We start from the raw sequence: 55,059 nt of genomic DNA on the forward strand, positions 1-55,059 counted from the left end.
ACCTAACCCCTCCCTTGGCAGGGAGGGGCTTTTTCATATCACCGCTTCTTGTCCGGCGGCGCGATCGTGATCTTCACCTCTTCGCCCGACTGGCCGGGGAAGTTGGTGAACAGCGCCTCGACCAGATTCGGCACAAGCCGGGGCAGCGCATCGTCGAGCGATCGGGCCTTCGCCTTGCCCTCGAAGACATGCTTGCCGTCGGCACTGCGCTCGATCACCATTTCGGCGTGGCTGGTATAGACGGTGTAGGTGTCGATCTGCTGGCTGTACCAGGGATCGTAGAAGAAAGGGTCCCAACCATAATAGAAGGCCGATCCGTAGCCCCAGCGGCGGCCATAGTGGCCGAAGCCGCCATAGCCCCACGGGCCGAAGGCCGGCCCTGGCGCGGGGCGCGAGACGGTCTTGGGGGTGCCCTTGTCGACGCCATAGTCGAACCTGACGATTAACTCGGGCTTGGCCCCGCCCTCGACCGGGCGATAGCCGTAGGCCGCGAGCCGCTGGCTCACCAGCGTGGCATATTGAGCGAATTCCAGTCCGCCCTCATTGCGGACGTCGACCGGCTGAATCGCGAAGCTTTGCCCTTCGGGAACCGGCAACGCCTGGAAGCGCTGGACATTGGCCTCGAACGGCTGGGTGCAGGCGGAGGCCGCGAGCAGCGCCAGCGGGGCTGCTGCGGCGAGAATCTTGCGAACTATCGGCATCATCAAGCGCCTTATCTTATCCGGGAGCACGAACACCGCTCCGGCTTCAACCTAGTTAAGCCACAGCTTATCGCAAGCTGCGGGTGAACATGGCTTGAACGTCTGACCCGCTGCAGGGTTGCCGGGCGGCCGAACGAACATCATGTCATGGAGATGACGGCGTCCTTGGTCATTTGCCTTGGCGCGGCGTGCGGGCCTTTCAGCTGCCGGTGATGGCTGGCGGGGCAAAGAAGCGCGACATTGCCGCGACCGCCGCCGGGGTGAGCCGCACCATCGTCCGGCGGCCGTCCAGCTCATCGCGATGCCGTTGCAGCATGCCGGCCTCTTCGAGCTCGTCGATCCGGCGCAGCAAGGCGGTGTTGGATTCGTCGAGATGGTTGCGGATCTGCTTGATGCAGAGCTCACGGCCTTCAAGCTGCCCCGCGAAGCACAGCAGCATGATGTCCCAACAGGATTCGCGGAATACCGCCGGAGGAAAGATGCTGCGCTTCGCACGGCGGCTGGACATCGCCGCGCGTGCCTGCGCCAGCAGCGCGCCGCTATCGCTACATGCCGGACGATCCCGGTCCACAGTAACGATCGGCGTAGGCAAGCTCTGCAACTCGACCCTGCCAGAATAGATTTCACTATTTCGGTTCGTAGGCGCAGTATCGTTCACCAAACCTCCCCATTTCGACAGATATTCCGCACCATATCAAGTCAAGTAACGATATGCCCACGCCATCTATATGTATGCTCATGACGGCAGTCATTTGCGAGCAAAGTCCATTACGCAAAGTTGCGTATGGTCTCTTTCTAGTCCGGATTCGGATGGATGGGAACGGCTGATCGCGGCGGATCATTACTGCATTCAATCGGTCAGTGGAGGTTGCGATGTTGACGAATGGATTAAAGGCTGCCTGCGGTATCTTGCTCGCATCAGCCGGCATATTGTCGTTATCGGCATGTGATAGCTCGGGCGGAATGCGCGTTGCCGGTGTCGGCCAGGTGCCGCCGACGCCGGATGACAGTGGTTCGGGCGGCGAGGGAAGTGGCGGCTCCGGCTCGGGTTCGGATTCAGGCTCAGGCTCCGGCGGCTCTGGCTCGGGTGGCGGAACCGGCACGGGCGGCACGGGCGGCGGCACCGGTGGCACCGGCGGTGGGACAGGAGGTACTGGCGGCACCGGTGGCGGCACCGGCGGTACGACATCGGGCCTGCTCGCCAATCTTCCGATTCCCGGTGTGGTTGGTCCTGACGGCGTCGCCGATACCGGCCTTCTCGCCAATACGGGCAATCCGTCGAATACCGGCGCGGTCGGCACGGTGCTCGTTACCGCTGGCAACGCGGTGCTGGGCGTTAATGGCCAGACGCCGACGCTCGTCCAGGCAGTGGATAATGCCGTGCCGGGTTCGGTGCCGATCGCCGGCACGGTCTCGCAGGTGCTAGAATCGACCGGGCAGGCTCTCGTCGATACCGGCGCCGGCAGGACCTATCTGGTCGATGGGTTGACTGCCGCTCTGGGCGAGGCGGTTTCGCTCAATGTCCTGAACAAGGATGTCTTGCCGGGCAGCGGCACCCAACTTGTCGGCACCAGCGTGCTGTCGACGACCCAGAATAGCGGCAGCCTCGCCGCGGTCGGAATCGATGCCGCCGGCAATATCGTCAAGGCGGTGGCTACCCCGCTCGGCACCGACAATGCCACGCTCGTCTCGGCGATCGTTCCCGGCTCGACCGGCGGCCTCACCGGCGCGACGGGCGCACTGGCCGGGGCCACGGTCGGCACGACGCAGGTGCTCGGTACCGGCGGCGCCACCCCGGTCGTCGGTGTCAGCCTCCTCTCGCCGACCCAGACCACGGGCAGCATTGCGACGGTCGGGGTCGGCAGCGCCGGCAATGTCGTCACGGCGGCGGTCGGCCCGGTCGCGGGCGCCGGCGGCGGTGTCACCGGTTCCGGCAGCGTGCTGCCCGGCAGCGGCCTTTCCACGAACGGGCTCACCACGGTTGCGGTTGGCAACACGACAGTGCTCAATGGCGGCGCCAGTCCCGCGATCGGCGCGAGCGTCCTGTCGCCCGTCCAGGCGACGGGATCGGCGGTTACTGCCGGGGCCTTGTCGGCGGGCAATCTGGTGACGGGCACCGTCGGTGCGCTGACCACGCCTTTGACCGGTTCCACGACAACCGGCGGCGCGACGACCAGTTCGGGCAGCCTCCTCGGCGGTCTTCTGAACAAGGGCGGCTGATCTCCTGCGCGGGGCGGAGCATCAGCCCCGCCCCCGCTTCGCCTTCGTCGACAGGGCAATCAACAGGGGATTTCCAACATGACGTCTTGGACCAGGCTCACCGTGGCCGGGCTGTCGCTCGCCGCGCCGATCGCCGCTACCTGCGCGCAATCGCCGCTCATCCTCGATCGCAACCGGGCCGACCGCGTCCAGCCGGTGACGCCTACGCTGCCCGATGCTGCGCAGCAAAGCCCGTCCGCGCCCGCGCCGGTGATCGAGGAAGGTCCGGAACAGACCGGCATCATCATCAAGGCAATCCGCTTCATCGGCACCAAGGCTCCCGAACCCGCCGCGCGCGCCGCCGAGGCCTATATCGGGAAGCCCGCGACCCGCGCGACCTTGCAGCATATCGCCGCGGCGGTGTCGGGCGGCTACGCCCGGGCCGATGTCGCGCTCTATTCGGTGCTGATCCCCAACCAGGATATTTCAGACGGCGTGCTGAGCGTGCTTCTGATCGAAGGGCAGGTCGAACAGGTCGTCGTCACCGACAGATCGACCGGTCGGGCGCGGAAGCTTATCGCGGCGATTGCCCCGCATATGGTCGGCGAGAAGCCGCTGCGGAAGGCGACCCTGCAACGCTACGTCTCGCTGATTCAGGACGTGCCTGGCACGAAGACCGACATCGATATCGTGCAGGGGTCGGCGCGCGGCCTTGTCCGCATTGTCCTCACCGTCCGCGACAAGCGCAACGAGTTCGCCAGCGGCTTCGACAACCGTTCGGGCGCCACCTATCGCGGCGGCGAGTTCACCGCGCGGGCGACGCTCTTCCACCTGTTCCGGGGCGGTGATCAGACCGACGTCAATCTGGGCGCGTCGGCCAATTTCCGGAACTACCGTTATGCTTCGCTGAGCCATTCGACCGCGATAGGCAGCGATGGCGGCCGGCTGGCGCTGTCGCTCGGCTATCTCAAGACCAGGCCGCGCAACACGACGATCACGGGTGACGCCAAGATCGCCGGGCTGACTTACAGCTATCCGCTGATTCGCGATTATAAGCGCAACCTGACGATGTCGGCCGGTTTCGACGGGCTCAACAGCGACAATGCAGCCTTCGGTCAGCTCATCGCCAGCGAGCGCACCCGCGCGGGCCGTCTGGCCCTCGGCTATGTCGAGGCGCTGCCGAAGCGGATGCTGGCGGGTGGCGTCACCGTAAGCCGGGGGTTCGACGTGCTGGGGGCGCGTGTGACCGCTCCGCTTGCCGAAGCCCAGTTCACCAAGGTCAACGCGCGGGCGAGCATCGATCAGGCGATCGGCAAGCGCATGGTCGCACGGCTGCGGGTCAGCGGCCAGTATAGCAAGGACCGGCTCCCCGCCGCCGAGCGCTTCGCGGTGGGTGGGCAGGATTTCGGGCGTGGCTTCGAAGTGGCGGTGATCAGCGCCGACCGGGGGGGCGCCGCGCTGGCCGAGCTTGCGGTCAAGCCACTGATGGGATCGAAGATCTTCGGCGACACCGAACTCTATGGCTTCGTCGACGGCGCGAAGGTTCGCATCTTCGATCGCGGGCCCTTCCCCGGCGGCAGCTATGACCTGTCGTCGGCCGGCGGCGGCGTGCGCCTCGCCTACACCAGCAAGGCCGCACTCTATTTGGAAGGCGCCAAGCCGCTCAATCGGCCTTACGCCGGCTATGACAAGGACTGGCGGATCACGGTCGGGTGGAAGCTGGCGCTGCGGAGCTAAGCGGCGGATTGACCGAGATGTGCCGCCTGGACCATCATGTGCCGATGGAAAAAGACACGATCGGATGGCGCGGTTGGGGCCGTTGGCTGGCCTTTCTGCTCGCCGGGCTGCTCGTCCTGCTGTCGATACCGATGATCTTCGACCACCAGACCGGCGCGTCTGCGGGGTGGAACATCTTCCTTGGGCTGCTGCTCGCCGGTTCGGTCGGCTCGGGCCATCGCCACGCGCCCCGCATCGCTATGATCATCGCGATATTGCTGTTCATCCGTGTGCTGATCGCGGCCGTGTTCGTAACGGATGACAGTCCGCTCCTCCTCGCGCTGACCGTCGAACTCCTGCTCGCCGTCATGGCGGCCGTGGTCGCGCTTGATCTTCGGCATCAGGCGCGAGGCGTCTAGGACGCAGGGAGCTTGATGCAGGCCCTAAGCGTGGGCCAGCACGCCTTCGGCCACCGGCTCTTCCAATATCCCTTCGCGCTTGGCGACGATCATCGGGACGAGAATCTGCCCGGCGACATTGGTCGCGGTGCGGCCCATGTCGAGGATCGGGTCGATCGCCAGCAGCAGGCCCGCGCCTTCGAGCGGCAGGCCGAGGGTCGATAGCGTCAGGGTCAGCATCACCGTCGCCCCGGTGAGCCCGGCGGTCGCCGCCGATCCGAGCACCGAGGTGAAGACGATCAGCCCATAGTCCGTTGGCCCCAGTGACAAGCCGTAAAACTGGGCGACGAAGATCGCCGAGATCGCCGGATAGATCGCGGCGCAGCCGTCCATCTTGGTGGTCGACGCGAGTGGTACCGCAAAAGAGGCGTAGGTGCGGGGCACGCCGAGCAGTTCGGCCGAGCGCTCGGTGACGGGCAAGGTCCCAACCGAGGAGCGCGAGACGAAGCCGAGCTGGATCGCCGGCCAGGCGCCCGCGAAGAAGCGTCGCACCCCGATCCCGTTGAGCAGCAGCAGCGCGGGATAAAGGACGAACAGCACCAGCCCCAGGCCGATATAGACGGCGGCGGCGAACCAGCTGAGCCCGGCCAGCGCATCCCAGCCATATTTGACCACGGCGCTGCCGATCAGCCCGGCGCTGCCGATCGGCGTCAGGCGGATTACCCACCAGAGCAGCCGCCGCATGATCATCAGCAGGCCGCGCACGAAGCCGATGAAGGGTTCGGCGGCCTCGCCCGCCCTGAGCGCCGCGGCCCCGATCGCAATCGACAGGACGATGATCTGGAGGACGTTGAAGTTGAGCGAGGTCGTGACCGCGCCGCCGTCCGCCGTCTTGCTGCTGGCATAGATGCCGAGCGCGTTAGACGGGACAAGACCCTTCAGGAAGTCGAGCCAGCTTCCCACCGTCTTGGGCGCGGCGGCGGCTTCATGGGCAACGCCCGCCGCGACCCCGGGCTGGATGACCAGTCCCAGCGCGATGCCGATCAGCACCGCGATCAGGGCGGTTATCGCGAACCAGAGCAGCGTCTGGCCGACCAGCCGTGCGGCGTTGTTGAGATCGCGCAGGTTGACGATCGAAGTCACGATCGCCGCGAAGATCAACGGCGGCACAAGCGCCTTGAGCAGCTGCACGAAGATCGTCCCGATCAGGTCCAGCGTCTGCGCGAGGCCATTGGGATCGTCCCCGGCCGGATCGATCGATCGCGCGACGAGACCAAGGATCAGGCCCAGAACCATGCCTGCAAGCACCTGCAGGCCGAAGCTGCTGAAAAAGCGGGACTGCGTCTTCGACGGTTGAGCCATGGGAAATCTCGCAGGAGAACTGGCCAGAAGGTGGGACCGGTCCGGGGTCACAACAAACGAGTTTAGCTAATAGCTCCGACAGAGAGTCTATTCCGCTTTGAGATGGTTTTGCGCCGCCCGCGTCCTACATAGGATGCGAACAGGAGTCCCCATGACAGCCCTTTCCATTCTCGATCTGGTCCGCGTGACCGAAGACACCGATGCGCGCGGCGCGCTCGACAATGCCCGCAATCTGGCGGCGCATGCCGAAGGCTGGGGCTATCAGCGTTTCTGGGTCGCCGAGCATCATAATATGGCGGGCATCGCCAGCGCCGCGACGTCACTCGTCATCTCGCACATCGCCGCGGGGACGAAGACGATAAGGGTCGGGGCCGGCGGAATCATGCTGCCGAACCATTCGCCGCTGATCATCGCCGAGCAGTTCGGTACGCTCGAACGCCTATATCCGGGGCGGATCGATCTGGGGCTCGGGCGGGCGCCGGGGACGGACCAGCTGACCGTACGCGCGCTTCGCCGCCACGACTCCGATACCTTCCCTCAGGACGTGCTGGAGCTACAGCATTATTTCGAGCCGGTCCGGCCCGATCAGCGGGTTCAGGCGGTTCCGGCCGCCGGCACGCGGATACCGCTGTGGATATTGGGGTCGAGTACCTTCGGCGCGCAACTCGCCGCCGAGCTGGGACTGCCCTATGCCTTCGCATCGCATTTCGCGCCGCAGTCGCTGATCGCGGCGCTGCGCATCTATCGCGAGCGGTTCAAGCCATCAGCGCAGCTCGATCGGCCTTATGCGGTGGTCGGCGTCAACATCATTGCCGCGGAGACCGATCAGGAGGCGAAGCGGCTGGCGACGACCCAACAGATGTCCTTCGCGAATATCTTCCGCGGCGCGCGCACGCTGAGCCAGCCGCCGATCGATGACATCGAAAGCTATTGGTCGCCGGCCGAGCGCTATCAGGCACAGCAGATGCTCGAACGGTCGATCATCGGTTCACGCGAGACGGTCGCGGCGGGAATCGAGAAGCTGGTCGCCGAAACGGGTGCGGACGAGTTGATGATCGTGTCGGATGTCTACGACCATCAACTGCGGCTGAAATCATTCGAACTGATCGCGGAGGCGGCGGCGGAATCGCGCGGGGCGGCGAAGCCTGTCGAGGCTACCGCCTGACCGCCTGACCGCTTCCCTCCCTCAGCTATAGCGTTCCTCGGCCCAGGGATCGCCGCGCATATGATAGCCGTTTTCTTCCCAGAATCCGGCTTTGTCCGCGCCGAGAAAGTCGATTCCACCGAGCCACTTCGCGCTCTTCCAGAAATAGAGGTGCGGGATCACCAGCCGGACCGGCCCGCCATGTTCGCGGGTGAGCGGCTCGCCTTGCCAGCTATGGACGATGATCGCATCGGCGACCGCGAAGTCGGCGAGCGGCACGTTGGTGGTATAGCCGTCATAGCCGTGCAGCATCAGGTGGCTGGCCTCGTCGCGCGGCCCGACCAGATCGAGCAGGTCGCGCGTCGCGACGCCGGTCCATTCATTGTCGTAGCGCGACCAGGTCGTAACGCAGTGGATGTCTGAACGCGCCTGCGTTTGCGGCAATTCCATGAACGCCGCCCAGTCGAGCGTCAGCGGCTGATCGACCATGCCGCCGATGCGGAGCTTCCAGCGGTCGCGGCTGATGTCGGGCTGTTTGCCGAGATCGAGCACGGGCCAGTCGTTGACGACATGCTGGCCAGGGGGAAGGCGCTCGTCATCCGAACGCTCGGTCTTGCCGGTGATGAATTTGTGCGCATCGGCCCAGATGCGCTTGGTGCGGGTGAGTTTGGTTTCCGGCGGAAGCTTGTCGTCGTCCATAGCCCTACAACCTCTGCCATCCTGAACTTGTTCAACATGACGGCCGATCGGGATTTACGGCCGCAACTGCCCGGTACCGCGCACCAGCCACTTATAGGTTGTCAGCCCCTCGAGCGCGACCGGGCCGCGTGCGTGGAGCCGCCCTGTCGAGATGCCGATCTCCGCGCCCAGCCCGAATTCACCGCCATCGGCGAACTGGGTGGAGGCGTTGTGCATCACGATCGCGCTGTCGACGCCAGTCAGGAAGCGGTCGGCGGTGGGCTGATCCTCGGTGACGATCGCGTCGGTGTGGTGCGAACTGTGGCGGGCGATGTGCGCCATCGCGCCCGCAACCCCATCGACCAGCGCGACCGAGACGATGCTGTCGAGATATTCACAGTCCCAGTCGGCATCCGCGGCGGGCTTGACCCGCGCGTCGAGCGCCAGCGCGGCGGCGTCGCCGCGCACCTCGCAACCCGCGTCGATCAGCGCCGCGACGATCGGCGCAGGCGCGGCATAGGCGCGGTCGATCAGCAACGTCTCGGTCGCGCCGCATACCCCGGTGCGGCGCATCTTGGCGTTGACCGCGAGCGGCAGCGCCTTGGCCGGATCAGCGGCGCGATCGACGTAGAGATGAACGATACCGTCGAGATGGGCGAGCACAGGCACCCGCGCCTCGTCCTGCACCCGCGCGACCAGGCTCTTGCCGCCGCGCGGCACGATGATGTCGATCAGCCCCTGCGCCTTCAGCATCGCGCCGACGGCGGCGCGATCGATGATGGGGACGAGCTGGATCGCATCCTCGGGCAGGCCGGCGGCGCGCACGCCCGCGATCATCGCGGCATGGATCGCGCGGTTGCTGCCCACCGCTTCCGATCCGCCCCGCAATATGCAGGCATTGCCCGACATTAGCGACAGCGCGCCGGCGTCGGCGGTGACGTTGGGCCGGCTTTCAAAGATGATGCCGATCACGCCCAGCGGCACGCGGACGCGCTGAAGGACCAGGCCATTGGGCCGGCTGCTCTCGTCGATCATCCGCCCGACAGGATCGGGCAGGCTGGCAACGGCTTCGAGGCCCGCCGCCATCCCCTCGATCCGCGCGGGATTAAGCGTCAGCCGGTCGATCATTGCGCCCGTCAGGCCATTGGCCTGCGCGCGCGAGACATCCTCGCCGTTGGCCGCCAGGATCGAATCGGCCTGCGCGCGGATCGCGCCCGCCGCTTCCATCAGCGCCTTCGCCTTGTCCGCCGTCGGGATGCCGGCCAGCACCTGTGCGGCGGCGCGCGCGCGGGCGCCCATCTCCGCGATCAGGGCAGAGGCGTCGGTGGGCAGGATGGCAACGGCTTCGGTCATGGTCCGCGCCCTAGCACCTCGGCGCTTTTGGCTAAACCCCACTCGCGCTTCATCGACGGCAATGCTAGCTTTGCGTCATGTCGGGGGAATTCGAAGCCGTCGCCGATGTCGCCACCGGGGCTCTCGCCGCACAAGCGGTCGATGGCGCAGGTGGAAGCCGGCAGGACGGGCACGGACAAAACTGTCTCAACTGCGACGCGGCGCTGATCGGACCGCATTGTCATCGCTGCGGGCAATCGGCGCATATCCACCGCACCGCCGGGGCGCTGTTCCACGATATCGCCCATGGCGTCTTCCATTTTGAAGGGCGCACCTGGCACACAATCCCGCTGCTGTTCTGGCGGCCAGGCGAACTGACCCGCCGTTATGTTCAGGGCGAGCGGAGGCGGTTCGTCTCGCCGATGGCGTTGTTCCTCTTCTCGGTCTTCCTGATGGTCGCGGTGTTCGCCATGGTCGGGGGGCCGTTCATGAACCCCGGGGACGCCACGTCGGTAGCCAAGGCGCGCACCGACGCCGCCAATGATCTCGTCACGCTCGAACGCAGGATCGACGGGTTAAGGGCCGAGAAGAAGGCGCTCCAAGCGAAGGGACAGAGTGCGGCAAAGATCAACGGGCAACTCAATGATCTGGCTTCGGAGGAAGCTGGCCTCCGGCTGATCACCAAGGGCGTGCTGACGCCCGCGGTGAAAAGCGAACCGATCGATGTCGAGAAGGCTGGGCTGAAGACGGGTATTCCCGGGGTCGATCAGATTATCAGCCACGCCGCCGCGAATCCCGAACTGACCGCCTACAAGCTTCAGTCGAGCGCCTATAAATTCTCCTGGGCACTGATCCCGATCTCGCTGCCGTTTATCTGGCTGTTGTTCATGTTCCGGCGCGACGTGGGCATGTACGACCATGCGATCTTCGCGACCTATTCGCTGTCGGCGATGACGCTGATGGTGGTCGCGCTCAGCGTCGCCGCGGCGCTCGGCGTCTGGGCCTCGCTGATCTGGCTGACCCTGCTGATCTTCCCGCCCTGGCATATGTATCGCCAGTTGAAGGATGCCTATCGCCTCGGCTGGTGGGGCGCGTGGTGGAGGATGTGGATGCTGATCTTCGCCGCCTACACCTCGGCGCTGATCTTCTTCATCTTCCTCGTCGCGATGGGGGCGTGACAGGCGGGACCGTCAGACACGTCATCACGGGGAAAAATGAGATGTCGTGCTATTTCGGCAGGCGGCACGTCGGCAGTTTGAGCGTCGCCAGATCCTTGCAGGGGCGGACCTGCACCGATCCGTCGAGGCCAATGAACGCGCCGTAAGTTGCGCCGCGATCACAGCTCACCGTCCACATTTCGAGATTTTTATATGGCCCCTGATAGGCCACCGGGCCGATCCGCCGGCAATATTGGTTACCATCGAGCACTGCGCGGCGCAGCACCGCGCGCTGGCGATATTCCGGCAGTTTCTTGAGCTGGTCGCTGAAATCATTCTTCAGCGCCACCGCGGGGCCGCCAGCGAACAGGATGGGGACGAGGGCGACGAGCAGGGCGGAGGCGATCTTCATGACAGTGTCCATAAACGAACAGGGCCGCGCCGCACAGGTGCGACGCGGCCCATCACGCAACGAAACGTCTATACGGCGTCGCGAATCTTCTTGCCCGCGAACAGCGCGAGCAGCGCGAAGATGATGAACAGGGCGATCGCGATGAAGAACAGTATCTTGGCGATGCCCACAAAAGCGCCGCCCACGCCGCCGAAACCCAATGCGCCCAGCGCGAGCCCGACCACCAGAAAGATAAGCGCCCATTTCAGCATCGAGATCACTCCTGTTGAATATTGGAGGCTGAAACGGGTGGGTTGGCTTTGGGTTCCATTAGGTTGGATGGCGTAACAAATACGGTCCCGGGCAGCGCCTGGCCCACGCCTTCGAGGGAACGGCGATCGAGGGCTATTCCCCCGGCGCGCGTGCCTTGATCGCCAGCGCATGAATCTTGTCGCGTAGCAGATCGGCCAGCGCGCTGTTGACTGCGCGCTGGCGGGCGACCCGGTTGAGGCCGGCGAACTGCGGACACTCGATTTCGACGGTGAAATGGCTCTCGCCGGACCCGTCATGCCCCGCATGGCCGCGATGCTTTTCGCTGTCGTCGATCACGGCGAGCCGCGATGGCGACAGCGCCGCTTCGAGTAGGCGGTAAATTTCGGCCGCAACGGGGCCGACTCCGGTGGGAAGTTCGCTCATTCGCCCTATATAGGGGCAAGGAAGAAAGAGGCGAGACTTGAGCGAAGACTTTGCGGCCCGGCGGGCGCGGACCCGGTTTCACGGGCGGATAGACGATGCGCGCAATGCCTGCATGCACCCCGGTTGCGATCAGCCGGGTGAGTTTCGCGCACCTGCGGCAGAAGGGCGGCGATCCGGATTCGACGGACCAGGCAACTGGCGCTGGTTCTGCCTTGACCATGTCCGTGCCTTCAACAGCGGTTATAATTTCTTCGAGGGGATGAGCCCGGACGAGATCGAGGCACAGCAGACTCCCTATGCCGGATGGGAGCGCGAAACCCGTGCCTTTTCCGCCGGCGCCGGGGACAAGCCGCGCTGGGCCGATTTCGTCGATCCCCTTGATGCGATCGGCGCGAAGTTCGCACGGGCCGTCGACCGCGAGCGTCAGGACGGGCGGCCCCTGTCGGATGGCGACCGCCGTGCTCTGAAGGTGCTGGGATTGGGCCAGGAGGCCGATCGCCGGGCGCTTCGCTCGCGCTATGCCGAACTGGTCCGCCGCTATCATCCCGACCGGAATGGAGGCGACCGCAGCCACGAGAAGGCTTTGCAGGACGTGATTTCGGCTTATACGCAGCTCAAAGCCCGTCCTGCCTTCGCATGAGCAGCATAACGATCCGCATAAGGTTCCCGTCATGACCGACCTGTCCAACGTCCAGCCCGACAGCCGCACCGACACGGTGCTGGACGCACCCGACCGCATGGTGAAGGTGCGCGAGGTCTTCGGCATCGACAGCGACATGGAAGTGCCCGCTTTTTCCGAGTCCGACGAGCGTGTGCCCGATTTCGATCCGGCCTATGTGTTCGATCCGGACACCACCCTCGCGATCGCGGCGGGCTTCGCGCATAATCGGCGGGTGATGGTCCAGGGCTATCACGGCACCGGTAAGTCGAGCCATATCGAGCAGGTCGCGGCCCGCCTGAAGTGGCCGTGTATCCGCATCAATCTCGACGCGCATATCAGCCGCATCGATCTGGTCGGCCGAGATGCGATCGTGCTGCGCGATGGCCAGCAGATCACCGAATTCCGCGAAGGCCTGCTCCCCTGGGCTCTGCAGACGCCGACCGCTCTGGTGTTTGACGAATATGACGCGGGCCGCCCCGATGTGATGTTCGTGATCCAGCGCGTGCTGGAAACCGAAGGCAAGCTAACCCTGCTCGATCAGAACCGGGTTATCCGCCCGAACCCCTGGTTCCGGCTGTTTTCTACCGCGAACACGGTCGGGCTGGGCGACACTAGCGGGCTCTATCATGGCACCCAGCAGATCAATCAGGGCCAGATGGACCGCTGGAACATCGTCGTCACGCTCAACTATCTGCCGGCGGCGACTGAGGCGCAGATCGTCCTCGCCAAGTCGGGCGAATATGACAAGCCGGAGGGCAAGAAGGTCGTCGATAATATGGTGAAGGTGGCCGATCTCACCCGCCAGGGCTTCATGGCCGGCGACATTTCGACGGTGATGAGTCCCCGGACCGTCATAAGCTGGGCGCAGAATGCGCTGATCTTCAACGATGTCGGCTTCGCCTTCCGCCTGTCCTTCCTCAACAAGTGCGACGAGAGCGAGCGCACGCTGGTCGCCGAATATTATCAGCGGGTGTTCGGCAAGGATCTGCCGGAGAGCGTCGTCGGAAAGGCATGATGAGCGATATGTCGCCTCTCCTGCCGCTCGAGGGCGGATTCAACCTTCGCGATATGGGCGGCTACCGGACGGCCGATGGCCGCACCGTCAAGCGGGGCATGTTGTTCCGTTCGGGGGTGATGTCGTTGCTGACCGAAGCCGACGAGGCGCATCTCGCGGGGCTCGGCATCGCGACGGTCTGCGACTTGCGACGCCCCGGCGAACGCAAACGCGATCCGACCCGCTGGTGCGAACCGGCCGGCGCTTTCTACTGGTCGCGCGACTATAGCGAATCGAGCGGCGTGCTGGGCGAGTTGCTGCGTGGCGCGGTGCCGAACGCCGAACGCATGCGCGAGATGATGATAGATCTCTATCGCGAGATCCTCGTCGATCATGCGCCTTCCTATCGCTTCCTGTTCGACCGGCTGGCGAACGGCCATGTGCCGCTGCTGTTCAACTGCTCGGCAGGCAAGGACCGGACCGGGGTAGGCGCGGCGCTTATTCTGGCGGTGCTGGGCGTGGAGCGTTCGGCGATCGTCGAGGATTATCTGCTGACCAATCGCTTTGCCGATTTCGACCGGCTGCTCGCAAGCGGGGGCGCCGGGATCGGCCGCTATAGCGAGATCGATCCGGCGGTGTTGCAGCCTCTGTTTGCCGCCGACGGCGCCTATCTCGACACCGCCTTCGACAGTCTCGATCGCGATCATGGCGGAATCGACGCCTATCTGGCGACGATCGGCGTCGATGACGCCGCGAAAACCCGCTTGCGCGAGTTGCTGCTCGACTGATGGCCGAACAGTCGCCCATCGAAAGCTTTCGCCTTGTCCTTGGCGGTACCGCCAGGGCGATGGCGCACGAGCCCGAACTCGAACTGAATTTCACGGCCGAAGCACCCTCGGCATCGTACAAGCAAATCCGCGTGCGGATGCCGCCGCGCAACCTGCCCGCGCAGGCGGTGGCCGAGGCACGCGGTTTCGCGGACGGCTTCGCGCTGAAGATGCGTCATCATGATCAGGCGATCCATGATCGTACCGCTCCCGCCGAGCCGGTCGCGCGCGCGGTGCATGACGCGGTCGAGCAGGCTCGGGTCGAGGCGATCGGATCCCGCGCGATGGCCGGCGTGCGCGCCAATCTTGGTCAGGCGCTGGAGATGCGGCTGCGTTCCGATCCGCTGGTGCGCGCCCGGGTACGCGAGGAAGTGCCGCTGTCCACCGCGGTCGGCCTGCTGGTGCGCCAGCGGCTGACCGGCGAAGCGCCTCCCGAGATCGCCGAGGCGGGATTGTCGCTGGTCCGCGACTGGATCGAGGAGAAGGCGGGCAGGGATCTCGATGCGCTCGAAATGGCGTTCGACGATCAGGCGGCCTTTGCGAAGCTGGTCGGCCGGCTGCTCGAAGATCTCGATCTGACTCAGGGCGAACAGATGCCCGAGACCGATCCCGAGACCGGCGATAACGACGAAGGCGAGGAGCAGGACGAGGGCCAGGACCAGCAGGACGAAGGCGAGGAGGCCGGCGGTTCGAGCGATTCGGAGGTCGAGACCCGCGCGGAACAGTCCGAGGGCGGCGACGAGGATGGCGAACAGCGCCAGCTCGACCAGAGCGACGCCTCCGACATGGACAGCGACTTCGGCGATGACGGGGAAGAGGGGATGATGCCGGTGCGGCCCAACCGGCCGATGTCCGATCTGCCGCCGGGCTTCGATTACCACGCCTATACCAGCCAATATGACGAGGAGATCGCCGCCACCGAGCTGTGCGACGAGGAAGAGCTGACGCGGCTGCGCGCCTATCTCGATCAGCAGCTCACCCACCTTCAGGGCGCGGTGACGAAGCTCGCCAACCGGCTGCAACGACGGCTGATGGCGCAGCAGAACCGCAGTTGGGACTTCGACCAGGAGGAGGGGCTGCTCGATGCGGCGCGGCTCGCCCGTGTCGTGATCAATCCTGCTCATTCGCTGAGCTACAAGATCGAGCGCGACATCGATTTCCGCGACACGGTGGTGACGCTGCTGATCGATAATTCAGGGTCGATGCGCGGACGGCCGATCTCGATCGCGGCGATCTGTGCCGATATCCTCGCCCGCACGCTCGAACGCTGCGCGGTCAAGACCGAGATATTGGGTTTCACCACCCGCGCCTGGAAGGGCGGCCAATCGCGCGAGGCGTGGCTGGCGGCGGGGCGTCCGTCCGCGCCGGGCCGGCTCAACGATCTGCGTCACATCGTCTATAAGAAGGCCGACGAGCCCTGGCGGCGCGCGCGCAAGTCGCTTGGGCTGATGATGCGTGAGGGGCTGCTCAAGGAGAATATCGACGGCGAGGCGTTGCTCTGGGCGCATAGCCGGCTGATCGGGCGGCGCGAGGAGCGCAAGATATTGATGGTGATATCGGACGGCGCGCCGGTCGACGATTCGACACTGTCGGTGAACAACGGCTCCTATCTCGAACGGCACCTGCGCCAGATGATCGGCTGGATCGAGAATCGCTCCCCGATCGAACTATGCGCGATCGGCATCGGCCATGACGTCACACGCTATTATCAGAAGGCCGTGACGATCATGGACGTCGAGCAGCTCGGCGGCACGATGGTCGAGCAGCTCGCGGGATTGTTCGATTTAGAGACACGCTAGGTGCGTCATGCCAGCCCAGGCTGGCCGCCCAGCATGTGAGGGCTCAAACAAACGTCGAAGGGCCGCCGGCTCCTCCAGCGAGACCGGCGGCCCTTCTCCCCACAACGCCACGCGGGGAACTGTAATGTGGTGGTCTCGGTCGATCAGCAGTTGCGGTCGATCGCCCGGCCGGCCAGGGCGCCTACGCCCGCGCCGATGATGGCGCCGGTGGTGCCGTCGCTGCGGTCATAGCGGCCATTGCCGATCTCGTTGCCAAGCAGGCCACCCGCAATCGCGCCGAGGATCGTGCCGCCGGTGCCCTTGTCGCGGCAGCGGCCACGATTGTCCCGGCCATAATAGCGGCTGCGCTCGCCATAGGCGCGGCGCTCGCCATAATAGCGGTCACCCCGATAGCGATCGCCCCGATATTCCCGGCCATAATAGCCGCGGTCGCGGTCGTGACGGACCTGCTCATAGCGGCCGCCATAATATTGAGCCTCGGCTGCGACGGGGGCCACAGCCGTGGCGAGGGCCGCAGAAGCAGCGGCGGCCATGAGAAACTTACGCAACATAAAAACCTCCTTGTCTCAACCGCGTGCTCCGCTGTGCGGAACCCGTCGAAACGGCCAACAGGGCCTGATCGATGACGCCCTTATTCCATGAGTCGCGTGAGCCCTTGCTGAACATGGATGTTGGCGATTGTTCATCTTCGCGGAACGACCGGGACGTCCAGGCGCTGCCAAAGTCCTTGGGAAATCGGCGACGAACCGGTATCGGGCGCGCCATGAAGAAGGCGCTGGCCGCATTGCTGTTCTGCCTGGTGCCGGGGTCGGCGGGTTTCCCGCAGGCGGCGAACGTTCCCGTGGTCGCGACGCCGATCGCGATCGATCCTGACGATCCCGCGCACCGTAAGTTCGGGCGGCTGCGCTATGTGGCGGGCTGGCATCTCACCAGCCGCCAGCGCAATTTCGGCGGCTACTCGGCATTGCGGGTTGAGGGCGACCAGATTCTCGCGCTGGCCGATACCGGCGATCATATGCGCTTCCGCCTGTCGCCGGACGGCGTCCTCAGCGACACCCGCTTCGGTCGGCTGACCATCCTGCCCTCTTATCGCGGCGATCGCGGCGATCGCGATTCGGAATCGATGACCTTCGGCCCCGAGGGCGACATCTGGGTCGGCTTTGAACACGGCAACGCGATCCTGCGCTATGCTCCGGAGTTCAAGGAGCTGATCGGAATGGCCTTTCCACCGGCAATGCGGAAATGGTCGCCCAATTCCGGTGCCGAAGCGATGACGCGGCTCGACGGGGGACGATTCGTCGTCTTCGCGGAGGGGCAGGCAGTCGCCCCGCATGTCCATGCCGCGCTACTTTTTCCGGGCGATCCGACCAATCCCAAGAATGTCCCTTTCAGCTTCGGCTATCGTCCGCCGCTCGGTTATGTGCCGACCGATGCGCAGCAACTTCCCGACGGAAGAATCGCGGTGCTCCATCGCCATTTCAGCCTGTTCGAAGGCTTCTGGACCGCCATCGCCCTGGTCGACCCCGCCGCCATCAAACCGGGGGCAACTGTTACAGGCGAGCTGATCGCGGAGCTCAAACCCCCGCTCAACGTCGACAATATGGAAGGGCTCAGCATCACCCGCGAAGGCGGCAGGACGATGATGTGGATCATCTCCGACGACAATCAGGTGCCCGTCGAGCGGACGCTGCTGCTCAAGTTCGAGCTGATGGAGCGGTAGCCTTGACCCGTCATCCTCGCGAAAGCGGGGATCAATGGCTGCGGCTCATCCCGCGCAGGCCATCGCTTTCCAAGGAGGCCTACAGCGCGGGAATGAGGAAAATCGAGGCATGATGCCCGAACGCGACAAAGCCGGACCGCGCTGCGATCCGGCTTTGTAATCCGCTACCCCGCCGAAGCGGAGGAAAGATCAGGCTGCGACGGCCTGCTGCTTCTTGGCGATTTCGCGCTTCAGGCGGCGAGCGCGCAGCGAGAGCGAATCGTCCGAGGTCTTGAGCAGCCAGTTGTCGAGGCCGCCGACATGCTCGACCGAACGCAGGCCGTGGGTCGAAACCTTGAGCTTGACACCGACGCCGAGCGAATCGGAGATCAGCGTGACATTCTGCAGATTCGGCAGAAAGGTCCGCTTGGTCTTGTTGTTGGCGTGGGACACGTTGTTGCCCACTAGACGGCCCTTGCCGGTCAGCTCGCAGATGCGCGACATTTCACTTCGTCCTGATGTTCGGGTTAGCCCGGAAAGTCGCGGCGGATAGCTGCCATGGGGAGATTCGTCAAGCCGCGCGGCCGCGCCGATGCAACTCTCCGTCACAATGATCGTTGTTGGGGCTCCGATACAAGTATCCGAGGAGTGCCCAAGGTGAACACGACCCGCGAACCCTATACCGAATACCCCGCGCGCAACAACGGTGCCCGGGTGGGCATCATCGTCGCCGTCATCGCCATCCTGGCGGTCATCGCGGCTTTTGCCTTCGGGCTGATCGACATCAACCAGACCAAGGAAGCCAAGGCTCCCGACGTTTCGGTATCGGGCGGTCAGGCACCGGCCTTCGATGTCGACACGGCGAAGGTCGACGTTGGCACCAAGGCGACCGACGTAACCGTGCCCAAGGTCGAGGTCGGCACCACCGAGGAGCAGATCAAGGTTCCGACGGTCGACGTTCAGAAGGCCAACTGATCCATGGCGCGGCAGCAGGTATCGACAGCACCCATTTCGCCCTGGGCGGTGGTGGCGGCGATCCTGCTGCCGCCGCTTGGCGTGTTTATGGTGCGCGGCATTACCCCGGCCTTCTGGCTGACGGTCGTGCTGACCCTGATAGCGTGGTTGCCCGGCGTGGCGATCGCGCTGGCGCTCCTGCTGATTCCGGAGCGGATCCCCATCCGCTAGCGTTTCAGCGAATCGCTCCGTAGAGCGGAGTGATGAGCATTTTGCTGCCCTATCCGATGCGGCTGGCGCTCGATCTCGCGATCGAGGCTGCAGCACATGGCGAAGTGCCCGTGGGCGCGGTCGTCATGCGTGGTGACGATGTCATCGCCGCCGCAGCCAACCGGATGAGCGGCGGAACCGATCCCACCGCCCATGCCGAGATCGAGGCAATCCGTGTGGCATCCGCCAGGATCGGATCGCAGCGGCTCGAACATTGCGATCTTTATGTAACGCTGGAGCCCTGCGCGATGTGCGCGGGAGCGATATCCCACGCCCGTTTGCGCCGCCTATATTATGGAGCGGACGACCCCAAGGGCGGCGCGGTGGCTTATGGGCCGCGCTTCTTCGCGCAGCCGACCTGCCATCACCGGCCGGAAGTCTATGGCGGGATCGGCGAGATCGAATCCGCAGATTTGCTACGGGGGTTTTTCGCGGCAAGGCGGTAAGGCCTTGCCGCGAGTGCCGATCAGATTTCGCCAGCCTTGACCGGTACGATCTTGATCTCGACGCGGCGGTTCTTCTGACGGCCGTCCGCGGTGGCGTTGGAAGCGACGGGCTGACGCGATCCAAAGCCCTGTGTACCGATCCTTGCCGCCGCGACGCCATGGCTCGACAGATAGTTGGAGACGGCTTCGGCTCGGTTGCGCGACAATGGCTCGTTGACCGCGTCCGATCCGGTCGAATCGGTGTGACCGTAAACATCGACATAGGTCTGGTTATATTCGGCCAGCGTTGCAGCAACCTTGTCGAGCGTGCTGCGAAACTGCGGCTGCACATTGTAGCTGTTGGTCGCGAAAGTTATGCCCGAGGGCATGTTGAGCAGCAGCTCGTCGCCCTGACGCTCGATCTCGACACCCGAGCCGGCTGTCTGCTGGCGCAGCTTGGCTTCTTGCCTATCCATATAGGCCCCGATTGCGCCACCGGCGATCGCGCCGATCCCCGCGCCGACGATTGCTTCGGTCCGGTTGCGCTTGCCACCTACCAGCGCGCCAGTGCCCGCGCCGAGCGCTGTACCCGCAAGCGCGCCGATGGCCGCCTTGGACAATTTGCGCTCCCCGGTCTCCGGATTGGTGACGCAGCCCGCCAGTAGCGTCGACGCCGCCAGGATTGCCATCATTGTCTTCGCGCTTTTCATCTTCGCTCTCCTGCAGGTTGGTTCGTGCGGAAGAACTGCCCGGCAATGAAATTGTTTCACAGGCGTGCCGAATCGCATCGGCAGTTGTGAAAAACTCGAATCCACTGCATGAACGTCGTCAGCGCCATGCCGCAGCCTATTCCCCCATCCCCATTTCCCTGGTTCGACCTGGTGATCATCATCGCCCTGGTTGCGCTCAACGGGGTTTTCGCGATGTCCGAACTCGCGATCGTCTCGGCGCGCAGGGCGCGCATGGAAGCGATGGCGCGCGCCGGCCGGCGCGGCGCCCGCACGGCGATGGAACTCGCCGCCGATCCGGGCAAATTCCTTTCGACCGTGCAGATCGGGATCACGCTGATCAGCATTCTCTCGGGCGCCTATTCGGGGGCAAGCCTGGGCGGGCCGGTCGGCGAGCGCCTTGTCCTGATCGGCGTATCCGCCGAAAGCGCGCCTGAAATCGGGTTCGGCCTTGTGATAGCGGTGACGACCTTCGCCTCGCTGATCATCGGCGAGTTGGTGCCAAAACAGTTCGCATTGCGCGCGCCCGAGCCGATAGCAGCGATGATGGCGGTGCCGATGCTGTGGCTGTCGCGACTGACCGCGCCGTTGGTCTGGTTGCTTGATCGCACCAGCGCGCTCATCTTCCATATATTGGGCCTCGATCGTGAGACCGAGAATCACGTCACCGCGGAGGAGCTCCACCTGATCGTCGCCGAGGCGTCGTCGGCCGGGGTGATCGAGGAGAGCGAGCGTGCGATAATCTCGGGCGTCGTGCGTCTCGCCGATCGCCCGGTTCGTGAGGTGATGACGCCGCGCACCGAGGTCGAGTGGATCGACATCAACGCCGATCCGGACGCCATTCGCGCCCTGATCGCCGAGATGCCGCACAGCCGCATGCCGGTGGCGGACGGCTCGGTCGACGAGATCATCGGCGTCATCCACTCTCGCGATCTCGTGCGCATCCTCGTCAATGGCGGGCCGATCGACCTGCGCGCGATCATGCTCAAGGGCATCTTCATCCCCGACCATGTCGATGCGATGGACGCGCTGAAGGCGCTGCGCGAGGCCGAAGTGCCGATGGCCTTCATCCATGACGAATACGGCCATTTCGAAGGATTGGTGGCGCCGGCGAACCTGCTTGCCGCGATCGCCGGCGAGTTCGCTTCGGATCAGGATGAGGATACCGATCCTCCGCTGGTCGAGCGCGAGGACGGAAGCTGGCTCGTCTCGGGCACGCTCGCCGCCGACACCATGGCCGACCGGTTGGGCATGAGCCTGCCCGAGGACCGCGATTTCGCTACGGTTGCGGGCTTCGCGCTATGGCGACTCAAGCACCTGCCGACCACCGGTGAGTCGTTTTCGCACAAGGGCTGGCGGTTCGAGATCGTCGATATGGATGGCCGCCGCATCGACAAATTGCTCGCGACACCCGTAAAAGCCGGGAACTGACTCCCCAAAGTTCCGCAATGCGTCGTGTTGAACGGGCGTCTCGTCGAAAAAAATGCTCCGAATTCGAGCGGCATCGGTTTTTTTCGAGTTTTCGAGCCAGTTTCCAATTGCCCCAATGAAAAACGCCGCGCACAAGAGGCGCCTTGCGTTGCTTCGGCGGCGTAAAGCCAGTTTATCAAGCAAAGACCAGGAGTGATCATGAACACTGCCGACATCGCAGGCGTTGTCGCCGCCGAACAGGGTATCGACAAGGCCGCTGCAAAGCGCGTCATCGACGCCACCCTCAAGGCGATCACAGACGCCGCCAAGAAGGGTGATGAAGTTTCGCTGCCGGGCTTCGGCAAGTTCAAGGTCGCCGATCGTCCGGCGCGCGAAGGCCGTAACCCGGCCACCGGCGCGACCCTGACCATCGCGGCTTCGAAGAAGGTTTCCTTCACGCCTGCAAAGGCGCTCAAGGATGCGCTGAACGGCTGATCCGGACCGGCGGCGTCTCCAGCGCCGCCGCCATCGGCACAGGATAAGGGGCGGCAGCGATGCCGCCCCTTATTTGTTTGGAGCGGTGATGCGGGACGAGGTCGAATCCAACTGGCGCGGCGCGGTGCTGGTGTGCGGCAAGTGCACGCGCAAGCTGCGCGGTGGCTTCGGCAAGCACGGCCGCACCCCGCTCGCCACCGCATGGCGCAAGCTCGGCAACGGAAAGAAGGGTCGTAAGGCCGATTTCGGCGTGATCGAGACCGGATGCCTCAAGCTCTGCCCGAAGGGCCGGGTGGTGGTGGTCGACACGCGGCAGCCGGATCGCTGGCTGCTCGTCGAGCCGGGCACCCCCGTCGAGGACGTCGCGGCACGGCTGGGAGTGCCGTCGCAGGCCAAGGGCAGCGGCTAGGCCATGTCCGCCAACCGGCCCAAGCGCCTTTTCCGCATCACCGATGCGCCATTCAACGCGACGGGCGACGGCATTGCCGACGATAGCACGGCGATACAGGCGGCAATCGCGGCGGCGGGCGTAACCGGTGGCACGATATGGTTTCCCCCCGGTCGATTCCGGCATGCAGACACGCTCGCGTTGCCCAGCGATATCGAACTGGCCTTCGCCGACGACGCCGAGCTGATCTTCACCAACAGCGCTACGCGCAACGCCATCACGGCAACGGGCAAGAGCCGGATCGTCTTCAGTGGCGCCAGGCTCACAGGCTCGGGCGCTGCGGGCCGTTCGGCAGTCCTGCTCACCGGTTGCCACGATATCAGTTTTGACAATTGCGTCATCACAAGGTCGGGGTCGATGGCGATCCAGCTGGAACGCTGCTCGTCCGTCAAGGTCGACGGCTCAAACCTGTCTAATAACTACTATTATGGCATTTCCGACCGGGATGGCGTCGGCAACCGCTTCATCGACAATCTATGCGCCTCGAATGGCGATACCGGCGTGGCGACCTCGGCAGGTGGTCGCGGGATCAACCTGTGGCGGTGCATCAACAACCATGTTGCCGGCAACCGCCTCGTTTCGAATACCGAATATGGTTTTCGTATCTATTCCGAAGCCGCGGACACTTCGCCGAGCTCCGGAAACATCGTCGCCGGCAATTATTTTTCGGACAATGTCCGCAGCGATCTGGTGCTGTATGACGAGAGCCTGACGGGTTCGCTGGTCCTCAAGAACGTCATCGCGGACAACGTCTCCGTGCGTACCGTCGATACTACGCTGGGCATCGTCTTTCTGCTCCACGGCGGGCAAAACATCATCGATAATAACCATGCCCGCAGCGGCGCATTCAGCGCGGATGCCGCCTTCAGCTTCTATCATAGCTTCGACTGCGTGATGCTGAATTGCTCGGCCACGCGATTTGCCCAGGCCGTCTCTTTCAGTGGTTCCGAGCGGATCACGGTCGACAACTTCCTTGGAGACGGCGTTGGCAAAGCGGCCACCATTCTCCTGAAGGACATCACGATCCGCAACAGCCGCTTTGTTCATGGTGGTGCGGGGACAACCGACATCGCGATCGACCTTACCAACACGCCGATCGGCCGGAACTGGATCGATGGTTGCCGTTTCGATGGATTCCACACCGGCATTTATACGGTGGACGTCGCCGTTTCGCTTTTCCGTAACAAGACCGTCAACAGTGGCTTTGCCGGGTTCCGGAAGGGTGGACATGTGACGAGCGTTGTCGAACTTGCCGACAACGAATGGGATAAAGTGGAGGCGAATTGATCGGCTGAGCGGCGCGGGTGGTGGAGCTGAGCGGAATCGAACCGCTGGCCTCTGCAGTGCGATTGCAGCGCTCTCCCATCTGAGCTACAGCCCCGCGCGCCGGGCGTTTGCTTTAGCCGCAGCACCGACCCGATGCAACAGCACAAAATCAGGCGAGCCGCGATGTCGCGCGGCATCGACGTGCGATGAACGGTCCGTCCGCCGCCACTCCCCATTGGCCTCAAGCGCCGGAACAGCGGCGAGCCTCCAGACGTTTTTCCGCCTCTGCCGCATGACCGTGCCGCAGGCCTGTCGACGGCAAAAGCCGAGCCGAATGAGGAGGATGCCATGGGCTACGAACGTTATACCCGCCGTGATTATAGCGATTATGCCGACCGTGCACATCGCGGGCGCGAGCGGGACGATTATCGCGACCGCGACTATCGTGAGCGCGACCGGGGTTATGCCGGTCCGCGCGATTACGATGATGACCGCGGCTTCTTCGAGCGTGCCGGCGATGAGGTGCGCAGTTGGTTCGGCGATGAGGAGGCCGAGCGCCGCCGCCGCTGGGACGAGCGTGTCCAGCAGCGCGACGACGAGCGTCGCTATGGCCGTCACGACAATGAGCCGCGCTATCCAGATGGCGGCCGTTTTGCCGATCCCTCGCGCTACGGTGGTGGAGGCGGCGGTTCCGCTCGTGGCGGTTATACGGGCGAAACCTATGGCGTCGGCCGGGGTGCCGGCGCGACCAGCAGCTATGGCCTCGGCGCGGGGCAGAATCACGATGGCTGGGGTCTCGACCCAAATTACAGCGCATGGCGCCGCCGTCAGCTTGAGGCGCTCGACCGCGATTATGACGAATATCGCCGTGAGAATGAGAGCCGTTTCCATGACGACTTCGGAAGCTGGCGCAACCAGCGTGAGAGCCAGCGTCAGTCGCTCAACCAGGTGCAGGAGCATCAGGAGGTCGTCGGATCGGACGGCGCCCATGTCGGCAAGGTCGATCACGTCCGCGGCGACCGCATCCTGCTGACGAAGACCGACAAGGACGCCGGCGGACGCCATCATTCGATCCCGTCGGCCTGGATCGTCGATGTCGGCGACAAGGTCCGTATCAACCGAACCGCCGCCCAGGCGCAGTCGGTGTGGAAAGACGAGGAGGGCAATGGTGGCAATGATGGCCCGCACAATCTCAACAGGGCCTTTTCGGGCACTTATTGATCGGTCTCACGGATCTGACGAAGGGCCGGCGGTCACGCCGGCCCTTTTTCGTGACCGGAGCCGCAGCCTCTTGATGCGGTGCAGCATCGGTATCACTATGCGGAGGTTTTCACGGAGAAGGACCAGCATGTTCCTCAAGGGCAAGACCGCGCTCATCACCGGCTCCACCTCGGGCATCGGCCTTGCTTATGCCAAGGCATTGGCGGGCGAGGGGGCCAATATCGTCATCAACGGCTTCGGCGATGCGGCGGCGATCGAAGCCGAGCGGGGCGGGCTGGAGGCGTCTAGCGGCGCGGGAGCGATCTATTGCGGGCATGACCTGTCGAAGCCCGACCAGATCGAGGCGATGATGGCGGAGGCGATCGCGGCATTTGGCGGGATCGACATCCTGATCAACAATGCCGGCGTCCAGCATGTCGCGCCGGTAGAGGATTTCCCGGTCGATAAATGGGATCTGATCATCGCGCTGAACCTGACCAGCGCCTTCCACACGACGCGGCTCGCACTGCCGGGGATGAAAGCGCGCAAATGGGGGCGGATCATTCAGACCGCATCGGCGCATTCGCTCACCGCATCGCCGTTCAAGTCGGCCTATGTCACCGCCAAGCACGGCATCGCCGGTTTCACCAAGACGGTGGCGCTGGAGACCGCGACCTTCGGCATCACCGCCAATTGCATCAGCCCCGGCTATGTCTGGACGCCGCTGGTCGAAAAGCAGATTCCCGATACGATGAAGGCGCGGGGGCTGACCCGCGAGCAAGTGATGAACGACGTGCTCCTTGCCAGTCAGCCGACCAAGCAGTTCGTCACCGTCGAGCAGGTGGCGGCGATGGCGCTGTTCCTGTGCGGGGACGATGCCGCCGGCATCACCGGCACGAATATTTCGATCGATGGCGGTTGGACCGCGCAGTGATGTGACTTCAGCCAGGCTGAGCCGCCCAACCGCCTGAGCCGGATCATATCTAATCCGCTTGCGCGGCAGGCACGGCGGGGGCAGGCTGGTCTTTTGGGGGCGAGAGGAGACGATCGCTTGCAGTTGCCTAGAGCCATATTGGCGACGGCCATGGTGCTGACGCTCGCGGCTTGCGGGGCGAAGTCGCTCGAACCCCGATCGCCCAAGGCCCTGCCCAATGACTGGCGCACGATCGCGACGCAAGCTGACCGTGATCGGATCGCGCGCTGGCGACAGGCCTGGATCGCCGGGCTCGAAAAGGCGACCGCGGCCGGCAACGGATCGCACATCGCGGCGCAGGGGGCGCTGCTCAAGCCCGATCTTACACTCGACGATCCTCTGCTGCCCGCCGGCGACTATCGTTGCCGCACCTTCAAGCTCGGCGCGCAGACCAAGGGGTTGCTCGATTATGTCGCCTATCCTCCCTTCACCTGCCGGGTGACGACCGCCGACGGACGGCTGCGTCTCGCGAAGATCGACGGATCGCAGCGCCCGGTCGGCGACATCTTCCCCGACGAGGGGCGGCGGATGATCTTCCTGGGCGCGATGACGTTGGGCGATGAGGCGCGCCCGCGGCCCTATGGGCGCGATGCCGAGCGCGACATGGCGGGTATCGTCGAACGGGTCGCCCCCGATCGTTGGCGGATAGCCTTTCCCTATCCGCGCTGGGAATCGACGATCGATATTCTCGAGCTTGTACCGAAGGGATGACATGAAAGCCGCACTGCCACTGATCGCTCTCACCATGGCGCTGGCCTTCACGCCTGGCCGCGCCGATCCGCTCAGCCAGGCGGTGGCGGCCGATATGCACAGCCTGACCGCGATCTACCGCGATCTCCACACGCATCCCGAGTTGAGTTTCAAGGAAGGCCGCAGCGCCGGAATCATGGCCGCCGAGGCCAAGAAGGCGGGCTTCACGGTAACGACCGGGGTCGGCGGTACAGGCGTCGTCGCGGTGATGAAGAACGGTCCTGGCCCGGTACTGATGCTGCGCGCCGACATGGACGCGCTGCCCGTTACCGAGCAGACGGGCGTTCCCTATGCCAGCCAGAATCCCGGGGTGATGCACGCCTGCGGCCACGACACGCATATGACGAGCTGGATCGGCATCGCGCGGCGGATGGCGGCGTCGAAGGCCAGCTGGTCGGGCACGCTGGTGATGATCGGCCAACCCGCCGAGGAGATCGGCTCGGGCGCGCGGGCGATGCTCAAGGACGGGCTCTACACCCGCTTCCCCAAGCCCGACGCGGCGATAGCCTTTCACGATTCGGCCAGCCTGCCGGCGGGAACGATCGGCGTCGTCGACGGCTATGTGATGGCCAATGTCGATTCGGTCGACATATTGGTGAAGGGCGTCGGCGGCCACGGCGCCTATCCCCATCTCGCCAAGGACCCGATCGTTATCGCATCGCGGATCGTGACCACGCTGCAAACGCTGATCTCGCGTGAGACCGACCCGCTAGAATCCGGCGTCGTCACCGTCGGCAGCTTCCAGGCCGGCACCAAGCACAACATCATCCCGCCCGAGGCAAAGCTCCAGATTACGGTGCGCTCGTACAAGCCCGAGGTGCGCCAGCACCTCCTCGACGGCATCGCTCGCATCGCCAGGGGGGAGGCGATCGCCGCCGGCATGCCCGATGACGCGCTGCCGGTGGTGAAGCTTCAGGATCAACGGACCCCCGCCACTTTCAATACGCACGACCTGACGACGCAGATGACCGGACTGTTCACCGAGCGGTTCGGCAAGGATCGCGTCGTTTCGGTACGCTCGCAGATGGGCGGCGAGGATTTCAGCGAGTTCTATCTTGCCGATACGTCGATCCAGGCGATGCTGTTCTGGGTCGGCGGGGTCCACAAGGAGAAATGGGACGCGGTCAAAGGCGACATCACGAAATTGCCGTCGATCCACAGCCCCTTCTGGGCGCCCGACGCCGAAGCGGTGATCTCGACCGCCGTCGATGCGATGACCACGGCGGCGCTGACGGTGCTGAAGAAGTGAGTGGCGTGTAGCGGGGGCGTGAAAACGCGTCGTCATCCCGGCGAAGGCCGCGGATGACGACGTCTCTCAAGGCCAAGAGACGAAAGATTCCAGCTTTCGCCGGAATGACGAAAGAGCTCTACTCCGCCAGCGTCCGTGCGATAATCTGGGCGAGCTGCTCGATCCGGTAGGGTTTCGAGATGACGGGCGCATCGGCGAAGCCGCTGCTCGCGGGCAAGCCGTCATAGCCGGTGGCGAAGATGAAGCGCTTGCCGTTGTCGCGCAGATGGCGCGCAACCGGCAGGCTATCCTCGTCCTTCAAGTTAAGGTCGAGCAGCGCGATGTCGAAGTCGGTATCCGTCACGCGGGCGAGCGCCTCGGCGACGGTGCCTGCCACGGCGGCCGTCTTGCAGCCAACCTCGTCGAGCATATCTTCGGCCGTCATCGCGATGATCGTGTCATCTTCGACGATCAAGACCCGCGTTCCCGATAGGGGGTGGCTCAAACTCAAAATATCCTCGTCAGCATCCCCGAAAGATTTCGTGATGGCGTAGATTGTGCGTCCACGCAATTGCTCTTCAGCAATAGCATGCATTCCGGATCGGATTTGCGGCTGCCGAAAATGGTAACGCCCGCCAGGCTGGAGGGCCTGGCGGGCGTTGCTCTTCCTCCCCAGGAAAAGATCGGTGGCTGCTGACCTTACAAGCTTGGGCTCGTCGGCGTGTTGCGGCGAAATCAGGTTCGTCCTTTCCCTAGCGAATGAACTCGTCTGCAGGCGATGGCTCTCGCCAGTATTTTGATGTCCAACTGTAGGTTTGGCTGATAACGAAGGTGTAATTTTGTAAAGTTCTTACTCTCATGAGGCGGCGGCATGGCGAAGCAGGGAATATTGGCAGGGCCGCGGATCAAGCGACTGCGTCGCGATCACGCGCTTACCCAGCAGGCGATGGCCGAGATGCTCGGTATTTCCGACAGCTATCTGGCGCTGATCGAGGGCAATCGCCGTCCATTGACCGCGGGGCTCATCCTGCGGCTCGCCGAATTGTTCGACTTCGATATCCGCAGCCTTAGTCAGGAGGAACCCGGCGGCGGTGCGGCCGCGATGCGGCGGCGGCTGTCCGATCCGCTATTCGCGGGCATATCGGTGGATCGCGCCGAACTGGAGGCGTGGATCGACAATGCGCCTGCTGCTGCCGAAGCCTTCGCCCGGCTGTTCGACCGCTGGCGTGAGGGCGGCGGTGGTGGCGAGGACGGCGCGGGCCCGGTCGGGGCCGTGCGCCGGGAAATCGAGCGCTGGCGTAATCATTTCGCCGATCTCGACGCTCATGCCGAGGCGCTTGCCGACGAACTGCGTATCGGTGCGGGCGATCTTTATGGCGCGATTGCGGAGCGGCTGCGCGTAAAGCATCAGCTCAGCATCCGCATCCTGCCGTTCGACGTGATGCCCGACCGGTTGCGACGCCTCGATCTCCACGCTCGTCAGCTCCAACTGTCGGAACTGCTGGATCCGGCAGCGCGCAGCTTCCAGGCGGCGTTCCAACTTGCCCAGATCGAAGCCAAGGCCGAGATCGACGCGCTGGTCGCGGGTGCGGCCTTTGGCGATCGCGCCGCCGAGCGGCTTTATCGCCGCCATGTCACCGCCTATTTCGCCGCGGCACTGATGATGCCCTATGGCCGCTTCCTGCGGGCTTGCGAGACGACCGGCTATGATATCCAGTTGCTCCAGCGGAGGTTCGGGGCTGGCTATGAGCAGGTCGCGCACCGGCTTACCACGCTGCAACGGGTCGGAGCGCGGGGCCTGCCCTTCTTCATGCTGCGGATCGACCGGGCGGGACAGCTTTCGAAGGGCTATGCCGGTGCGAGCGGCTCGGCGCTGATCGACGCGGTACACCGCTGCCCGCTATGGGCGGTGCATCACGCCTTCGACCAGCCGGGCCGGCTGATCCGCCAGCTTGCCGAGCTGGAAGACGGGTCGCACTGGTTCACCATCGCCCGCAGCGTCCGCCATCATGGCGGTGCCGCAGGGGTGCAACAGGCCGAGCATGTCGTGGCGCTGGGGCTGGCGGCGGAGCATGCGTCGTCGCTCGCGCTTGCCCGCGGCATCGACATGGCGGGCCCGGCCGAACCGATCGGCCTGGGCTGTACCCATTGCCAGCGCCCGGATTGCCTTCAGCGCGCCGCTCCGCCGATCGGTCGCGCGCTGACGATCAACGAGCGCGAACGCGGGCTCGCGCCCTTCTCTTTCGCTGGAGATTGATGGCGGTTGGTGCTGGGCACTTCGCAGCCCAAAATCGACTCGCGTGCGAGCCGCCGCGCCGGTCTTCTAAAAGGGCATGTCGAGCGTGTCGTGGCTCTTTGCCTGCAGCGCCTCGACGATACGCTTCACCTCCTGGCTGCTGCCCCGCGGCAGGATCATCACCGCGTCGCGGGTTGCGACGACGATCAGGTCGTGAACGCCGACCGTGGTGATCACCGGTCCCTCGCTGCGTATCAGACAGTCGCGGGTGTCGATCGCGACGATGTCGCCGTGCAGTACATTGCCATGGGGGCCGCCTGCGCCGAGGGCGTGGAGGGCGTCCCAGCTGCCGACATCGGACCAGCCCATCTCGACAGGAACCACCGCGACCTTTTCGGCTTTCTCCATCACCGCATAATCGATCGATTCGGACCGGCTGGCGAGGAAAGCCGCAGGGTCTGGATAGACAAGCGGGCCCTTGCGCGCGGCCTCGTTGAGCGAGGCGCGGACCGACACGGTCATCTCGGGTTCAAACGCGCCCAGCGCCGCGAGGAAAGCGTCGGCGCGAAACAGGAAGATACCGCCGTTCCAGCTATAATTGCCCGCCTCCACATAGGCGGCAGCGCGCGCCGCATCGGGCTTCTCGACAAAGGCTTCCACCTTGTGGACTCCTGCCGCGATTTCCTCGCCGCGGCGGATATAGCCGTAACCTGTCTCGGGTTTTTCGGGGGTGATGCCGAATGTGATCAGCCACCCATCCTCGACCATCGGCATCGCGGCCTCGATCGCGCGGTGGAACGCGGGGCAGTCATCGATCACATGGTCGCTCGGCATCACCAGCAGCACCGCATCGGAGCCGGCCTCGATCGCGGCGAGCGCGATGGCGGGCGCGGTGTTGCGCCCGGCCGGCTCGAGGATGATGGCTGCGGGCGGGCAATCGCCGGTCTGCAAGGCGATCTCGTCGGCATGGAGCGCATTGGTCACGATGATCGGCTGACCGAAGCGTGTGTTGTCCGCGCAGCGGGCGGCGGTCATCTGCAACATGGTCTTCTCGCCGGTCAGCGCCAGCAGTTGCTTGGGCTTGCGTGAGCGCGACAGCGGCCACAGCCGGGTGCCCGAGCCGCCGGACAGGATCACCGGCGTTATTAAGGTGGTGGAAATGGCGGGCTCCATGGTCCAGAAGGATTTGGTCGTTATCGGAACCTAACCGTTAAGCGGCAAGGGGGTTTCATGTTCGGGCGTATGAAGCCGGTTATGTGGCGTCGGGCATGATCAGGCTTTTCAAACATTATATAGCTTATCCGGTGCTGGTGCTGTGCGTGGCGGATTTCGCCGTGCTGCTGCTAGCGGCGGAGGCTGGCTGGGTGTTCCGCCTGCGCCAGATCGGTATAGATCCGGGCTCGGTGTGGGACCGGATACCGCAATTGCTCACCTTTACCCTGGCGATCCAGGCGGCAATGATCGGGGTCGGCGTGTACAGCGCCGAATCGATGCAGGCGTTCCGCTTCGCGGCCGCGCGGCTGCTGGTCGCTATATCGCTCGGCGTGATCCTGATCTCGCTGCTCTACTTCATCGCGCCGGGCATCACCCTGTGGCGGTCGAACTCGCTCTATTCGATGGCGATGTCGGTCGTGCTGCTGATGGTCGTGCGCGTGCTGCTCGGGGGGTTCGTCAGCGGGGATATGTTCAAGCGGCGCGTGCTGCTGCTCGGCGCCGGCCGCCGCGCCAAGCGCGTCGTCGATCTCGAACGGCGGCTCGGGTCGGGCTTCCTGATCGTCGGCTGCGTCGACATGAAGGATGCTCCTCCGCAGATCGAGACCGCGATCTGCCGCACCGATGTCGAGAGCCTCGCCGATCTGGTCGACACGACCGAGGCCAATGAGGTCGTCCTCGCGCTCGACGAACGGCGCAACACCGTGCCGGTCGATGCGCTGCTCCGGCTCAAGACCACCGGGGTCCATGTGTCCGACATATCCGACTTCCTGGAGCGCGAGACCGGGCGGATCGATCTCGATACCGTGCGCCCGTCCTGGCTGATCTTCTCGGACGGCTTTTCCTCGGGCCGTCAGCTGTCGATGATCCTCAAGCGGGGTTTTGACCTGGTGGTGAGCGCGCTGCTCATCACCATCACCGCGCCGATCATCCTGATCACCGCGCTGATCGTGAAGCTCGACAGTCCCGGCCCGGCTTTTTACCGGCAGGTGCGTGTCGGCCGCTATGGCGAGACCTTCGAGATATTGAAGCTGCGTTCGATGCGGCAGGACGCCGAATCCGGCGGCGCGGCGATCTGGGCGCAGAAGGGTGATGCCCGCGTCACCCGGATCGGGCGGATCATCCGCCTGATCCGCGTCGACGAGCTGCCGCAGATGCTGACCGTGCTGAAAGGCGACATGAGCTTCGTCGGCCCGCGCCCCGAGCGGCCCGAATTCGTCGCCGAGCTGGAAAAGCAGATTCCCTATTATGCCGAGCGACACATGGTGAAACCCGGCATCACCGGCTGGGCGCAGATCAACTATCCCTACGGCGCGAGCCTCGACGATGCCCGCCACAAGCTCGAATATGATCTTTACTACACCAAGAATTACAGCCCCTTCCTCGATCTGCTGATTATATTGCAGACCCTCCGCGTCCTGCTCTGGGCCGAGGGGGCCCGGTAGCTATGGGTCGGTTCTAATGGCGCGGGGTCTAGAGGCGGCGATGCTCGGCCAGCAGGCCGACCTGACGCCGATCCAGACCACCTTCGTTCCCGAGCCGGTCATCCTCGCCGCGATCCAATGGGGGCATGCGCTCGCCGCTTTCATGTTCGCGGCGCTGGTCGGCTGGCAAATGACAGCGCGCCATGGCGGATCGCGCCGTATCGCGCTCATCCTCGCCTGCGCGCTGACCGCCTCATGGTGCGCGCTGGTCTCGCTGTCCGGCGCGGGGGGCATCGCGTCGAGCGTCACCAAGAGCCTCGCCGATCTCGCCTGGCTCGGCTTCCTGTTCGCCCTCCAGCCGCCGACCGCCGCGGCGGGCGGGCAGCGGCGTCCGGTGATCCTCGGCATCTATGCGCTGCTCGGCGCGCTGATCGTCGGCGCGGTGGTGATCAAGACCCTGCCGCTCGCCTTCACGGGTAGCCCGCGCATTCAGGAAACCCTGTTCCTCGCCGGTCAGTCGCTGCGCGTCGCGATCGCGGCCGGCGCGCTCTGCCTGCTCCACAATCTCTACACCGCCGCCTCGCCCGAGGCGCGCTGGGGACTGGGATCGCCGATGCTGGCGCTCGCGTTGATGTGGGGGTTCGATCTCAATCTCGCGACCGTTGCTTATCTGATCGATGGCTGGCCTATCGGCCTGTTCGCGTTGCGCGGCCTGTTGATGGTGCTGATCGCGCCGATGCTGGTGACGGTCAGCCGGCTCGCCACGCTCGATCGCATGCGCGCATCGCGCAGCGCCGGTTTCCAGACGCTCACCCTCGTCGTCTGCGGCGCCTATCTTGCGCTGATGGTGCTGGTCGCGCGGCTGTTCGCGATCGCGGGCCATCCCGATCGCCTGCCGCAATTCACGCTGGCGGCGGTGTTCGTCGCCTTCGCCTTGTCCTTCTTCCCATCGAGCCGATATCGCCAGCGGTTCAAGAAGGCGGTGGCGCGCAACCTCTTTCAGCATCGCTATGACTATCGCCTCGAATGGCGGCGCTTCACCGAGACGGTAGGCCAGCCGGCGGAGGCTGCGCCGGACCTGCCCGAACGCACCGTGAAGGCGATTGGCGACATCTTCGATTGCGAGGGCGGACTGTTGATGCAGCGCGGCCCCGACGGCGGGCTCGAAGCGTCGGCCCGCTGGAACTGGCGGACGCTCGCGGCGCCGCAGGCAGCGGCGCCGCTCGCACTTGCCGGGCATCTCGAGCGCCAGGGCGAGGTGATCGAGATCGAGCGGATGCGGCACGGCGAGGAGCCCGCCGTGCTGCCACTGGTCCCCGAATGGATGGTGGCCGAGGAAGATGCCTGGGTGCTGGTGCCGCTGATCCATTTCGATCGGCTGGTCGGCGCGGTGCTGCTCCAGCGCCCCCGCGAGCCCCGCCTGCTCGACGAGGAGGATCACGATCTGCTGAGGGTGGCCGGACGGCAGGTGGCGAGCTATCTAGCCGAAGCGCGAGGACAGGAGGCGCTTTCGGATGCCCGCCGTTTCGACGAATTCAACCGCCGCTTCGCCTTCATCATGCACGACATCAAGAATCTCGTGAGCCAGCTCAGCCTCCTCGCGCGCAATGCCGAACGCCATGCCGACAAGCCCGAGTTCCGCGCCGACATGATCGACACGCTGCGCAATTCGGTCGGCAAGATGAACGACCTGCTCGCACGGCTGTCGCAGCATCACCGCTCGCGCCCCGACGAACCCGAGCCGCATTCGCTGCGTGCGTTGGCGGAGGAGATGCTGCGCGGGCGGACAAACAGCTATCCGGTACGGATCAGCGCGCCCGACGAGGTGATGGCGGTGGTCGATCCCGACCGGTTCGAACAGGCGCTGGGCCATCTTGTCCAGAATGCGATCGACGCCAGCGCCGATGGCCAACCGGTCGATCTGATCATTGGCCGGCGCGGGCTGGAAGCGGTGGTCGAGGTAGTCGATCGCGGGTGCGGCATGTCGGCGGAGTTCATCCGCTCGCGGCTGTTCCATCCCTTCTCCTCAACCAAGGAAGGCGGCTTCGGCATCGGCGCCTATGAGGCGCGCTCGATCATCGCGGGCATGGGCGGACGGATCGAGGTCCAGAGCCGCGAGGGCGAGGGCGCCCGTTTCACGGTGACGCTGCCGATGGCCGCATTGTTCGGTGGCGGGCTACCGACGGGAGGGACGGCATGAGCACTGCCAAACCACGGCTGTTGATCGTCGAGGACGACGAGGGCCTGCAGAAGCAGCTGCGCTGGGCCTATGAGGATTATGAGGTCGTCTCGGCGACCACGCGCCAGGCGGCAATCGACGCTCTGCGCCATTATGAGCCGGCGGTGGTGACGCTCGATCTCGGCCTGCCGCCGGATCCCGACGGCACAACCGAAGGCTTCGCAACCCTGGACGCCATCCTGGCGCTGAAGCCCGACACCAAGATCATCGTCGCCTCGGGACAGGGCGCGCGCGAAGGCGCGCTGCGCGCGATCGCGGCCGGGGCCTATGATTATTACCATAAGCCCGTCGACATCGACGAACTGGGACTGATCGTTGCGCGCGCCTTCCAGCTTCACGATCTCGAACAGGAAAATGCCCGGCTACAGGCGCAGGGTGACGGATCTGCGGCGGATGGCGGATTGATCACCAGCGACCCTGGCATGCTCAAGGTCGCGCGGACGATCGAGCGCGTCGCCAACACCGATGCCTCCGTGATGCTGCTCGGCGCGAGCGGCACCGGCAAGGAGGTGCTGGCCCGGCTGCTCCACAATCGGAGCAAGCGCAGCGGCGGCGCTTTCGTTGCGATCAACTGCGCGGCGATCCCGGAAAATCTGCTCGAGGCCGAATTGTTCGGTTATGAAAAGGGCGCGTTCACCGGTGCGATCAAGACCACCGAGGGCAAGATCGAACTGGCCGAGGGCGGCACGCTGTTCCTAGACGAGGTCGGCGATATCCCGCTGCCGCTGCAGGTCAAATTGCTGCGCTTCCTGCAGGAGCGAGTGATCGAGCGGATCGGCAGTCGCAAGGCGATCCCGGTCGACACCCGCATCGTCTGCGCCACTCACCAGAATCTCGACGCGATGATCGCCGAGACGCGCTTCCGCGAGGATCTCTATTATCGCCTCGCCGAGATCGTCGTGCGCATCCCCTCGCTCGCGGAACGGCCGGGCGACGGGCTACTGATCGCACGGATGTTGCTCAAGAAGCTGGCGCGCGACATGGGCTCTCCGGTCAAGGGCTTTGCGCCCGACGCGCTCGCCGCGATCGACGACTGGAGCTGGCCCGGCAACGTCCGCGAGCTTGAGAACAAGGTCAAGCGCGCGGTGATCATGGCCGATGGCAAGCTCGTCACCGCCGAGGATCTCGACCTCGTCCCCGAACGTGAGGACGGCGGCTTCCTCAACCTCAAGGCGGTCCGCGAAGTCGCCGACCGCAGCGCGATCACCCGCGCGCTGGCGCGCAGCGAAGGCAATATCTCCAACGCCGCCAAGATGCTCGGGATCAGCCGGCCGACGCTCTACGATCTGTTGAAGCAATACGGGATAGAGGTTTAGCTCTTCACGCACTCGTCACCCCAGAAGGCGGAGGTCTCGGGAGAGGCTCGCGACCTTGCGCCCGTTCCTGCCGCCTGAGATGCCAGCCTTCGCTGGCGTGACGCGGCAAGTTGAATTATCGCCCTGCCCATGACCGATCCGCAAACCCTCGCCCGTATCGCCGACGCGCTCGATCGCATCGCGCCGCCGCCCGCGCCGCATGCCGATCCCTCGGCGCATGCCGCCTATGTGTGGCGCGATGGCGGGCTGGCCGAGGCGCGGGCGTTCGCGCCGCTGCCGCTTGACCTGCTCACCGGGATCGACGCGCAGAAGGCCGCGCTGGTCGACAATGCCCGGCGGCTCGCCAATGGCGCTGCGGCGCATGACGTGCTGCTGTGGGGCGCGCGCGGATCGGGCAAGTCGGCGCTGGTCAAGGCGACCGTCGGTGCGCTGCGCGACGAGGGGCGTGACGTCGCGCTGATCGAGGTGGCCGGCGAGAAGATCGAGATATTGCCGCGCCTGTTCGCGCTGATCGCCGATCTGCCGCGCGCCTTCATCCTGTTCCTCGACGATCTCGGCTTCGACGATCATGCCGGCGGGCAGGGGCCGCGCCTGTTGCGCTCGATGCTCGAAGGCGGTGCGGAAGCGCGGCCTTCCAATGCGCGGCTCCACGTCACCGCCAATCGCCGTCACATCGTCTCGCGCGACTTGCGCGAGCAGGATAGCCCCATCAATCCGCGCGACGTGGTCGACGACAAGCTCGCGCTCGCCGACCGCTTCGGCCTGTCGCTCGGCTTTCACGTCTGCGATCAGGACGCCTATGTCGCGATGGTCGCGGGCTATGCGGCGAAGTTCGGGCTCGACTTCGAGCCGCTCGACGCGATCGCATGGGCCACGCAGCGCGGCAGCCGCTCGGGGCGCGTGGCCTGGCAATATGTGGTCGAACTCGCGGGGCGGGCAGGAAAGCGAGTGTAAGACTAACCGACCACTCTGTTCGGGGGCGGGCATTATACCGCCGCCGGCAACCTTACCCGCACCAGCAGTCCGCCCAGATCCTCGCTTTCCTCCAGCGTGATCCTGCCGCCGTAAATGCCGATCACGTCGCGAACGATCGCGAGGCCGAGGCCGGTGCCGGGCTTGCCGGTGTCGAGCCGCGCGCCACGCTCGAACAGCTTCTCGCGCGCGGCGGCGGGGATGCCGGGGCCGTCATCCTCGATCATGATCTCGATGAAGTCGATCTTCTTCGCCGCGCCTGCGCCCGCCGCGTCGCGCGCCACGGTCACGAAGACGCGGCCCTGGCCATATTTGGCGGCGTTTTCGATCAGGTTGCCGAGTATCTCGTCGAGGTCCTGCCGCTCGACATGGACGACGGCTTTCTGGTCGCCGGCCAGATCGACGGTGACGTGGCGGTGCATCCGGGCCATCGCGCGCTCGACGGCCTTGAGCGACGGCCACACTTCCGACCGGGCCTGCGCATTGGCGCGGCGGCCGACCGCACGGGCGCGGGCGAGGTGATGGTCGACCTGGCGGCGCATGTCGCCGGTGGTGCGCGCGACGGTCTCGGCCAGTTCCGGGCTGTTCGCCACCGCTTCGTTCATCAGCACGGTGAGGGGGGTCTTGAGCGCATGGGCGAGGTTGCCGGCATGACGGCGCGCTTCCTCGGCCTGCCGTTCATTGTGCGCAAGCAGTTCGTTGAGCTCCTCGACCAGCGGGCGGACCTCGTCGGGCAATTTGGCGTCGATCCGCGAGCTGATACCCGAGCTGACCGCCGCCACCCCGCGGCGCAGGCTGCGCAGCGGCCATAGTCCATAGGTCGCCTGCAGCGCGGCGAGGATGATCAGGCCGAGGCCGAGGATTGCGAAGGATCGTACCAGCGTCCGCCGCAGCACTGCGATCTGATCGTTGAGGTTGGCGCGGCTCGCGGCGACCTGGAAACGCCATTCGGTGGTCGATCCAGGCAAGCGGACTTCTCGATCGAGCACGCGCAGCGGCTCGCCGTCAAATTCGCTGCTGTCGGCGACATGCAGCTTCTGGCCCTGATGCTCCTCCCCCTGCCGGAGCGCGCGATCCCAAAGCGAGCGCGAACGGAACGGTTCGTGCCCGGTGGCGGCCACCTGCCAATAGAGCCCCGAATAGGGTTCGAGGAAGCGCTGGTCGCCGAGCGGGCGGTTGAAGCGGACCTCGCCATCGGGGCCGATTTCGGCGGATCCGATCATCGCATTGAGCACATATTCGAGCTGGGCGTCGAAATTGCGGGTGATCGCCTCGCTCAACACCCTGTCGAGCGCGAAGCCGCCGCCGACGAGCAGGACGATGATCCACAGCGCCGCGATCGAGATCATCCGGCGGGTCAGCGAACCCGTCGAAGCCCCGTCGCTGTGCCGCCCCGGAAACCAGCCCCGGACGGTAGCGAGATACTGCTTAAGCGGGATCATCCAGCGAATAGCCAAGACCACGGATGGTGGTGATGACGTCCTGGCCGAGTTTCTTTCGGATCCGCGTCACGAACACTTCGATCGTGTTCGAATCGCGGTCGAAGTCCTGATCGTAGATATGTTCGATCAACTCGGTGCGGCTGACCACCTTGCCCTTGTGATGGAGCAGATAGCTGAGCAGCTTATATTCCTGCGCGGTGAGCTTCACCGGCTCGCCGGCCAGCGTCACCTTGCCGCTGCGCGTGTCGAGGCGGACGTCGCCGGCGGTCAGTTCGGACGAGGCGTTGCCCGAGGCGCGGCGGATCAGCGCGCGGAGCCGCGCGATCAGCTCCTCGGTCTGGAACGGCTTGGCGAGATAATCGTCGGCGCCGGCGTCTAGTCCGGCGACCTTGTCGGACCAGCTGTCGCGTGCGGTAAGCACCAGCACCGGTGTGTCGCGCCCCTCGCGCCGCCAGCGGTCGAGCACGGTCAGGCCATCGACTTCGGGCAGGCCGAGATCGAGGATGATCGCATCATAGCTTTCAGTCGAGCCGAGGAAATGGCCGTCCTCGCCGTCGGTAGCGAGGTCGATGGCATAGCCCGCGCCTTCGAGCGTGGCGCGGAGTTGCCGCCCGAGACTGGGTTCATCCTCGACGATCAGGACGCGCATGGTCTTCCCCTTTTCTGGCCGCGTTTCAGGCGGCTTATTGTCCGACCCGGCCGATTTCGCGTCCGGTGCGGCCGTCCATGTCCATCCATATCACCGATCCGCCCCGCTGAAACTTGAAACGGTAGCGTCCGGTTCCCGGATCGAACTCCGAACCGATCATGCGGCCGTCGACGCGACCCTGCGCCCGCGAGCGCATTTCCTGGTAGGGGAGGAATTCGCCGGAGCGCACGCCATTCCTCAGCGCATCCTGTTCGGGTACGCGATTCCGCTCCGCCAAAGCGGGCGCGGAAGCAACAAGGATCGTCGCCAAAGACAGGGCGGCAAGAGCGTTACGCATTGACATGGGGTATTGGCATAGGGTCTGGGGCTTGAATAGGGCATGAATGTTCGTGCTTTGGCGGAATCTCCGCCCCTGTTGCACCGCGAAGACACTTTAGAACCCCCTTATGTCAGCTCCGATCCTCGCCTTCCAGAATCTCGGCATCAACCAGGGCACTGGTTGGCTGTTCCGCGGGCTCGACCTTTATGTCGCCCCGCGCGATCGGCTCGCGCTGATCGGCCGCAACGGCGCGGGCAAAACGACCCTGCTCAAATTGCTCGCGGGTACGATCGAGGGTGACGAGGGGCTGCGCACGATTGTGCCGGGCACCCGAGTCGTCCTGCTCGAACAGGAACCATCGATGGCGGGCCATGCGACCCTGCGCGATTTCGCGCTGGCCGGGACGGATGCGCCCGCCGCACATGCGGTCGACGCGATCGCCGACCAGATCGGCATCGATTTGTCACGTGACGCGGCCAGCGCCAGCGGAGGCGAGCGCCGCCGCGCCGCCATCGCCCGCACGCTGGCGATGGAGCCCGATGTCCTGCTGCTCGACGAGCCGACCAACCATCTCGATCTCGCCGCGATCGAATGGCTGGAAAGCTGGCTCGCCCGTTTCAATGGCGCGTTCATCGCGATCAGCCACGATCGTACTTTCCTCACCCGGCTGACCCGTCAGACCTTGTGGCTCGACCGCGGCGGCATCCGCCGGCACGAGGTCGGCTTCGGCGGTTTCGATGCGTGGACCGAGCGGGTTTATGAGGAGGAGGCGCGCAACGCCGAACGGCTCGATGCCAAGCTCAAGATCGAGGAGCATTGGAAACTGCGCGGCGTCACTGCGCGGCGGCGGCGCAATCAGGGCCGCCTGACCAAGCTTTACGAGATGCGTGAGCAGCGCAAAGCGATGCTCGGCCCGCCCGGCACCGCAAAGATCGCTATCGCCGCCGACGATGTGAAGACCAAGGTCGTGATCGACGCCGAGCATGTCACGAAGACCTTTGGCGACCGCACGATCATCCGCGACTTCACCTTCCGCGTGACGCGTGGCGACCGGATCGGTGTGGTCGGCGCGAACGGCGCGGGTAAATCGACCCTGCTCAAGCTTCTGACCGGTGAGATCGCGCCCGACGAAGGCCGGGTGAAACTATCGAAGACTTTGGACGGCATCGTCATCGATCAGCAGCGCAAGCTGATGGCCCCCGAAAAGACCGTGCGCGACGTGCTGGCCGATGGCGGCGACTGGATCGATGTTCAGGGCATCAGGAAGCATGTCCACGGCTATCTCAAGGAATTCCTGTTCGAGCCGGCAATCGCCGAGGCGAAGGTCGGCACGCTGTCGGGCGGCGAACGCTCGCGCGTGCTGCTGGCGCGCGAATTTGCCCGCCCGTCGAACCTGCTCGTCCTCGATGAGCCCACCAACGATCTCGACCTGGAGACGCTCGACCTGCTCCAGGAAGTGATCGCCGATTATGAGGGCACCGTCCTGATCGTCAGCCACGATCGCGACTTCCTCGATCGCACCGTCACGGTGACGCTCGGTCTCGATGGATCGGGCAAGGTCGACATCGTCGCCGGCGGCTATGAGGATTGGGAGAAGCAGCGGACCACCCGCAGCGAGCCGAAAAAGGCTGCGGCAAAGGCTGAGCCCGCCGCGCCCGCCAAGGCGAAGACCAAGCTCAGCTACAAAGACCAGCGCGATCTCGACCTGCTGCCGCAGGAGATCGAAAAGCTCGAAGCCGCAATCGCGCGCGACGAGGCGGCGATGGCCGATCCCGATCTCTATGCGAAGAACCCCGCTAAGTTCGATCAGCTGATGAAGGCGATCGACGCGGCTCGCGCGAAGAAGGAAGAAGCGGAGCTACGCTGGCTGGAACTCGCCGAGATGGCCGAGGGGCTCTCTTAAATCCTCCCCCGGCACGGGGAGGATCTATCCCCCCGCCTTCGCCTTGCGGTGATGATGAATCACCTCGTCGATGATGAAGCGCAGGAATTTCTCCGAGAAATCAGGATCGAGATTCGCGCTCTTCGCGAGTGACCGCAGTCGTTCGATCTGCACTTGCTCACGACCGGGATCGGCAGGGGGAAGGCCGGTGGTCGCCTTATATTCGCCGACCGCCTTCGTGACCTTGAAGCGCTCGGCGAGCATGAAGATCAGCGCGGCATCGATATTGTCGATGCTCTCCCGGTAGCGACCCAGGATATCGTCTGTCATGCCGCTCCCTTCAACTTTGTCCCGACCGCCTATCGTGGATCGACTCCGGCTTTGGCAAGCGCGGAGTTTGCGCCACCGACTGGTGACGGCTACTGTCAGCTCGTTACGGTCTTGCCTTTCGCGCGCTCGCGGCTCATGGGCACGCCCATGACAGCTACCGTGACTCCCATCCGGCGCGCCGCCGGTCCTTCGCTCGATCCGATCATGGCGCTCGTCGCGTCCGACATGAACTCGGTCAACAGCGTGATTCTGGCGCGGATGCAGTCGGATGTCCCGCTGATCCCCGAGCTGGCGGGCCATCTGATCGCGGGCGGCGGGAAGCGGATGCGGCCGATGCTCACCCTCGCCTGCGCCAAGTTGCTCGACTATCATGGCGAGCGTCATCACAAGCTCGCCGCCACGGTCGAGTTCATCCACACCGCGACCCTGCTCCACGACGATGTCGTCGACCAGTCGGGCCTGCGCCGGGGCCGCCGCACCGCCAATGTCATCTGGGGCAACGCCGCAAGCGTGCTGGTCGGCGATTTCCTGTTCAGCCGCTCGTTCGAGCTAATGGTCGAGGACGGCTCGCTGCGCGTGCTGCGCATCCTGTCCAACGCGTCGGCGGTGATCGCCGAGGGCGAGGTGAACCAGCTTACCGCGCAGCGCCGGATCGAGACCAGCGAAGAGCGCTATCTGGAGATCATCACCGCCAAGACCGCGGTGCTGTTCGCCGCGGCGTGCAAGATCGCGGCGGTGGTCGCCGAGCGGGATCCGGCGGTCGAGGACGCGCTCGATCAATATGGCCGCTATCTCGGCATCGCCTTCCAGCTCGTCGACGACGTGATCGACTATGTCTCTGACGGCGCGACGATGGGCAAGGACGCGGGCGACGACTTCCGCGACGGCAAAGTCACGCTGCCGGTGATCCTGGCCTATGCCCGCGCCGAGGGGGACGACCGCCAGTTCCTCCGCGAGGCGATCGAGGGCCTGCGCAACGAGGACGATGACCTTGCCCGCGCGACCGCTATCCTCCGGGAAACCGGTGCGCTGGCCGACACCGCCGCCCGCGCCCGCCACTATTCGCAACGCGCGATCGACGCGCTGGCCAGCTTTCCCAATGGCCCCGCGAAGTCGGCACTGGTCGAAGCCGCCCAATTCGCGGTGTCGCGGGCGTATTAGGCCGTCATCCCAGCGAAGGCTGATCTCGCTGCCTGCCCGCAGGCGCAGAAAAATGAGATCCCGGCTTTCGCTGGATTGATGTTGCTATAAACCGATTCCCCATGCTTCCGATCGACGCCGTCCTGCCCGATCTGATCGCCGCGTTGCGCGAAGGGCCGAACGCCGTGCTCGTCGCGCCGCCGGGCGCGGGCAAGACCACCGCCGTCGCGCCTGCCTTGCTCGGGCAGCCCTGGTGCGAAGGCCAGATTCTGCTGCTCTCCCCGCGCCGCCTCGCCGCGCGCGCCGCCGCCGAGCGGATGGCAGGACAAGCGGGGGAGGCTGTCGGGCGAACGATCGGCTACGCCACCCGGCTCGATACGAAACAGTCGGCCGACACCCGTATCCTCGTCGTGACCGAGGGCATCTTCGTCAACCGCATCCAGACCGACCCCGATCTGCCCGGCGTCTCGGCGGTGCTGTTCGACGAAGTCCATGAGCGCAGCCTCGACAGCGATTTCGGCCTCGCCCTCGCGCTCGATGCGCAGGCGGCGTTGCGCCCCGATCTCCGCCTCGTCGCGATGTCGGCGACGCTCGACGGCGGGCGCTTTTCCGCGCTGATGGGCGCCGCGCCGCTGATTGAAAGCGAAGGCCGCAGCCATCCGATCGAGCTGCGCCATACGCCACGCTCGGCCGAAAAGCGGATCGAGGACGACATGGCCGCGACGATCCGCCGCGCGCTGGCGGAGGAGGGCGGCAGCCTGCTCGCCTTCCTGCCCGGCGTCGCCGAGATCGAGCGCACCGCCGAACGGCTCGATCGACTGCCACCCGACGTCGTCCTTCACCGCCTCCACGGCTCGCTCGATCCGGCAGAGCAGCGCGCCGCAATCGCGCCGCCGCCTCCGGGCACGCGCAAGCTCGTCCTTGCCACCTCGATCGCCGAGACCAGCATCACCATCGACGGGCTGCGCATCGTCGTCGATTCGGGGCTCGCCCGCCGTCCGCGTTATGATCGCGCGGCGGGGATGACCCAGCTTGTCACCGAACGCGGCAGCCAGGCGTCGGTCACGCAGCGCGCGGGCCGTGCGGGGCGGCAGCAGCCCGGCGTGGTCTATCGGCTGTGGGAAGCGGCGGCGACGGCGGGCCTGCCGAAATATGATCCGCCCGAGATTTTGGAGACTGACCTTTCGGCGCTGACGCTTGACTGTGCCTTATGGGGTGTCGCCGATCCGGGGGCGCTGCGCTGGCTCGATCCGCCGCCGCCCGCCGCGATCGGCGAGGCGCGCGAGCGGCTGGGCCGGCTCGATGCGATCGACGGTGACGGCCGGCCGACCGCGCACGGCAAGGCGATCGCCGCTTTGCCTTTGCCGCCGCGCCTTGGCCATATGATGATCCGCGCTGCCGAGGGCGGCTTCGCCGAGACCGCCGCCGAGGTCGCTGTGCTGCTGTCCGAACGCGGACTGGGCGGGCAGGATGCCGATCTCGAACTGCGGCTGCGCCGCTGGCGCGGGGAGCGCGGCAAGCGGGCCGAGGGGGCGCGGCAACTCGCCGGCCGCTGGGTGCGGCTGGTCGGTCGGCGTGGCCGCGACGATGCCATGATCGCGGCCTGCGTCGCGCTCGCCTATCCCGACCGGATCGCCAAGCGGCGCGGTTCCTCGGGCGAGGACTGGATATCCAGCGGCGGCCGCGGCTTCCGGCTCGATCCTACCTCGCCGCTCGCGCGCAACGAATGGCTGGCGGTGGCGGAGATTCAGGGGGCGGCCTCTGGCGCGCGGATATTGTCGGCCGCGCCGATCGAAGGCTCCGAGGTCGAACGGTTGTTCGCCGACCATCTCGAAATTCGCCGCACCGCGCGCTTCGACCCGGCGACCGGCGCGGTCGAGGCCCGGCGCGAGCGGCGACTGGGGGCGATCGTGCTTGCTGCGGGGCGTGACGAAAGCGCCTCGCCCGCAATGATCAGCGCCGCGCTGATCGATGCGGTGCGAACGCGCGGGCTCGACCTGCTCGACTGGCCCGACAGCGTCGCGGCGCTACGCGCCCGCGCCGCCTTCGCGGTGGAGCAGGGCGGCGAGTTGCCGGACCTGTCGGATACGACGCTGGTCCTGACCCTCGACGACTGGTTCGCCCCGCTGGTCGAGGGCAAGCGGAGGCTGTCGGACATTGCGCCGGGCGATCTCTCCAACGCCCTCCACGACTTGCTCGGCTGGGATGGGCGGCAGGCGCTCGAACGGCTCGCCCCGACCCATCTCCAGTCGCCCGCGGGCAGCAGCCACCCGATCGATTACGCCGCCGAGGGCGGTCCTGCGGTCGAGGTGCGTCCTCAGGCGCTATTCGGCCTGTCGGCACATCCGATGGTCGGCGGCGGCCGTGTACCGCTCACCTTGCTCCTCACATCGCCCGCCGGGCGGCCGATCCAGACGACCAAGGATCTGCCCGGCTTCTGGAAGGGAAGCTGGGCGGCGGTGGCCAAGGAAATGCGCGGCCGCTATCCGCGTCACCCCTGGCCCGACGATCCCGCCGCCGCCGATCCGACTCTTCGGACCAAGAAGGCCGCGCTGCGTTCTTGACGGAATGGGGCCCGTTGCGGCAATGCGGCTGCAGATCAACGCCTTCGGGACAGACATCATGGCGCATGCGCGTATCTATCAGCTGACCAAGAATGCGATGCAGTCGGGCCGCGCCCGTACTGACAGCTGGATGCTCGAATATGAGCCGGCCGAGGCGAAGCGCGCCGATCCGCTCACCGGCTGGGCGGGCTCGGGCGATACACGCGGGCAGGTGAAGCTTGGTTTCCCGACTCTCGACGCCGCGAAGGCCTATGCGGAACGCGAAGGGCTGACGGCCCATGTCGTCGCGGGCGCGGCGCGGACGCTCAAGCTGCAGGCCTATGCCGACAATTTTCAGGTCGGACCGATCAACCTGTAAAAGCGCGTTGCCCCGGTGAAGGCTGGGGTCTCAGGCGCGGCTCGCCACCTCTGATCCGTCCCTGCAGCACGAGATCCCGGCCTCCGCCGGCATAAGGGTCAAGCCGTCAGGATCGGCCCCGCCAGCAGCAGCAGCAGCTTGACATCGATCATCTTCCCGAGCCCGCGCTGCTGCTCGACGAAGGCCGGAACTTCAGCCAGCGCTATGCGGTGGACGATGATGTCCTCGCCCTCGACCCCGCCGCCGTCATGCACTTTCTCCAGTCCATGCGCGCGCACGAGGGTGAAGGTTTCGGAAACCATGCCCGGAGACGAGCTGAATTCGCCGATCGTCTCGATCCTGGCGGGTCGGTAGCCGGTCTCCTCCTCCAGCTCGCGTGCGGCAGCGATGTCGTCGGCCTCACCTTCGCTGTCGTCGCCGATCAATCCCGCGGGCAATTCGATACAGTGGCGCTTGAGCGGCACCCGATATTGCTCGACGAGCAGGACATGGGCTCCATCCGCATCGGTGTCGATGGCGAGGATCACCGCCGCGCGGATGCCACGCGTTCGGCTGACATATTCCCACTTGCCTTCACGCTTGGCCGCGATGAACCGGCCCTGCCACATCGTCTCGATCGGACCGGCTCCGCTATCCGTCACAGGCAGATCATCCGGTTCGGCATCTCGTCGGGATCATTGCCACTGTGCGGGAAATGCTCGGCGAGCACCGCGCCGATCGCCCCCACCGCGGCTGCCATGCCCTCGCCGGGCCGACCGGCCTTGAGATGGTCGATCAGCAGCGCCATCGCCGCGCCCCACGCGTCGGGAGAGACCTTTGCGACGATCGCCTCGTCGGCGACGATCTCGGCGCGATGCTCGGCGAGCGAGAGGTAGATGAGGACGCCGGTGCGGCTATGCGTGCGCCGCTCGGTCGAGGCCTTGAACAGCGCGATGGCGCGGTTGCGGACGCGCCGGGTCTTGGTACTGCCGGGAGTGAAGACCATGCGCAGCGGCCACCAGCCGATGATAAAGCGCGCCGCGAGAAACTTGATCGTGGTCGCGAAGACCATGATCGTCAGCCACTCGCGGATCGTCCAGACATGCCAGCCGCCGGTGATCCGGTCGAGCAGCGCCAGATAGCAGTCGGGAAAGGCGGCATAGACCGCGAGCGCGAGCAGCGCGGTGAGCGCTGCCCAGATCAGCGGTACGTCGTTATAATTGTCAGATCGTTCGGAGACGATGGTCGCGATTTCGGCGTCCGACCGCGTCTCGGCCTCCGTCACCGCGCGGGTGACGAGCTCGATATCGGCGTCGCTGATGCTGATAGGCTGCGTCATCACCAGCTCCCCGACGATCCGCCGCCGCCAAATGACCCGCCGCCACCGGAAAAGCCGCCACCGCCGCCCCATCCGCCGCCGGACCCGCCGCCCCAATCGCCGCCGCCCCAGATGACGATCGGACTGCCACCGCGGCGATAGCGCCGGCCTCCGCCGAAGCGGTTTGCGATGCTCGATCCGAAGATGAACAGGATGACGATGATCCAGAAGATTAGCGAGAAGGGTATGCCGCTTTTTTCCGTTTTGCGGTCTTCGTCCACCAGCTTCTGCGCCTGTGCCTGCGCCTGATCGGGCGGAAGCTGAAGCAGTTGCACCAGACCCTCGGCGCCGGTGACGATGCCGCCCGCCATGTCGCCTTCGCGGAACAACGGCAGGATTCGACGCTGGATGATCACGCTTGCCAGCGCGTCGGTGACGATCGGTTCCAGGCCATAGCCGACCTCGATCCGCACCTTGCGTTCATTGGGCGCGACCAGCAGGATCAGCCCGTCATTGGCCTTCTTGTCGCCCAGCCCCCAGGCACGACCAAGTCTGTAGCCATAATCCTCGATCGGATAATCCTGCAGGCTCGCAACCGTCGCGACCACCATCTGGCGGCCGCTCTGGGCTTCGAGCTGCGCCAGCTTCGCGTCGAGCGCGGCGGCCTGTTCGGGCGAGAGAAGCTTGGCTTGGTCGACCACCCGGCCGGTGAGTGGCGGGAAGGTCTGCGCAAAAGCGGGGAGGGCGAGGAAAAGGGTCAACGCCAAGGCGATGAACCACAAGAACCCCCTCCCGCGTGCGAGCGGGGCGTAACGAGATGGGCTCGCCGTCACCGTCTTTGCGCTCAGAACTTCACCGTGGGTGCGGCGTCCGAACCCGCGCTCGCCTCGAAGGGCTGCATCGGCTGCGCGCCGTGGAAGACCTTCGCGCCGATCGCGCTCGGGAAGGTGCGGATCAGCGTGTTATAGGCGCGCACCGACTCATTATAGTCGCGCCGCGATATCGCGATGCGGTTCTCGGTGCCTTCGATCTGGCTTTGCAGCGCCATGAACTGGTCGCTCGATTTAAGGTCGGGATAGCTCTCCTGCACCGCGAGCAGCCGGGCGAGCGAGCCGCTGAGCTGCGCCTGCGCATCGGCGAAGGCCTTCACCTTGGCCGGGTCCTGCAAATCCGCGCCTGAAAGTTGGATGCCGGTCGCCCGCGCCCGCGCGTTGGTGACGTCGGTGAGGACGGTCTTCTCCTGCGCCGCGAAGCCCTTCACCGTGTTGACGAGATTGGGGATCAGGTCGGCCCGGCGCTGATATTGCGTCTGGACGTCGGCCCATTTCGCCTTGGCTTCTTCCTGGGCGGTCGGAACGCTGTTGATGCCGCAGCCGGTGACCGCGATCGCGGCGATGGGAGCGAGCAACGCAACGGAGAAACGGCGATCGATGGTCATCTGCGATATTCCCTGAGCCGACTGTATTATGCGGCTAGGTATGCCGCCCGTAACGGACTTCAATGCCCGGCTTGACCTTTATTGCATGGGCGCGATGATCGCGCCACGGCCAACTCATGGAAGGAGCGGACCATGCTCAACGAATTCAAGGCCTTCATCAACAAGGGGAATGTCGTCGACCTCGCCGTTGCGGTGATCATCGGCGCGGCGTTCGGCAGGATCGTCTCGTCGCTGACCGACGATCTGATCATGCCGGTGATCGGCTATCTCACCGGCGGCCTCGATTTTTCGAGCCATTTCCTTCGGCTCGGCGCGATCCCCGCCGATTTCAAGGGCTCGATCACCAGCTATACCGACCTCAAGACCGCGGGCGTTCCGCTGCTCGGCTTCGGGCAGTTCATCACTGTCGCGGTGAACTTCCTGATCGTCGCCTTCGTGGTGTTCCTGCTGGTCCGCTTCGTCCACCGCCTCAATCGCAAGACGGAGGAAGCCCCCGCACCCGCCGCCCCGCCCGAAGACGTCGTCCTGCTCCGCGAAATTCTCGCCGAGCTGAAGAAGAAGGGCTGAAACAGCCCCTTCAAATCCGCTGTGCATCCCCTATATAGGGGGGGCCGGGTTCACCCGGCTATGGTGATAAATGATGTCGCGAAATAGATGCAGCGGACCCGGGGGCGGTACCCGGCGGCTCCACCAGAAGGCCCGGAAACGGGGCTCCTGACGGGGCCGAACTAGGATCGACGTGTATTCAAAGGCGATGTTTTTGCCCGGCCTGAATGAGCCGTTAAACCGTTCAAACCTACAAGTGCTAACGATAACGAGGCACTCGCGATCGCCGCGTAACCTAGTCCTCACGGACAAAGTTACTAAGGCTTAGCGCGGTTCGGTCCGCACCGGGCAACAGAAGCGGAATCCAGCGGTTCGGGGAGCACCGGGCAACAGAAGCTCCCCACTTTCTCTGAAAATGTCCTCAGACGCCGTACGGTCGGCGTCCGCCGCCCTTGGCTTCCTCGCAAGAAGCCAGACGCGCCTTTCGCGCTTGTCTCCTCGAAATGCTACCACGACTCCAAAGTCCGGCGCCGGGACGCATCGCGTCCCGCAGGGGCGAACGGCCGTTCGAGCTTATGCGAGGAAAGCCAGGCGGACGGACGGATGCGCGCGCCCGGCTTTCGAGGCCAAACAAACAACTGTCTTCTACAGGCAATACACCCTTGCCTCCCCTAAAACGCCCTTTACTCTCCCAGCCATAACTCTCTCAGGGAGCAAGATTTCATGGATAGACGTCACTTCATCGGCTCGACCGGTCTCGCCCTGCTCGCCGGCATGCTGCCGCGTGTCGCCGAGGCGGCCGAGGCTTCGGGCAATGCCGCCGATCGCGCGCTCGCCGTGCTGGTCGAGAAGCTGTGGGAGGCCAGGCTCGACGAGAACCCCGAGCTCACGACGGGCCTCGGCCTCGACAAGGGCGCGCGCGCCGCGCAGCGCGGCAAGCTCGACCGCTACAGCAAGGCCGCGCAGGCCGAGGCGCTCGCCCGCAACAAGGCCGAGCTCGCCCAGCTCCGCGCGATCGACCGCGCCGCGCTCTCGCCGAAGGCGCAGCTCAACCATGACGTCGTCGTCTATATGTACGAGCAGGGCACCAAAGGGGCTTCGAAATATCCCTATGGCGAATCGGCGGGCTATTACGTTCCCTATGCGATCAGCCAGCTCAGCGGCCCCTATTCCAACATTCCCGACTTCCTCGATTCGCAGCATGTGATCGGCACGAAAGACGATGCCGACGCCTATATATCGCGCCTGCGCGAGTTTGCCCGCGTCCTCGACGAGAGCACCCGCTTTCAGCAGGACGATGTCCGATTTGGCGCCTATGCGCCGGATTTCTGCCTTGACCTCGCGATCGGCCAGCTGAAGTCGCTGCGCGACAAACCGGCGGCGCAGACCGTGCTGGTCGAATCGGTCGTCCGCCGGACGAGGGTCAAGAGCATCCCCGGCGACTGGGGCGCCGCCGCCGAAAAGATCGTAGCGAACGAAGTCTTCCCCGCGCTCGATCGGCAAATCGCGCTCGTCTCGGGACTGCGCAAGGCGGCGGTCCATGACGCCGGCTGCTGGCGCCTGCCCAACGGCGACGAATATTATGCCGACGCGCTGATGAACGCCACGACCTCGAAGATGACGCCCGAGGACGTTCATCAGGTCGGGCTCGAACAGGTCGCCGACATCACGGCGCAGATCGACACGATCCTCAAGAAGCAGGGCATGACCAAAGGCTCGGTCGGCGAGCGGCTGACCGCGCTCAACGCCGACCCCAAACAGCTCTTCGCGAACACCGACGCCGGCCGCGCCGAACTGATCGGCTATATCAATTCGGTGATCAAGGTGATCGACGCGAAGCTGCCCCAGGCGTTCGCGACGCTTCCGAAGGCGGCGCTCGAGGTCAAGCGGGTACCAGCCTTCATTCAGGACGGCGCCCCCAATGGCTATTATAATGCGGCGGCGCTCGATGGCTCGCGCGGCGCGATCTACTACATCAACCTCAAGGACACCGCAGACTGGCCGCGCTACGGCCTGCCCAGCCTGACCTATCATGAGGGCTCGCCGGGCCACCATCTGCAGATCAGCCTTGCGCAGGAGGCGAAGGACCTGCCGATGCTGCGCAAGGACGCGCCGTTCGGCGCCTATGTCGAAGGCTGGGCGCTCTACGCCGAACAGCTCGCCGACGAGATGGGCGTCTATGCGAAGGACCCGCTCGGCCGCGCGGGCTTCCTGCAGAGCTTCCTGTTCCGCGCGGTCCGCCTCGTCACCGACACCGGGCTGCACTACAAGCGCTGGAGCCGCGAGAAGGCGACCGATTACATGGTCGAGGCCACCGGCTTCGCCCGTCCGCGCACCCAGCGCGAGGTCGATCGCTACTGCGTATGGCCGGGGCAGGCGTGCAGCTACAAGGTCGGCCATATGAGCTGGGTCAAGGCGCGCGACGCCGCGAAGAAGATCCAGGGCGCGAAGTTCGACCTCAAACAGTTCCACCAGATCCTGCTCGAAGGCGCGCTGCCGCTGACGATCCTCGAGGCGCTGGCCGAGGAACGCGCGCGGGCCGCCTGACCAATCCCCCCTCAATCCTCTCCCGGAATGAGACGGTTGAGGGCTCACACGAGAGCTCCTTACGCCCAATTCCCCGAAGCCGCTCGACAGCGCGGCGGCCCGCATATTAAGGGGACGCAGCGATCCCGTTCCGCCGACCAGTGCGGCCGCGTCGGTTCGTAGCGGGAGTGTGTGCGGATCATGGTGAGGGCGGTGCTGCTTCTGTTCGATCGGGCGGCGGTCCTGTTCCTGGGTGTCGCGGCGGGTGTGGCCATCGGCTATGCCTTCGGCATCCGGCAGCAGGTCGAAAGCCCGGTGGCGACGGGTAACCTGGCGACGCCCGGCGAACCCGGCGCCAATGTCGCTCAGGGCCAGTCGCCCGATGGCAAGCCCCCGGTCCCGGCGGCGGGCGGGCTGCCCACGCCGCCGGCCGTCGCCGAGACCCGGCCGATCCAGCCCGGCATCGTCAACGCCATCGCTGCGGGCCGACCGGTGCGCGTCGGCGTGTTCGGCGACAGCTTCGGCGACGGCATCTGGTCAGCGCTCTATAATCAGCTCAGCCGCAAGGCGGGTTATCAGGTGATCAAGTACAGCCAACAGGCGACCGGCTTCACCCGCTACAAGACGCTCAACCTTGAACAGCATGACCGCGCCCGCCTCGCTTCCGCGCCCGTCGATATCGCGGTGATCTCCTTCGGCGCGAACGACATGATGGGGGTGGCTGATGGCGGCCATGTCTATGCGCTGCTGACGCCCAAGTGGAAGGCGGCTATCGCGCGACGCGTGACCGCCTATGTCGCAATGCTGCGCGATCAGGGGGCCATCGTCTATTGGGTCGGTCTGCCGAAGATGCGCGAGGCCGCCTATGACGCGGATGTCGCGCGTATGAACGCCTTCTACCGCGATCTGATGAGCCAGCTCGGCGTCGCCTATATCGAGACCGCACCCTACAGCGTCGATGCCGATGGCCGTTATTCGGCCTATCTGCCCGATGCCGTCAGTGGCAAGCCGGTGCTGATCCGCGCCAATGACGGCATCCATATGTCGATGAACGGCTATATCCGCATCACCCGCGGCCTCGCCGCGCGGGTCAGGAGCTATGTCGATCAGGCGCGCGCGCGGGCGGGGGGCGACGCGCCGCCGCCGCCGGTGGTCGCGCCCGCGCCGCTGGTCGTGCCGCCGCCGGTCCGGCCCGCGCCGAAGAAGCCGGTCGAGATCGAAGAGCTTCTGGAAAATGCCTTCGAGCCGGAACGGCCCGCCAAGACTGCTCCGCCAAAGCTCGAAGATCCCTTGCCGCCGGCCAGAGGCGCCCCTGCCAGCCTGTTGCCGCCCGACATCGGTAGCGACGACCCTCGCCGATGATTACCGCGCTCGCGCTTGCCGCCGCCGTCGCGACGGCTCCCGTCGTCACCGCCGATTGCGCGGGTGCGCTGTGCGACTATGCCGTGCTGCGGCCCTGGTTCGACAAGCTGGCGGCCGCACGCGACGGCAGCGGCAAGCCGGTGCACATCCTCCAGATCGGCGACAGTCACACCGCCGGCGACGCGATTACCGGCGCGTGGCGCGACATGCTTCAGGCACGCTATGGCAGCGGCGGGCGCGGGGTGATGCCGCCGGGCAGGCCGTTCCAGGGTTATAATCCACGTGGCGTCAGCGTCGATATGTCACCCGGCTGGACGGTCTCGTCGATCTTCGGCCCGGGCTCGAAGGAGCCACGCGGCAAGATCGGCCTTTCGGGCTTCAGCCTGACCTCGACCGCCGATGGCGCGCGGATCGGCATGACGGCGTCGGCGAGCCAGGCCTTTACCCGCTTCATGCTGTGCGCGATTGCCCAGCCGGGCGCGGGCGCACTTGTCGTCACCGTCGGCGGCGTCACCGAGCGGATGGAGCTCGGCGCGCTGATCACCCGTCCCGAATGCAAGGAAATGACCTTCGATCGTCCTCAGCTCGCCGTGTCGGTCGTGGCCGAGGGCGGTCCGGCGACGATCACCAGCTGGGCGAGCTTTCGCGATCTGGGCGGCGTGACGTTGTCCAACGTCGGCGTGGTCGGGTCGCAACTCGTTCATTTCGGACGCAATGACGACGCGGTGGTCGCGGAGGAACTGCGCAGCTATGATCCCGACCTGATCGTCCTCGCCTTCGGCACCAACGAAGGTTTCGCGCCCCGGGTCAGCCCGCAGGAATATGAGATTGCCCTGCGCAGCCAGATCGGGCGCATCCGCCGCGTCGCCGGGCGCGTGCCGATCCTGCTGCTCGGCGCGCCCGACGCGCTGACGCGCCGCAACGAACTGCTCAACAACGCGCCCACCGTGACGCCTACGCCGTGCATCGAGCCCGTGTCGCTCCCGCCGCTGGCGGTCGATCCTTCCCCCGCGCAGGCGCAGCCAGCATCGGACGCCGCTGGAATCGAGGATGTCCTCGACGCGCTTGGCCAGCGCGCGACGGTTTCGCGCGGCACCGCCCCCTTGCTGCCCGCGCTCGTGCAGCCCGCCGCCGCGCCGCGTGTCGGCTGGGCGATCACCGCGCGCCCGCTCTTCCCGCCGCCGGGTCTCAAGGCTGTGCGCGAGGTCCAGCGCCGCGTTGCGCATCAGCTGCGGCTCGGCTTCTGGGACTGGGAGGCGCGGATGGGCGGCCGCTGCACCGCCGTGACCTGGGTCAAGATGCCGCCGGCGCGGATGCGCGGCGACTATGTCCATTTTAACAGCGCCGGCGGCCAGGAAATCGCCGCCCGCCTCCAGGCCGATATCGAGGCCGCCGCCAATGCCGGTTCGGGGTGGCGGCGGTGACGGGGTATCCGCTGCCCCGTTCGTCATTCCCGCGAAAGCGGGAATCCATCGACGGCGGAACATCTGGCTTGAAGCGGCTCGCTACCATGGATTCCCGCTTTCACGGGAATGACGTTGGGCGGGGACGTTAGCGTCCGATGCTCTTCCCAACCCTCGACTTCGGTATCTTCTTCCTCGTCGTCTTCGCCGTCATCTGGGCGGTGTCGCGCAGCAACGAGTGGCGCAAGATCCTGCTGCTGCTCGCCAGCTGGGTCTTCTACGGCGCCTGGGACTGGCGCTTCGTCGCGCTGCTGATCGCCTCGGCGGTGATCAACTGGGGCGCGGCGCGGATCATCGACGCCAGCGATGCGCCGGGCGCCCGCAAGGCGGTGGTGACGATCGGCATCATCGGTAATCTCGCCATTCTCGGTTTCTTCAAATATTACGACTTCTTCCTCGAGCAGCTCGGCGTGCTGCTCGCCGACTTCGGCTATGCCCGCGAT

At 65.4% G+C, this 55,059-nt stretch carries 56 protein-coding genes, 1 tRNA gene and 1 other RNA gene (1 of these 58 only partly in view); 36 read left to right on the top strand and 22 right to left on the bottom strand.

The window, feature by feature from the left end; genetic code table 11:
- Window positions 1-38: 38 nt before the first annotated feature.
- Together WP12_RS12515 and WP12_RS12520 are read right to left on the bottom strand one after the other, a co-directional pair.
- Complete coding sequence (locus WP12_RS12515; protein ID WP_046194128.1) at window positions 39-701, bottom strand: DUF4136 domain-containing protein; 663 nt, start codon at window positions 699-701, stop codon at window positions 39-41.
- Window positions 702-900: 199 nt separating this feature from the next.
- The gene (locus WP12_RS12520; protein WP_152663979.1) at window positions 901-1,359 is read right to left on the bottom strand and encodes a helix-turn-helix domain-containing protein; all 459 of its coding nucleotides are present in this window, start codon (window positions 1,357-1,359) and stop codon (window positions 901-903) included.
- Window positions 1,360-1,664: 305 nt separating this feature from the next.
- On the opposite strand from WP12_RS12520, the gene WP12_RS12525 reads away from it, so the two are divergent.
- The 3 genes from WP12_RS12525 to WP12_RS12535 all read left to right on the top strand — a co-directional run bounded on the left by WP12_RS12525 (window position 1,665) and on the right by WP12_RS12535 (window position 5,035).
- Window positions 1,665-2,921, top strand: a complete 1,257-nt coding sequence (locus WP12_RS12525; RefSeq protein WP_046194057.1) for a hypothetical protein — start codon at window positions 1,665-1,667, stop codon at window positions 2,919-2,921.
- Between the two features lie 78 nt (window positions 2,922-2,999).
- Complete coding sequence (locus tag WP12_RS12530) at window positions 3,000-4,637, top strand: ShlB/FhaC/HecB family hemolysin secretion/activation protein (protein WP_046194058.1); 1,638 nt, start codon at window positions 3,000-3,002, stop codon at window positions 4,635-4,637.
- A gap of 17 nt (window positions 4,638-4,654) precedes the next feature.
- The gene (locus WP12_RS12535) at window positions 4,655-5,035 is read left to right on the top strand and encodes a hypothetical protein (protein ID WP_152663981.1); all 381 of its coding nucleotides are present in this window, start codon (window positions 4,655-4,657) and stop codon (window positions 5,033-5,035) included.
- A 24-nt stretch (window positions 5,036-5,059) separates the two neighbouring features.
- Here the strand turns inward: WP12_RS12535 and WP12_RS12540 are convergent, their stop codons facing one another.
- Window positions 5,060-6,376, bottom strand: a complete 1,317-nt coding sequence (locus WP12_RS12540) for a dicarboxylate/amino acid:cation symporter (protein ID WP_046194060.1) — start codon at window positions 6,374-6,376, stop codon at window positions 5,060-5,062.
- Between the two features lie 151 nt (window positions 6,377-6,527).
- On the opposite strand from WP12_RS12540, the gene WP12_RS12545 reads away from it, so the two are divergent.
- Window positions 6,528-7,541 (top strand): LLM class flavin-dependent oxidoreductase, encoded by a 1,014-nt coding sequence (locus WP12_RS12545; RefSeq protein ID WP_046194061.1) that lies wholly within the window; start codon window positions 6,528-6,530, stop codon window positions 7,539-7,541.
- 21 nt (window positions 7,542-7,562) lie between these two features.
- Here WP12_RS12545 and WP12_RS12550 read toward each other — a convergent pair whose 3' ends face one another.
- Both WP12_RS12550 and WP12_RS12555 read right to left on the bottom strand, forming a co-directional pair.
- Entirely contained in the window at window positions 7,563-8,219 is a 657-nt protein-coding gene (locus WP12_RS12550; RefSeq protein ID WP_046194062.1) for a sulfite oxidase-like oxidoreductase, read from the bottom strand.
- A 54-nt stretch (window positions 8,220-8,273) separates the two neighbouring features.
- Complete coding sequence (locus WP12_RS12555) at window positions 8,274-9,551, bottom strand: glutamate-5-semialdehyde dehydrogenase (protein ID WP_046194063.1); 1,278 nt, start codon at window positions 9,549-9,551, stop codon at window positions 8,274-8,276.
- A gap of 77 nt (window positions 9,552-9,628) precedes the next feature.
- On the opposite strand from WP12_RS12555, the gene WP12_RS12560 reads away from it, so the two are divergent.
- The gene (locus WP12_RS12560) at window positions 9,629-10,708 is read left to right on the top strand and encodes a DUF3667 domain-containing protein (RefSeq protein ID WP_046194064.1); all 1,080 of its coding nucleotides are present in this window, start codon (window positions 9,629-9,631) and stop codon (window positions 10,706-10,708) included.
- A 49-nt stretch (window positions 10,709-10,757) separates the two neighbouring features.
- On the opposite strand, the gene WP12_RS12565 is transcribed toward WP12_RS12560, so the two are convergent.
- The 3 genes from WP12_RS12565 to WP12_RS12575 all read right to left on the bottom strand — a co-directional run bounded on the left by WP12_RS12565 (window position 10,758) and on the right by WP12_RS12575 (window position 11,774).
- Entirely contained in the window at window positions 10,758-11,099 is a 342-nt protein-coding gene (locus WP12_RS12565; RefSeq protein WP_046194130.1) for a hypothetical protein, read from the bottom strand.
- Between the two features lie 68 nt (window positions 11,100-11,167).
- On the bottom strand, window positions 11,168-11,350 hold the full coding sequence (locus WP12_RS12570; RefSeq protein WP_046194065.1) for a DUF1328 domain-containing protein: 183 nt from the start codon (window positions 11,348-11,350) through the stop codon (window positions 11,168-11,170).
- A 133-nt stretch (window positions 11,351-11,483) separates the two neighbouring features.
- The gene (locus WP12_RS12575; protein WP_046194066.1) at window positions 11,484-11,774 is read right to left on the bottom strand and encodes a BolA family protein; all 291 of its coding nucleotides are present in this window, start codon (window positions 11,772-11,774) and stop codon (window positions 11,484-11,486) included.
- Window positions 11,775-11,811: 37 nt separating this feature from the next.
- Between WP12_RS12575 and WP12_RS12580 the strand changes: the two genes are divergently transcribed.
- Genes WP12_RS12580 through cobT form a run of 4 tightly spaced genes read left to right on the top strand, consistent with a single transcriptional unit; the run spans window position 11,812 to window position 16,055 of the window.
- On the top strand, window positions 11,812-12,414 hold the full coding sequence (locus WP12_RS12580; RefSeq protein ID WP_046194067.1) for a J domain-containing protein: 603 nt from the start codon (window positions 11,812-11,814) through the stop codon (window positions 12,412-12,414).
- A gap of 31 nt (window positions 12,415-12,445) precedes the next feature.
- Entirely contained in the window at window positions 12,446-13,450 is a 1,005-nt protein-coding gene (cobS, locus tag WP12_RS12585; RefSeq protein WP_046194068.1) for a cobaltochelatase subunit CobS, read from the top strand.
- A complete protein-coding gene (locus WP12_RS12590; protein WP_046194069.1) occupies window positions 13,450-14,217 on the top strand; it encodes a tyrosine-protein phosphatase in 768 nt (255 codons plus the stop codon). Before cobS ends, WP12_RS12590 begins: the two co-directional genes overlap by 1 nt.
- Window positions 14,217-16,055, top strand: coding sequence for a cobaltochelatase subunit CobT (gene cobT, locus WP12_RS12595; RefSeq protein WP_046194070.1), 1,839 nt, complete (start codon window positions 14,217-14,219; stop codon window positions 16,053-16,055). The genes WP12_RS12590 and cobT overlap by 1 nt, the downstream gene beginning before the upstream one ends.
- A gap of 143 nt (window positions 16,056-16,198) precedes the next feature.
- Here cobT and WP12_RS12600 read toward each other — a convergent pair whose 3' ends face one another.
- On the bottom strand, window positions 16,199-16,606 hold the full coding sequence (locus WP12_RS12600; protein WP_046194071.1) for a YMGG-like glycine zipper-containing protein: 408 nt from the start codon (window positions 16,604-16,606) through the stop codon (window positions 16,199-16,201).
- A gap of 212 nt (window positions 16,607-16,818) precedes the next feature.
- Between WP12_RS12600 and WP12_RS12605 the strand changes: the two genes are divergently transcribed.
- Window positions 16,819-17,775 (top strand): esterase-like activity of phytase family protein, encoded by a 957-nt coding sequence (locus WP12_RS12605; RefSeq protein ID WP_046194072.1) that lies wholly within the window; start codon window positions 16,819-16,821, stop codon window positions 17,773-17,775.
- Window positions 17,776-17,964: 189 nt separating this feature from the next.
- On the opposite strand, the gene rpmB is transcribed toward WP12_RS12605, so the two are convergent.
- Complete coding sequence (gene rpmB, locus WP12_RS12610; protein ID WP_046194073.1) at window positions 17,965-18,258, bottom strand: 50S ribosomal protein L28; 294 nt, start codon at window positions 18,256-18,258, stop codon at window positions 17,965-17,967.
- Window positions 18,259-18,411: 153 nt separating this feature from the next.
- Here rpmB and WP12_RS12615 point away from each other — a divergent pair, with 153 nt between their 5' ends.
- The 3 genes from WP12_RS12615 to WP12_RS12625 are packed head-to-tail and all read left to right on the top strand — an operon-like array spanning window position 18,412 to window position 19,424.
- Entirely contained in the window at window positions 18,412-18,729 is a 318-nt protein-coding gene (locus WP12_RS12615; RefSeq protein WP_235399121.1) for a hypothetical protein, read from the top strand.
- A gap of 3 nt (window positions 18,730-18,732) precedes the next feature.
- Entirely contained in the window at window positions 18,733-18,939 is a 207-nt protein-coding gene (locus WP12_RS12620) for a YqaE/Pmp3 family membrane protein (protein ID WP_046194074.1), read from the top strand.
- A 32-nt stretch (window positions 18,940-18,971) separates the two neighbouring features.
- On the top strand, window positions 18,972-19,424 hold the full coding sequence (locus tag WP12_RS12625) for a nucleoside deaminase (protein WP_046194075.1): 453 nt from the start codon (window positions 18,972-18,974) through the stop codon (window positions 19,422-19,424).
- 20 nt (window positions 19,425-19,444) lie between these two features.
- On the opposite strand, the gene WP12_RS12630 is transcribed toward WP12_RS12625, so the two are convergent.
- Window positions 19,445-20,113 carry an OmpA family protein gene (locus WP12_RS12630; protein WP_046194076.1) on the bottom strand — a complete coding sequence of 223 codons (669 nt, stop codon included), beginning with the start codon at window positions 20,111-20,113 and terminating at the stop codon, window positions 19,445-19,447.
- Window positions 20,114-20,221: 108 nt separating this feature from the next.
- Here WP12_RS12630 and WP12_RS12635 point away from each other — a divergent pair, with 108 nt between their 5' ends.
- The 4 genes from WP12_RS12635 to WP12_RS12650 all read left to right on the top strand — a co-directional run bounded on the left by WP12_RS12635 (window position 20,222) and on the right by WP12_RS12650 (window position 23,771).
- Window positions 20,222-21,562, top strand: coding sequence for a hemolysin family protein (locus WP12_RS12635; RefSeq protein ID WP_046194077.1), 1,341 nt, complete (start codon window positions 20,222-20,224; stop codon window positions 21,560-21,562).
- A 198-nt stretch (window positions 21,563-21,760) separates the two neighbouring features.
- On the top strand, window positions 21,761-22,036 hold the full coding sequence (locus WP12_RS12640; RefSeq protein ID WP_046194078.1) for an HU family DNA-binding protein: 276 nt from the start codon (window positions 21,761-21,763) through the stop codon (window positions 22,034-22,036).
- An 88-nt stretch (window positions 22,037-22,124) separates the two neighbouring features.
- Complete coding sequence (locus WP12_RS12645; protein WP_046194079.1) at window positions 22,125-22,445, top strand: hypothetical protein; 321 nt, start codon at window positions 22,125-22,127, stop codon at window positions 22,443-22,445.
- 3 nt (window positions 22,446-22,448) lie between these two features.
- On the top strand, window positions 22,449-23,771 hold the full coding sequence (locus WP12_RS12650) for a right-handed parallel beta-helix repeat-containing protein (protein WP_046194080.1): 1,323 nt from the start codon (window positions 22,449-22,451) through the stop codon (window positions 23,769-23,771).
- Window positions 23,772-23,789: 18 nt separating this feature from the next.
- On the opposite strand, the gene WP12_RS12655 is transcribed toward WP12_RS12650, so the two are convergent.
- Window positions 23,790-23,865: transfer RNA gene (locus tag WP12_RS12655), tRNA-Ala, on the bottom strand.
- Between the two features lie 233 nt (window positions 23,866-24,098).
- Here WP12_RS12655 and WP12_RS12660 point away from each other — a divergent pair.
- From WP12_RS12660 to WP12_RS12675, 4 genes are all read left to right on the top strand, one after another.
- Window positions 24,099-24,971 carry a DUF2171 domain-containing protein gene (locus tag WP12_RS12660; protein ID WP_046194081.1) on the top strand — a complete coding sequence of 291 codons (873 nt, stop codon included), beginning with the start codon at window positions 24,099-24,101 and terminating at the stop codon, window positions 24,969-24,971.
- Window positions 24,972-25,098: 127 nt separating this feature from the next.
- Window positions 25,099-25,884: a 3-hydroxybutyrate dehydrogenase gene (locus WP12_RS12665; protein ID WP_046194082.1), complete on the top strand. Its 786-nt coding sequence runs from the start codon at window positions 25,099-25,101 to the stop codon at window positions 25,882-25,884.
- 117 nt (window positions 25,885-26,001) lie between these two features.
- Complete coding sequence (locus WP12_RS12670; protein WP_235399122.1) at window positions 26,002-26,634, top strand: DUF4893 domain-containing protein; 633 nt, start codon at window positions 26,002-26,004, stop codon at window positions 26,632-26,634.
- 1 nt (window position 26,635) lies between these two features.
- The gene (locus WP12_RS12675) at window positions 26,636-27,922 is read left to right on the top strand and encodes an amidohydrolase (protein WP_046194084.1); all 1,287 of its coding nucleotides are present in this window, start codon (window positions 26,636-26,638) and stop codon (window positions 27,920-27,922) included.
- A gap of 118 nt (window positions 27,923-28,040) precedes the next feature.
- Here WP12_RS12675 and WP12_RS12680 read toward each other — a convergent pair whose 3' ends face one another.
- On the bottom strand, window positions 28,041-28,376 hold the full coding sequence (locus WP12_RS12680) for a response regulator (RefSeq protein WP_235399123.1): 336 nt from the start codon (window positions 28,374-28,376) through the stop codon (window positions 28,041-28,043).
- Window positions 28,377-28,772: 396 nt separating this feature from the next.
- Here WP12_RS12680 and WP12_RS12685 point away from each other — a divergent pair, with 396 nt between their 5' ends.
- Window positions 28,773-30,158: a helix-turn-helix domain-containing protein gene (locus WP12_RS12685; protein ID WP_046194085.1), complete on the top strand. Its 1,386-nt coding sequence runs from the start codon at window positions 28,773-28,775 to the stop codon at window positions 30,156-30,158.
- Between the two features lie 66 nt (window positions 30,159-30,224).
- Here the strand turns inward: WP12_RS12685 and WP12_RS12690 are convergent, their stop codons facing one another.
- Entirely contained in the window at window positions 30,225-31,310 is a 1,086-nt protein-coding gene (locus WP12_RS12690; protein ID WP_046194086.1) for a mannose-1-phosphate guanylyltransferase/mannose-6-phosphate isomerase, read from the bottom strand.
- A gap of 95 nt (window positions 31,311-31,405) precedes the next feature.
- On the opposite strand from WP12_RS12690, the gene WP12_RS12695 reads away from it, so the two are divergent.
- The 4 genes from WP12_RS12695 to WP12_RS12710 all read left to right on the top strand — a co-directional run bounded on the left by WP12_RS12695 (window position 31,406) and on the right by WP12_RS12710 (window position 37,282).
- Window positions 31,406-32,794 (top strand): TIGR03013 family XrtA/PEP-CTERM system glycosyltransferase, encoded by a 1,389-nt coding sequence (locus WP12_RS12695; RefSeq protein ID WP_046194087.1) that lies wholly within the window; start codon window positions 31,406-31,408, stop codon window positions 32,792-32,794.
- Window positions 32,795-32,810: 16 nt separating this feature from the next.
- Window positions 32,811-34,973, top strand: coding sequence for an XrtA/PEP-CTERM system histidine kinase PrsK (gene prsK, locus WP12_RS12700; RefSeq protein WP_235399124.1), 2,163 nt, complete (start codon window positions 32,811-32,813; stop codon window positions 34,971-34,973).
- On the top strand, window positions 34,970-36,328 hold the full coding sequence (prsR, locus tag WP12_RS12705; RefSeq protein ID WP_046194088.1) for a PEP-CTERM-box response regulator transcription factor: 1,359 nt from the start codon (window positions 34,970-34,972) through the stop codon (window positions 36,326-36,328). The genes prsK and prsR overlap by 4 nt, the downstream gene beginning before the upstream one ends.
- 129 nt (window positions 36,329-36,457) lie before the next feature.
- Window positions 36,458-37,282: an ATP-binding protein gene (locus tag WP12_RS12710; protein ID WP_046194089.1), complete on the top strand. Its 825-nt coding sequence runs from the start codon at window positions 36,458-36,460 to the stop codon at window positions 37,280-37,282.
- 32 nt (window positions 37,283-37,314) lie between these two features.
- On the opposite strand, the gene WP12_RS12715 is transcribed toward WP12_RS12710, so the two are convergent.
- From WP12_RS12715 to WP12_RS12725, 3 genes are all read right to left on the bottom strand, one after another.
- Complete coding sequence (locus WP12_RS12715; protein ID WP_046194134.1) at window positions 37,315-38,649, bottom strand: sensor histidine kinase; 1,335 nt, start codon at window positions 38,647-38,649, stop codon at window positions 37,315-37,317.
- Window positions 38,650-38,728: 79 nt separating this feature from the next.
- Window positions 38,729-39,391, bottom strand: coding sequence for a response regulator transcription factor (locus tag WP12_RS12720; protein WP_046194090.1), 663 nt, complete (start codon window positions 39,389-39,391; stop codon window positions 38,729-38,731).
- 34 nt (window positions 39,392-39,425) lie between these two features.
- Window positions 39,426-39,734, bottom strand: a complete 309-nt coding sequence (locus WP12_RS12725; protein WP_046194091.1) for a PepSY domain-containing protein — start codon at window positions 39,732-39,734, stop codon at window positions 39,426-39,428.
- A 103-nt stretch (window positions 39,735-39,837) separates the two neighbouring features.
- Here WP12_RS12725 and WP12_RS12730 point away from each other — a divergent pair, with 103 nt between their 5' ends.
- Window positions 39,838-41,613, top strand: a complete 1,776-nt coding sequence (locus tag WP12_RS12730; protein WP_046194092.1) for an ABC-F family ATP-binding cassette domain-containing protein — start codon at window positions 39,838-39,840, stop codon at window positions 41,611-41,613.
- 24 nt (window positions 41,614-41,637) lie between these two features.
- On the opposite strand, the gene WP12_RS12735 is transcribed toward WP12_RS12730, so the two are convergent.
- Window positions 41,638-41,922, bottom strand: a complete 285-nt coding sequence (locus WP12_RS12735; RefSeq protein ID WP_046194093.1) for a chorismate mutase — start codon at window positions 41,920-41,922, stop codon at window positions 41,638-41,640.
- Window positions 41,923-42,057: 135 nt separating this feature from the next.
- Between WP12_RS12735 and WP12_RS12740 the strand changes: the two genes are divergently transcribed.
- From WP12_RS12740 to WP12_RS12750, 3 genes are all read left to right on the top strand, one after another.
- Window positions 42,058-43,083, top strand: a complete 1,026-nt coding sequence (locus tag WP12_RS12740; protein WP_084691137.1) for a polyprenyl synthetase family protein — start codon at window positions 42,058-42,060, stop codon at window positions 43,081-43,083.
- A gap of 101 nt (window positions 43,084-43,184) precedes the next feature.
- Complete coding sequence (gene hrpB / locus WP12_RS12745; RefSeq protein ID WP_046194094.1) at window positions 43,185-45,626, top strand: ATP-dependent helicase HrpB; 2,442 nt, start codon at window positions 43,185-43,187, stop codon at window positions 45,624-45,626.
- 58 nt (window positions 45,627-45,684) lie between these two features.
- Window positions 45,685-45,984: an ETC complex I subunit gene (locus WP12_RS12750; protein WP_046194136.1), complete on the top strand. Its 300-nt coding sequence runs from the start codon at window positions 45,685-45,687 to the stop codon at window positions 45,982-45,984.
- 98 nt (window positions 45,985-46,082) lie between these two features.
- Here the strand turns inward: WP12_RS12750 and WP12_RS12755 are convergent, their stop codons facing one another.
- From WP12_RS12755 to WP12_RS12770, 4 genes are all read right to left on the bottom strand, one after another.
- On the bottom strand, window positions 46,083-46,592 hold the full coding sequence (locus WP12_RS12755; RefSeq protein WP_200894523.1) for an NUDIX hydrolase: 510 nt from the start codon (window positions 46,590-46,592) through the stop codon (window positions 46,083-46,085).
- Window positions 46,593-46,621: 29 nt separating this feature from the next.
- Complete coding sequence (locus tag WP12_RS12760; protein WP_046194096.1) at window positions 46,622-47,302, bottom strand: TPM domain-containing protein; 681 nt, start codon at window positions 47,300-47,302, stop codon at window positions 46,622-46,624.
- A complete protein-coding gene (locus WP12_RS12765; RefSeq protein WP_046194097.1) occupies window positions 47,302-48,063 on the bottom strand; it encodes a TPM domain-containing protein in 762 nt (253 codons plus the stop codon). The genes WP12_RS12760 and WP12_RS12765 overlap by 1 nt, the downstream gene beginning before the upstream one ends.
- Before the next feature lie 62 nt (window positions 48,064-48,125).
- A complete protein-coding gene (locus tag WP12_RS12770; protein ID WP_046194098.1) occupies window positions 48,126-48,719 on the bottom strand; it encodes a LemA family protein in 594 nt (197 codons plus the stop codon).
- A 132-nt stretch (window positions 48,720-48,851) separates the two neighbouring features.
- Here WP12_RS12770 and mscL point away from each other — a divergent pair, with 132 nt between their 5' ends.
- From mscL to WP12_RS12795, 6 genes are all read left to right on the top strand, one after another.
- On the top strand, window positions 48,852-49,286 hold the full coding sequence (gene mscL / locus WP12_RS12775) for a large conductance mechanosensitive channel protein MscL (protein WP_046194099.1): 435 nt from the start codon (window positions 48,852-48,854) through the stop codon (window positions 49,284-49,286).
- 5 nt (window positions 49,287-49,291) lie between these two features.
- Window positions 49,292-49,631: a transfer-messenger RNA gene (gene ssrA, locus WP12_RS24145) on the top strand.
- Window positions 49,632-49,988: 357 nt separating this feature from the next.
- A complete protein-coding gene (locus WP12_RS12780) occupies window positions 49,989-51,812 on the top strand; it encodes a DUF885 domain-containing protein (RefSeq protein ID WP_046194100.1) in 1,824 nt (607 codons plus the stop codon).
- Between the two features lie 180 nt (window positions 51,813-51,992).
- The gene (locus tag WP12_RS12785) at window positions 51,993-53,153 is read left to right on the top strand and encodes an SGNH/GDSL hydrolase family protein (protein ID WP_235399126.1); all 1,161 of its coding nucleotides are present in this window, start codon (window positions 51,993-51,995) and stop codon (window positions 53,151-53,153) included.
- Window positions 53,150-54,577: a lipase gene (locus WP12_RS12790; protein ID WP_046194101.1), complete on the top strand. Its 1,428-nt coding sequence runs from the start codon at window positions 53,150-53,152 to the stop codon at window positions 54,575-54,577. Before WP12_RS12785 ends, WP12_RS12790 begins: the two co-directional genes overlap by 4 nt.
- 137 nt (window positions 54,578-54,714) lie before the next feature.
- Window positions 54,715-55,059: the start of an MBOAT family O-acyltransferase gene (locus tag WP12_RS12795; RefSeq protein ID WP_046194102.1), read on the top strand. 1,053 nt of this gene lie beyond the right edge of the window; only the first 345 of its 1,398 coding nucleotides appear in the window; the start codon lies at window positions 54,715-54,717; the stop codon falls past the right edge of the window.

The organism is Sphingomonas sp. SRS2, from assembly GCF_000971055.1.
In the GTDB taxonomy this organism is placed as follows: Bacteria; Pseudomonadota; Alphaproteobacteria; order Sphingomonadales; family Sphingomonadaceae; genus Rhizorhabdus.

Bases quoted from the DNA above. Each gene is read 5' to 3' on its own strand.
- WP12_RS12645 (WP_046194079.1), top strand. From the start codon at position 22,125: ATGCGGGACGAGGTCGAATCCAACTGGCGCGGCGCGGTGCTGGTGTGC.
- WP12_RS12710 (WP_046194089.1), top strand. From the start codon at position 36,458: ATGACCGATCCGCAAACCCTCGCCCGTATCGCCGACGCGCTCGATCGC.
- WP12_RS12785 (WP_235399126.1), top strand. From the start codon at position 51,993: ATGGTGAGGGCGGTGCTGCTTCTGTTCGATCGGGCGGCGGTCCTGTTC.
- WP12_RS12735 (WP_046194093.1), bottom strand. From the start codon at position 41,922: ATGACAGACGATATCCTGGGTCGCTACCGGGAGAGCATCGACAATATC.
- cobT (WP_046194070.1), top strand. From the start codon at position 14,217: ATGGCCGAACAGTCGCCCATCGAAAGCTTTCGCCTTGTCCTTGGCGGT.
- WP12_RS12625 (WP_046194075.1), top strand. From the start codon at position 18,972: ATGAGCATTTTGCTGCCCTATCCGATGCGGCTGGCGCTCGATCTCGCG.
- WP12_RS12525 (WP_046194057.1), top strand. From the start codon at position 1,665: ATGCGCGTTGCCGGTGTCGGCCAGGTGCCGCCGACGCCGGATGACAGT.
- WP12_RS12515 (WP_046194128.1), bottom strand. From the start codon at position 701: ATGCCGATAGTTCGCAAGATTCTCGCCGCAGCAGCCCCGCTGGCGCTG.
- WP12_RS12720 (WP_046194090.1), bottom strand. From the start codon at position 39,391: ATGCGCGTCCTGATCGTCGAGGATGAACCCAGTCTCGGGCGGCAACTC.
- WP12_RS12695 (WP_046194087.1), top strand. From the start codon at position 31,406: ATGATCAGGCTTTTCAAACATTATATAGCTTATCCGGTGCTGGTGCTG.
- WP12_RS12600 (WP_046194071.1), bottom strand. From the start codon at position 16,606: ATGTTGCGTAAGTTTCTCATGGCCGCCGCTGCTTCTGCGGCCCTCGCC.
- WP12_RS12575 (WP_046194066.1), bottom strand. From the start codon at position 11,774: ATGAGCGAACTTCCCACCGGAGTCGGCCCCGTTGCGGCCGAAATTTAC.
- WP12_RS12555 (WP_046194063.1), bottom strand. From the start codon at position 9,551: ATGACCGAAGCCGTTGCCATCCTGCCCACCGACGCCTCTGCCCTGATC.
- WP12_RS12660 (WP_046194081.1), top strand. From the start codon at position 24,099: ATGGGCTACGAACGTTATACCCGCCGTGATTATAGCGATTATGCCGAC.
- WP12_RS12760 (WP_046194096.1), bottom strand. From the start codon at position 47,302: ATGACGCAGCCTATCAGCATCAGCGACGCCGATATCGAGCTCGTCACC.
- WP12_RS12755 (WP_200894523.1), bottom strand. From the start codon at position 46,592: ATGTGGCAGGGCCGGTTCATCGCGGCCAAGCGTGAAGGCAAGTGGGAA.
- cobS (WP_046194068.1), top strand. From the start codon at position 12,446: ATGACCGACCTGTCCAACGTCCAGCCCGACAGCCGCACCGACACGGTG.
- WP12_RS12780 (WP_046194100.1), top strand. From the start codon at position 49,989: ATGGATAGACGTCACTTCATCGGCTCGACCGGTCTCGCCCTGCTCGCC.
- WP12_RS12740 (WP_084691137.1), top strand. From the start codon at position 42,058: ATGGGCACGCCCATGACAGCTACCGTGACTCCCATCCGGCGCGCCGCC.
- mscL (WP_046194099.1), top strand. From the start codon at position 48,852: ATGCTCAACGAATTCAAGGCCTTCATCAACAAGGGGAATGTCGTCGAC.
- rpmB (WP_046194073.1), bottom strand. From the start codon at position 18,258: ATGTCGCGCATCTGCGAGCTGACCGGCAAGGGCCGTCTAGTGGGCAAC.
- WP12_RS12650 (WP_046194080.1), top strand. From the start codon at position 22,449: ATGTCCGCCAACCGGCCCAAGCGCCTTTTCCGCATCACCGATGCGCCA.
- WP12_RS12685 (WP_046194085.1), top strand. From the start codon at position 28,773: ATGGCGAAGCAGGGAATATTGGCAGGGCCGCGGATCAAGCGACTGCGT.
- WP12_RS12530 (WP_046194058.1), top strand. From the start codon at position 3,000: ATGACGTCTTGGACCAGGCTCACCGTGGCCGGGCTGTCGCTCGCCGCG.
- WP12_RS12790 (WP_046194101.1), top strand. From the start codon at position 53,150: ATGATTACCGCGCTCGCGCTTGCCGCCGCCGTCGCGACGGCTCCCGTC.
- WP12_RS12590 (WP_046194069.1), top strand. From the start codon at position 13,450: ATGAGCGATATGTCGCCTCTCCTGCCGCTCGAGGGCGGATTCAACCTT.
- WP12_RS12730 (WP_046194092.1), top strand. From the start codon at position 39,838: ATGTCAGCTCCGATCCTCGCCTTCCAGAATCTCGGCATCAACCAGGGC.
- WP12_RS12630 (WP_046194076.1), bottom strand. From the start codon at position 20,113: ATGAAAAGCGCGAAGACAATGATGGCAATCCTGGCGGCGTCGACGCTA.
- prsK (WP_235399124.1), top strand. From the start codon at position 32,811: ATGGCGCGGGGTCTAGAGGCGGCGATGCTCGGCCAGCAGGCCGACCTG.
- WP12_RS12540 (WP_046194060.1), bottom strand. From the start codon at position 6,376: ATGGCTCAACCGTCGAAGACGCAGTCCCGCTTTTTCAGCAGCTTCGGC.
- WP12_RS12715 (WP_046194134.1), bottom strand. From the start codon at position 38,649: ATGATCTCGATCGCGGCGCTGTGGATCATCGTCCTGCTCGTCGGCGGC.
- WP12_RS12640 (WP_046194078.1), top strand. From the start codon at position 21,761: ATGAACACTGCCGACATCGCAGGCGTTGTCGCCGCCGAACAGGGTATC.
- WP12_RS12550 (WP_046194062.1), bottom strand. From the start codon at position 8,219: ATGGACGACGACAAGCTTCCGCCGGAAACCAAACTCACCCGCACCAAG.
- WP12_RS12560 (WP_046194064.1), top strand. From the start codon at position 9,629: ATGTCGGGGGAATTCGAAGCCGTCGCCGATGTCGCCACCGGGGCTCTC.
- WP12_RS12675 (WP_046194084.1), top strand. From the start codon at position 26,636: ATGAAAGCCGCACTGCCACTGATCGCTCTCACCATGGCGCTGGCCTTC.
- WP12_RS12665 (WP_046194082.1), top strand. From the start codon at position 25,099: ATGTTCCTCAAGGGCAAGACCGCGCTCATCACCGGCTCCACCTCGGGC.
- WP12_RS12725 (WP_046194091.1), bottom strand. From the start codon at position 39,734: ATGTCAATGCGTAACGCTCTTGCCGCCCTGTCTTTGGCGACGATCCTT.
- WP12_RS12635 (WP_046194077.1), top strand. From the start codon at position 20,222: ATGAACGTCGTCAGCGCCATGCCGCAGCCTATTCCCCCATCCCCATTT.
- WP12_RS12620 (WP_046194074.1), top strand. From the start codon at position 18,733: ATGGCGCGGCAGCAGGTATCGACAGCACCCATTTCGCCCTGGGCGGTG.
- WP12_RS12605 (WP_046194072.1), top strand. From the start codon at position 16,819: ATGAAGAAGGCGCTGGCCGCATTGCTGTTCTGCCTGGTGCCGGGGTCG.
- hrpB (WP_046194094.1), top strand. From the start codon at position 43,185: ATGCTTCCGATCGACGCCGTCCTGCCCGATCTGATCGCCGCGTTGCGC.
- WP12_RS12570 (WP_046194065.1), bottom strand. From the start codon at position 11,350: ATGCTGAAATGGGCGCTTATCTTTCTGGTGGTCGGGCTCGCGCTGGGC.
- WP12_RS12750 (WP_046194136.1), top strand. From the start codon at position 45,685: ATGGCGCATGCGCGTATCTATCAGCTGACCAAGAATGCGATGCAGTCG.
- WP12_RS12690 (WP_046194086.1), bottom strand. From the start codon at position 31,310: ATGGAGCCCGCCATTTCCACCACCTTAATAACGCCGGTGATCCTGTCC.
- WP12_RS12565 (WP_046194130.1), bottom strand. From the start codon at position 11,099: ATGAAGATCGCCTCCGCCCTGCTCGTCGCCCTCGTCCCCATCCTGTTC.
- WP12_RS12545 (WP_046194061.1), top strand. From the start codon at position 6,528: ATGACAGCCCTTTCCATTCTCGATCTGGTCCGCGTGACCGAAGACACC.
- prsR (WP_046194088.1), top strand. From the start codon at position 34,970: ATGAGCACTGCCAAACCACGGCTGTTGATCGTCGAGGACGACGAGGGC.
- WP12_RS12535 (WP_152663981.1), top strand. From the start codon at position 4,655: ATGTGCCGCCTGGACCATCATGTGCCGATGGAAAAAGACACGATCGGA.
- WP12_RS12770 (WP_046194098.1), bottom strand. From the start codon at position 48,719: ATGACCATCGATCGCCGTTTCTCCGTTGCGTTGCTCGCTCCCATCGCC.